Origin of the sequence: Gluconobacter sp. Dm-73, from assembly GCF_018256215.1 — a bacterium.
Lineage (GTDB): Bacteria > Pseudomonadota > Alphaproteobacteria > Acetobacterales > Acetobacteraceae > Gluconobacter > Gluconobacter cadivus.
In genome coordinates this window covers 1-57,671 of record NZ_JAERLW010000008.1, presented here as the reverse complement: position 1 = coordinate 57,671, position 57,671 = coordinate 1, and the positions used below count along the sequence as shown (strand labels likewise).

Below are 57,671 nucleotides of genomic sequence, written 5' to 3'. Positions count from 1 at the left end.
TTTTCCTGAATGGAAAATCGTTTCTGAAATAATATTTCATCCCCGACATAATAGCGAGATAATCTGGAAATCCTCGCCAGATAAACCTCCTCCAGCAGCGTCGCTTCTACCAGCAGAGCGATCTGCACACTCAGTGTTCTGCTGTGGGGAGAGTTAAAAATGACATTATTACCTGCGCCATATCGCGCCCAGCTTCGTCAGGCAGCGCACTCACGGATTCTGAGCGTTGCAGAAACGTTTTCACGTTCCCGGTTCGGACACTTTGCAAGCACAATACCGCTCATACCCAAGCCCCTCATGCGAATCACCGCTTACAGCGCTCCTATCATGGCGTTACTCGCGCTCACCGGTTGCGCCGGGCAGAACGTAACGCATTCCGGCTTCCTGCCAGAAAAAACCTATGGCGCCATGACCTCGCAAAAGGGCCATGTGGACGACCATATCTACGTTAAACCCGGTCTGGATGCCTCAAAATACCAAACCGCTGTCATTGATCCCGTAACCTGGCATCCGGTGGCCAACGCCCCCCATCTCAAACCGGAAGTCGCGGCCCGCATGACAAATGCCTTCACAGCCGAAATCAAAAAGAATATCGGCAAGATCTATACAGTCGTTGATGCATCCGAGTGTGGAACCTGCGCGGACGCCGTTCATATCCGCGCCGCCATCACGAATATCCGTCGCAGCAAATGGTATTACAATGCCATTCCCGTTGTCGCCGGGCTTGCAGCCGGTGCGGCTGGTGGTGGCCTGCCCCCTATTCCACCCCCGTTTCCCGGCGGAGCCAGTGAAGAACTGATAGCTGTCGATGGCGCAACCGGAGAAACCTTGATGGCAATCGCGACCTATAATAACGGAATGCCCTGGAATATGATGGGCCAGTGGATGCCATATCTGCATGCCAAACGGGCGTTCCATCTTGCTTCAGAGCTTTTGCTCGAAGAATTCAAAAAGAGTGGCGCACCACCGCTTCCGGAAAAATAATACTTTCCCCGGAATGACTTTTACCGAAGCGGAGATAATGATGAAATCTCATAGCCTGCGATCCCACCCGTCATGCCTTCTGGAAGATGGTCGGCAAAACAGCCGATAAAATCGGACTCTGCTTCAAACCTTCAATGGTCCGTTCAGGACCGCGGCACTACACCGGCGCGCTTTACGACAAGGCTGAGCGCTGTACCCTTGTGAAAAGCGATATGGCCGGTTTTAAGACTCTCTATTTCATATTGAGGTTGGTCTGACGTTGCATGATGCTCATAGCCATTGACCAAAAAATGCGCCGAATGGACGGCTCTGATCCGTCCACTGACATATCCCGCTTCTGAGTTCCAGGAGACGATATCTCCAATTTCAAACACCTGCGATTGCATAGAAACTCCGCACCCCGTGTGAATTACGAAAGAAGAGCGAGATCCTCCACCCGCCCTTACCAGCTGTAAGTGATCTTTCCGCTCCCACCGCTCGTGGTCATACGCCCGCCATACTGCCCGACATAATCCACCGAGACATCAAGACGATCCGCCAGTTTCGCGGTCAGACCCGTTTGAACCACGGCAGTGTCAATCGAAAGCGGCACCCCGGTCACGTCCATTCCATAGCCCTGAGCCTGCGGAGCAAGACGAAAGCTTTCCTTCGCCGTCATATCCGTCATGCCAAAAGCCCGACGATAGGCCGCGCTCAGATGCGGCGCCACCGTTACACCTGCGACATTCAGACGCGTTGCTACTTTCATACCAAAGGCCGAATAGCCAATGCTCTGATCCATCCCTTTGACCCGCAGCGCCGCCACACCACCATGCTCTCGCACATCTTCAGACTGGTAATTGACATAAGCCATCCGTACGAAAGGCTCGAACTCTACCGGCGTGCCCGCCGCCTGAACGGCAAAACGATATCCCGTCTCTCCATAAAGCTGTCCGGTCCCACCCAGAGAATTGCTGCTGACATGCGCATCATACCCCGGAATGCGGATATCACGACGGGTATTCAGCACATTCCAGGTATAGTCGGCTCCCAGCTTCAGCGTGATCAGCGCATCCTGCGTCAGGCCACCCACACGCCATGCGGTCCCCCCATAGGCGCCCAGTGTGACATTATTGGAATGGCCGCCCGAACTGCGATCGCCCCCATTGGAGAACATGCTTCGACCGTAAGCCAGCAATCCACCCACACGCCATTCCCCGACCCTGGTATCGGCCCCCATGATCCAGCCAACGGAATTGTCATTCAATCCGACAGTTCCCGCGGATGATGCATTATGTCCCATGGCCCCATAAACGGTGCCCCAGGTGCTTAAACCCCGTGCAGGTGCGGTGTCACAGATGTTGGTATGTGCGCCCTTCGTGCCGGAAATCTGCTGCTGCAGATCATCATCCGCACAATCCAGCCGGTTCAGTGCAGCATTGCGAATATAAAAACTGTCATTGACCATCGCGGTCCGCGTGCTGGCATGAATTTCACCCGACAGGGCATCAAGCGCGCGATAACGCTGCTGGTTCTCAAGCCCCGCAACCAGATTGGTCAGAACACTTGCCTGGGCAACATTGGCGATTCCGTCTAGCCCGTATCCGGCCATCGTCTGATTACGGGTCGATGCACCGTAACCGAAACTCAGGGCCGTATTCCGCTGCAAGGCAATCTGCACTGCATTCGAAGCAGAATAGGTCGGCTCGACAAGCTGGATCAGAGAATGGGTCTGGACGAGACCGCTCTGGTCATAATGGGCAAATGTTCCACTCACGCCCCCGGACGCCTGAACAAGCGTATAGGACTGGCCGGTTCTGAGGTCCGCCCCCGGCAGTGCCGTAACCACCAGTGTCGCATCCGGTTTGATCGTCAGCACGCCGGAAAGACTGACCTGACTGGAATTCTGGTCAGCCCCCACATTCGCCGCGAAGGTCGAGCCGCCCTCCATGGTAACGTTTCCATTGACGTGCAACGTCCCGAACGAACTGGAAGCCGTCTGCCCTGGCCGGAATAGCCCGAAAATATCCGCGCTCCCGATTACACCCGTTCCTGTCACGGACGTTCCGCTGGCAACCGTAACGGCAGAATTCTCAAGATTGCCCATCACCGACAGGCTTCCCTGTTCAACATTCGTCGAACCCGTCAGTGCTGAACCGTCACCGGTGTAAACCAGCGCCCCCGCCCCCTGTTTGACGACTGCGCCCGCACCAGACATCGCATTGCCCAACGTGCCGTCAGTCGCCTGATCCACGACCAACGTCGTGCCCTGCGCCGTGCTGATCGCCCCCGTCCCGAAGCTGGACACGCTCCCGACCAGCGTTCCGCCCTGAATACCGGTGCCACCGGCATAGGTGTTCACACCGGACAGGGTGAGAGTATTCCCGCCCATCTTCGTAACCGATCCGGATCCGCTAATATTCTGAGAGACGGTCACATCATCATCCCGATATACGGTCAGATTTGAGGACGCATTAACCAGCTGGATCTGAGAGCTGTTATTGATCGATCCGCTGGTGCCACCATAATAGCCAAGCTCAAGTGTTCCTTCGTTGACAATTGTCGCGCCGGTGTAAGTATTCGTCGCTGTCATGGCGACTGTTTTATCGCCATCTTTGATCAGATCACCTGTACCCGTGATGATATTGCTGACCATCTCGGGCCAGGCCGTCTTCTGGCCCGTATAATTGTCCTGACTGATACGCAGCGTCGCATCATTCTGGATCACCCCAACACCCCGCAGGCTCAGCGGAGAAGCCGCAAGGGTTCCCTGCTCAATGATCGTGTTGACGACCGGCCCTGCGCCATGTGCGTACTGATTGTCTCCCGTCAGCGTCAGGGTTCCGCTACCCGTCTTGACGAGATTGCCCGCCCCTGTGATGGCGCCGGTCAGACGGGTGTTGAAACGCCCCGTATCAATCGTTGACGCGCTATTACTGCCGAGGCTGATGTTGACCGAACTGCTCAGATCAGCATTGACATCCCGCAACGTACCGCCAGACAGCGTGAACGTGTAGTCCTTCGACGTGCCCGTCGCCTGAATTCCGTTTGTACCCCCGACTTCCAGAACACTCCCGCCCCCCAACCAGACGGTGTTCGCTCCGAGGCCGTTAGCAGCATCCGGCTGGCCGATGGTAAGCTTGCCATCAACATGTACAAGAGCGATCCCACCGGACTGCCCCGTTGCATTCAGTGCCGCATTACCACCCCCTGAACCGAGCGTCAGATCATTCGTAACGAGACGGCTTCTATCTGACGCGCCATAGGACGTCAGGTTGATGGTCCCCAAGGTGCCATCTCCCAGACCAGCACTGACAGAAGCAGCAGAAACCTGAGCATCTGAGGAAATATTGAGGGTCGATCCGATATAGGCATCAGGTGCCGCACCGATGACAAGCGACTGGTCCGCACTTAAAGAGGAGCCCGAGCCGGAAACCATTACCAAAGCAGCCCCGGCCGGAGGCGCGCCTGCGGTAATGCTCTGGGCCGAAATCTGCGCTCCATTGCCGATCGTCAAAGCTCCGCTAGCAATAACCGGAGAAGCATAAGACTGACTGGCCGCGGCCCCCTGAAAGCTTCCTCTGATTGTCTGAGTGGCTGCAAAAGCCCCAACAGGAGTAAAACTCAGGGTCGAAACCGTCGCCAAAAGGAGGCAGCTCAGCCCCCGGCTTTTCTGAATGACAACATGTGGAAGACCCTGCAGGGAAAGCATTAATCGCACCTCGTTAAAAATATCTTTCCAGGCAAAAGATATCTGAGTAATAAAAATTATCGTTATTTTGCGGAAAATGTCTCAAACGTAAAGGCGAAAAATTTTATTCCCCTTTACTGCGACCTGATGAAAATACAGATTTTACACTCTTCACACCCAAATCTACTGGGTTCTTGATGCTATAATGAGACTATAACCAAGACGATAAAGTCCTTTGTCCGTTCAGCGCTTTTGTCAGCGTCTCAACGGCATATCAGACATTGAGGCCAGCGAGGCGCAGAGCGATGGCAGGAGCGCGTCTGTTCGTGAAGTTTTTTTTGCGCGGTCAAATTCGGCCGGAATACGATCATCAAGACCGACCATAAAAACTCAAGCAGCTGACCAAACATGCGAGAGAAACTCAAAACCTTGAGAAACAGATCGCGCTGCTCCCCAAGGTTCTGAACTCATGAAAGTCTTAGAACTGGATCGCGTTTTAGAAACCCGTCGAGAGCGTCACCATCGCACTGAAAGGCACCTGAAGATAATAACTCGGAGCAGAACCAGCTATTGTGCCGCCGAAAACACCCTTCGTCGCATTGGCATTCGTTGTAAAACCATAAACGCCACTGCGGAACTTGGCCCCCGTCAGGTTCTGCATATTGAGCTGAATCTGCGGCGATTTCAGGAAACCCGCGTTATGGAAACGGTATCCCATACCGACATTGTTCGTGATGTATTGCGGAATGGCGTTATCATTCGTGAACGTGGCGTACTGCTTGCCCACATACTTGACCTGCCCGGAAAACCAGAAGCTGCCATCGTCATAATCAATGCCAATCCCTGCCATCTCATGCGGCGAGCGAATGGCCGTCTTACCCTTGGTCGGCAGATAGTCCGGGGTCCCGCCGATCGTGGTCGCCGCGATATTGTTGTCGATGGTTGAATGCAGATATTCAAATGTGACGTAGGGACGCAAGTGATGCCAGATCGGACGCGTGCTGAGCTGGACATCGACACCGCGTGTCGTCTGGCCACCGGCATTGACGGTCTGACTGTAAGACGCCCCGCTCATGTAATAGTTGAGGGACTGCTGGCGGTTCGACAGATTATAGTTAAAGAAGGACACCGACCCGACAATGACATCGCCATTATAGCGATACCCCAGTTCCTCCTCGATCGTATATTCAGGATTACTGGGGCCGCCAATCTGCGTTCTCTTTTTTGCGGTTCCATAATAATCGACAAGAGACGTATTGGACGGCATTTTGAAATTGGTGCTGCCAGATACATAAATCTGGTTCTTGCGATCAAAGTTCCAGGACAGCCCGATCTGCGGCAGCGGCTCAGCGCTATGCAGGTTCCGGTTATACTGCGTGCCGGGGGTATAGTTATAAGTCCGACGCGTGACCATAGCCTCTTTGAAACCCAGATCAATCTTCAGGCGATCATTGAAATATTTCATCTCATCGCCGATGAACAGCATGTTCACCTGCGTCAGGGTCAGGAAGTTGCGAACCTTGTAATCCTGTCCTGTCGTCGTCTGAAGAATACTGCTCGTCCCCCAGATATTGGATGGCTCTCCAGTGGACTGATTCACGCGGCCATAAGGCGAGAACTGAAGTTCGTTGGAATATTCGTACCACCACCCAATAGAAAGATCATGATGATGGTCGGGCTTGTAGTGCAGGGAGAGCGTATTACCCGTCCGGAACTGTTCCTGATTGGACGGCGTCAGGGCCAGAGCGCTACTGGCACCATTCAGATCCAGTGCCACAGACTGATTACCAAGGCCCGTCGAGGCATTCACCAACCCTGCGCCGGTGCCGTTTCCGATCCCATGCCAGAAATAGACAGAATCCTCGATTGTGATTTTCGGGGAAACCACAATATGGGTCGGAAGTACCGCAACCACGTTGCGGAAAGGATTGACATGCAAGCGGTAATAATTGGCACCTGAACTCGCGCCAGTATAATACGCCGCGTAATCGTTGCTATAACCGGACTTCAGATAACTGGGCAGGCTCGGGTTCAGATAGGAATCATTGACCTGATCGTTATACGAGACCGTCAGGCCGGTATGGCTTCCGTTATTGAAATCTTTTACGGCCTTGAAGTCATAATGAAACTTCTCCGCCTGCCCTGCTCCGCGATACTGGTTCGCTTTTGTATGGCTGAAAGCGAACATGGCCCGAATACCGCTGTTTCCGATATAGCCGGAATTCAGGCGCAGAAATTCGCGGAACGTATCGAACGATCCGAAGGAAACATCCAGAAGCCCTCCCGCGCGCGTCGTCGGATTTGTCATGACCATACTGGTCAGACCGGCGGACGCATTCACCACGGGGCTGTTAAGATCAACCGAACCCGGCTGGAGCGAAACACTTTCCAGATCTTCGGATTCCAGCACTTCGTTCGCATAGAACTGACCGCCGCCAATATCGTTCAGGGGCGCGCCATCGAGCATCCAGCCCACTTCGCTCTGGTCAAATCCCCGGACATTGACCTGCCCGGAATACAGTCCCGCCGGATCCTGCTGTGCAACATTCACGCTCGGCAGCATGGCAATCAGCTGCTGAACATTCGCAGAAGGCATCTGCTTGGCAATAAAATCGCGCGTGACCGTCTGAACGGCCTTTGCCGCTGTCTCGACCCGCATCAGACCGCCGCCGGGAGAACGCGTCCGCGTGCTGCGTCCGGCAACGCTGATTTCCTCAACCCGCCCGGACGCCGTCATGTCGTGTGCAGGGCTTTTCGCGGCTGGTGCGGGCGAGGTTGCGGCCTTGGCCGTCCCCGATGTCGGCCTGCTACCGGAAGGCGCGGCACGAGACGGCGTATGAGACTTATGGCCTGAAGACGCCGCATGGGCGGCCACGCTGGCCAATGCTGTACCCGCCAGAAGCGTTACATAACAGGTTCGGATAAAAGGAAGCGACATGGAAACGCGTTTTCCTTCAAAGGACATATCCTGCAACGTTCTGCTGCGGATGAACGGAACTGAAACATTACGAAGCTGACTAAACAGTCAAATTAGTAGCAAGCCTGACGGCAGGACACAATGATTCGAGTCCGCAACAGATAATTTTTACACCAAATTGTCACACAACACGGTTCAGACCCAGATACAGCCCGAACCCGATCAAAACCCCTGCAAACCAGGACACATCTCCCAATGCATGCAGGGCCGGGACCACCTGCCCTGCAGATGCGACAGCGCCCCCAACCGCCAGCGTGATAAGTGCCGGCACATGCCAGCCAGCCCGCCCGTCATAAACATCGCCATGTCGGTAAAGCGCACCAACATCCAAAGCCTGCCGCCGGACAATATAATAATCAGCCAACATAATGCCCGTCACGGGCCCCAAAGTCCCACCGATAATATCAAGCATCCGGTAGATATTGTCCGCATGATCGAACCAGAGCCAGGGCATGAAGAAAACGCCCAACCCAAGAACAAGCCGACTGGCCCGATTGAAATCGAGATACCGGGGAAAGAGATTGATCAGATCGTAAGACGCGGGAAGAATATTAGCGACTACATTGACAGACAATGTCGCCAGAATGAGCGTCGCCCCGCCAATTACCGTCACAAGCGGCTGATTGAGCGCAAGAAGAAGCTCCGTCGGATTCCAGATCGGCCGCCCGAACAGCAAAACCGTCGCCGATGTGGTGATGATGGCCATCGGTGTGAAAACAAGCGCCGTCAGAGGCAGCCCGATGGCCTGCCCGACAACCTGATCGCGCTGCGACCGGACAAACCGCGAGAGATCTGGAATATTCACGGCAAACGTCGCCCACATCCCGATCATGCCCGTTACACCCAGCGCAAACGTCGCCAGAAAGGCCACCCCGTGCAGCCGGGATGGAACGGAAAACAGCGGCCCCAGACCATGCCCCACCCGCAGCCCCCAGACCGTCGCCACAAGCCCCACAACAATGACCAGCGGCCCCGCGACCAGTTCGAAATTCTTGATACGATGAACCCCATGGCTCGAAATCCAGGCATGAAGCGCCCAGATAATCGCCATCGCCGCCCAGCGCTTTTCCGGCATTCCCAGAAAAGGCGTGCTGAAAGACGCCCATGTCGCACTCAGTGTGGAAAGAATGGCATCCATCGCCTGTGTCGCGGCATAAGCCTGAACGGAAAACCAGAAAATCGCACAGAATCCCCGCAAAACAACCGGAATCTGCGCGCCCTTCGGCCCGAAGGCGGAACGGATCAGAACACAGAACGGAATCCCGTATTGTGTTCCGGGCCGCGCATTGAACCACATCGTGACAAACAGGATCGCATAGGCAACAGCCACAACCTCCAGACATTCCCATGCCGAGAGACCAAGAGCCATAAGACCCGCCGCCGCTTCATAGGCCACGATGTTGTGGACCATTCCCATCCAGACTGTGGCCATGTTCAGCCACGACCAGGTCCGTTTCTCCGGCGCAACCGGGGCGAGTTCCTCATTATAGAGATCTGCTGCAAAACCCGCCGTCATCAACGCTCCTCTCCCAGTCTGAAAAATCCGCCCCCGCGCCTGTCAGAGACGGCTATCCGTCTCCAGCAAAGCCCGAAGAAGCACATTTGCCCCCGCCGTCACATCGTCAGGCTCAGCGCTTTCCTCTTCGTTATGGCTCAGTCCTCCGGCACACGGTACAAAGATCATCGCAGTCGGGGCAACCTGCGCCATATAAGTCGCATCATGGCCCGCTCCCGAAACAATCCGCTGCGCCGGATAGCCCAGTGTATCAGCCGCACGCGCAACAGACCCAATACATTCGGGGTCGAACTGAACCGCAGGCGTATCCCACACCCGCTCGATCTCCACCGTCAACCCGGCCTTTTCAGCTAGGTCCGACGCCTGTGCGTAAAACGCCTCTTCCATTTTCTGGACGATACGATCATCAGGATCACGGAAATCAACCGTAAAAAACACTTCTCCCGGAATAACGTTACGACTGTTCGGCCTGTTCTCGATCAGTCCGACCGTTCCAACTGAATCCGGCCCATGCGCCAGCGCAATGGTCTGCACCGCATCAATCATGCGCGCGGCCGTCACCAGAGCATCAGCCCGCAATCGCATAGGCGTGCTCCCGGCATGAGCGTCCTGCCCCCTGAGCGTGACCTCATACCAGCGCATGCCCTGCACCCCCGTCACGATCCCGATCGTTTTCTGCTCGACCTCAAGGATCGGCCCCTGCTCGATATGCAGTTCAAAATACGCCGCCACAGGATGCGCGCCACAGACTTCCGCCCCCCGATATCCAATGCCCTCAAGCGCATCCCCGAAGCGCACGCCCTCCCGATCCTTCGTATCGAGCGCCTCCTGCTCCGTAAACACACCTGCAAACACACCGGACGACAGCATGGCGGGCGCAAAGCGCGACCCCTCCTCGTTCGTCCAGTTGATCAGTTCGATCGGATGACGGGTCTCCCGCCCCGTTTCATGCAACGTACGCAGAACTGCCAGCCCACCCAGAACACCAACGATTCCGTCAAATTTCCCACCCGTCGGCTGCGTGTCGAGATGACTTCCCATCGTTATGGGCGGCAGCGTATTCTCTACTCCCGGACGCCGCGCAAACTGGTTCCCCATGGAATCATGAGACACCGTACATCCCAACGCCTCACAGGCCCGGACAAACCAGTCCCGGACCTGACGGTCCTCCTCCGTCAGGGCAAGGCGCCTGATCCCGCCCTTCGGTGTCCCCCCAAACCGGGCCGTCTCCAGAATATCGTCCCAGAGCTTCGTGCCATTCACGGTAACATTGCCAACCGCGCCAGATGCGTCCTGTGTGCTCATTGTCGTTCTCCGTTTTCGGGTTTTTGCGGACCGTGGCGATCAGCCCGCTTTTGCGGGGATCTTGCGCATGGGATTGTTAGGATGTTCGTTCCATGTCTGCACGCCCTCAACCGGCTGCGGCACCATCGTGATGCAATCATCCACCGGGCAGACATGCGCACAAAGGTTACACCCCACACACTCCTCATCAATGACTTCATAATGACGCTCACCATTCAGCAGCGTCTTGGAAATGGCCTGATGGGACGTATCCTCACACGCGATATGGCAAAGGCCACATTTGATGCAGGCCTCCTGATCAATCGCCGCAAGCGTCCTGAACTTCAGATTGAGCTGATTCCAGTTGACGAAATTCGGAACTGCACGTCCCGTCACATCCGCGATCGTCTCAAAGCCCTTCTCGTCCATCCAGTTGGACAGACCATCGATCATGTCTTCCACGATCCGGAATCCGTAGTGCATCGCAGCCGTACACACCTGAAGGGACGTCGCCCCCATCACCAGAAATTCGGCCGCGTCCCGCCAGTTCGAAATCCCCCCGATCCCTGAAATCGGCAGAACGGACGTATCGGGCGTCCGGGCAATCTCCCCCAGCATCCGCAAAGCGATCGGCTTCACCGCAGGCCCGCAATAGCCGCCATGCGTGCCCCGCCCGTCCACAACGGGCATAGGCGCCATCGCATCCAGATCGACCCCAACCACGGACTGAATGGTGTTGATCAGCGAAACCGCATCCGCTCCCCCACGCAGGGCCGCCCGAGCCGGATTGAGAATATTCGTGATATTGGGCGTCAGTTTCACGATCACCGGCATCCGCGTGTACTGCTTGCACCACCGCGTCACCATTTCCACATATTCCGGAACCTGCCCGACCGCAGAGCCCATGTTCCGTTCAGACATGCCGTGCGGACAGCCGAAGTTCAGCTCAATACCATCCGCCCCCGTTTCCTCGACCAGCGGCAGAATGCGCTTCCAGCTTTCCTCCACACACGGAACCATGATGCTGACGATAATGGCCCTGTCCGGATAATCCTTCTTGACGGCTTTGATCTCCGCCAGATTGACCGCCAGCGGACGATCCGTGATGAGCTCAATGTTATTCAGCCCAGCCATACGCTGACCGTTATAACGCGTGGCCCCATAACGACTGCTGACATTCACAACCGGCGGGTCCTCGCCCAGCGTCTTCCACACCACGCCACCCCAGCCAGCTTCCAGCGCCCGGCGGACATTATATTCCTTGTCAGTCGGCGGCGCCGAGGCCAGCCAGAACGGATTAGGAGAACGGATACCAGCGAAATTGATGCTTAGATCGGCCATGTCTCAGTTCCCTGCCTTCATCAGATCCGCCGTGATGGCTTCAGCCGCATTGCGACCATCGCGAACAGCCGCCACAGTCAGATCCTCGCCCGCCGTGCAGTCTCCACCGGCATAAACGCCTTTCATGCTTGTCCGCCCCTCGGCATCCACCTTGATGCGTCCAGCTTCGATCACGATGTCGTCCCCCGCCAGAGGGTCCGGCAGGAATAGTTGTCCCACCGCCTTGAGAACCATGTCCGCCTCAAGCGTATAGTTTCCCTGATCGTAAGCCGCCCGCCCATCCTTCACGAAACCACGGGCGAAAGTGACGGACGCAACGCCGTCCTGGGTTCCATCAATTCGCACAGGGGCCGACCAGTACCGGATCGTAACGTCGTTCGTCTGCGCCCATTCCTGCTCCACCGTCGTCGCAGACATGTTTTCCGCAGCCCGACGATAAACCAGCGTAACCTCCTCTGCGCCCAGACGTTTTGCCTGCACAGCGGCATCAATGGCGGTGTTCCCACCCCCGATCACAACCACACGCCGCCCGACGGCAACATCCGATTTCGTCGGAGACGTCCGCAGTTCTTCAATAAACTCCACGGCATTGTGCACGCCCGGAAAATACTCCCCGACAATCCCCAACGCCCTGACACCGGCATGACCAATCCCGAGGAACACGGCATCATACTCCGCCCTCAGAGTCGCCAGCGTCATATCCCGACCAAGCAGCATCCCGGTTTCGATCGTGATCCCACCGATGGACAGAACAAATGCCACTTCCTGCTGCGCAAATTCATCCGCCAGCTTGTAAGCCGCAACACCATATTCGTTCAGACCACCGGCTCTGGCGCGCGCATCGAACACCACAACATCATGCCCCTGCATCGCCAGCCGATGCGCGCAGGCCAGCCCCGCAGGCCCCGCCCCCACAACAGCAATCCGCCTGCCTGTCAGGGACGCCCGGCTGAACGGCTGCTTGCCCGTCCGCATCTGCCAGTCCGTGGCATAACGCTGAAGCGCCCCGATCTGGATTGGCCGGTCTTCCTGCGTATTACGGACACATTTGCCCTCACACAGGATTTCCGTCGGACATACCCGCGCACAGGCTCCGCCGAAAATATTCGACTCCAGAATGGTCCGTGCTGATCCTGGAATATTCCCTGTTGAAATCTTTTTGATAAACCCCGGAATATCAATCCCGGTCGGACACGCCTCAATACAGGGCGCGTCGTAACAGAAGTAGCACCGATCGGATTCGATGGTAGCCTGTCCCGCCGTCAAAGGCGGATGCGCGTCCGAGAAATTCCGTGCCAGCATGTCCGGAGGCAGGCGGTTTGCAGCGATATTCGGAGTCTGATCCACGAAGAAAACTCTCCATCATGTGCATTTCGTGACACACCATGACTGAATTCAGACCGATTCCGCAACGTAAACTTGACCACACGGTCAGGAAATTACACTCTCCTCAGGCAACATTCATTTCCCGACCGCCAAACAGGGAGACATTTCCTTGCTGAAATCACCCCAGATCCTCAATATCGTTGCAGAACCCCAGAATCAGGCGCAGGATCGTCTGCAAACCCGCCTCGAAATCGGCATCACGCAACACTACATGTCCCGTCAAAGCCGTCATCTGCGCGCTCATGTCCGCATAGGCCTGCGTCATTGACCAGATGGCAAACATCAGATGGGTCGGATCAATGGCTGGCATCTGGCGCTCCGTGTGCCAGACGTCAAATGTCCGTGCCCGTCTCGCCACATGCTCTCGCAGGGTTGTAGACAGATAATGGTGGATATTGCCCGCGCCATGCAAAAGCTCGTAGGCAAAAATCCGCGATGCATCCGGGCGCTCGCGGGAAAACGCCATCTTGGCCCGGATATATCCTTCAAATCCTTCCCGCGCCCGCCGTTCGGGCACCAGCCAGTAATCAGCGTCCTGCAGCCAGAACGTCATGATATTTTCGAGAACGCTGCGATAAAGCTCCTCTTTCGTCCCGAAATAGTAATGGATATTCGGCTTGGGAACGCCAGCTTCGCGGGCAATTTCATTCATGCTCGCCCCGCGAAAACCATGTCGGCCAAACACACGCTCAGCGGCTGCGAGAATGGCCGCTTCAGCCGCCTGCCGCGGCGCGCCCGGTCCGGCCCTGTGAGGAGGAGAAAGAGTCTCTGTCATACCGACATCGTTCTCCCCTTTCCGCCCGCTGACAAGACCAGGCGCGTCCTGATGACAGGAAATTCCGCCCTCCCCTGTTCCGCAAAAGGATAAACCCATGCTCCTCATCCGTGGTGGCACCGTCGTAACGGCCGAAACCTCCCACAGGGCGGATGTCCTGTGTGACGATACACGCAGGATCGTCGTCATAGGCCCTGATCTGGAAGCGCCCTCAGGCTGCGATATTCTGGATGCGGGCGGCCTGCTGGTCATGCCCGGCGGGATCGACCCGCACACCCATATGGAAATGCCTTTCATGGGCTCCATCGCAAGCGAAGATTTCTATACAGGCACCTCCGCAGGCGTCGCCGGTGGCACGACGACCATCATCGATTTCGTCATCCCTGAACCCGGACATTCCCTGCTCGGCGCCTGGAAAGACTGGCGGCGCAAAGCGGAGAAATCCGTCTCCGATTACTCATTCCACGTCGCGGTGACGCATTGGGACGAGAAAGTCCATGAAGACATGGGCACCTTGACCCGGAACTGTGGCGTCAATTCCTTCAAGCACTTCATGGCCTATAAAAACGCCTTGATGGTAGACGATGACGTCCTGCTGCGCTCCATCAGCCGCGCACTCGAACTCGGCGCCTTATGCAACATCCATGCGGAAAACGGTGACGCCGTCGCCTATCTTCAGGCCGATCTCCTCAATCGCGGCATCACCGGCCCGCAGGCACATCCCCTCTCCCGACCGCCCGCCGTGGAAGGAGAAGCCGCCCAGCGCGTCATCGCCATCGCAGGACTGCTCGGCGCCCCGATCTACATCGTGCATGTCTCAACAGAGGAAGCCGCCGCCGCCATTGCCGCGGCCCGCGCCCGCGGTCAGCGTGTCTATGGTGAAGTTCTGGCCCAGCATCTCGTGATCGACGACAGCGTCTACGAAGACCCCGATTGGCTCGGCGCGGCCCAGCACGTCATGAGCCCGCCCTTCCGCCCCAAACACCATCAGAAAGCCTTATGGGCGGGGCTGGCTTCCGGCCAGCTTCAGACCACCGCCACCGATCACTGCTGCTTCTGTGCGGGACAGAAGGAACAGGGTCTGAACGATTTTACGAAAATTCCGAATGGCACCCCCGGCATCGAAGACCGGATGAGCGTCCTGTGGCACCACGGCGTGCGGACCGGAAAACTCACCCCGCAGGAATTCGTGGCCATCACCTCCACCAACACGGCGAAGATCTTCAACATTCATCCCCGCAAGGGCAGCGTCTCCGTAGGCGCGGACGCCGACCTCGTCCTGTGGGACCCGCAGGCCAGCCGGACGGTCTCGGCAAAAACCCACCACCAGAATGTCGATTACAACATCTATGAAGGCATGACCCTGACCGGTCTGGCCCGCTACACCATCAGTGGCGGCAAAATCGTCTGGGCCGACAACGATCTGCGCGTCACACGCGGCGCAGGCCAGTATGTGGAGCGGCCCTGTTTCAGCCCGGACATGCAGGCCGCTCTCCACCGCAAAGAGACGCCCTGACCTCCAACCCGGATCAGGGAAGCCCTGATCCGGAAACGCCAAAGTCTCAGACGCTCAGTCAGGCTTCTTTCCGCCCAGTTCGCCCGTCAGGAACTGGGCGCGACCATAACCGAAAGACCAGTGGGCATCTTCGTTCTCAACAACGGAGATCATCACGTCCGAGGGCGCAATTCCACACTCTGCCTCCAGCCGCTCCACCAGCAGCCGATAAAACAGCGCATTGGCCTCTTCCCCGCGCGGCCGACTGAACACCTGCAACAGCACGACGTTCCCGGTCCGCGAAATATCCAGTCCCGTATCCTCCACAATCATGCGCGACGGCTTGTGCTCCGAAACGATCTGATAGCGGTCTCCCCGCGGCACCTTGAACGCCTCCAGCATGGCCTCATGGGCCGCATCGAGAAGCGTCTTGATTTCACCGTCGGAACGGCCTTCGACAAGATGGAAATGCAGAAGTGGCATGTCATGTCCTCATTGGGTATGGTGTTCAGGAAACGGACAGGAACAGACGGCGAACACCATCAATCATTCCGCGAAGCTGCTCTGGCGTCGAAATAAACGGCGGTCCAAAGGAAATCGTATCGCCCGTACAGCGCAGAAGCAGCCCTTCGCGCAGCCCGCGCTCGAAAATGGCCAAACCCCGCGCACCGGGCGCACCCTCGGCAGGGAACAGATCCACCCCCGCCGTCAGCCCTATATTGCGGATATCCTTGACGGCAGGCAGATCGCGTAACGCGTGCACGGCCTCTTCCAGAACCGGCTCCAGCGCACGGACCCGCGCGAAAAGGGACTCTTCTTCCATGACGTCCAGAACCGCATGGGCCACCGCCGTCGCCATCGGATGGCCGGAATAGGTATAGCCATGCGCAAACTCGATGGCATTTTCCGGGCCGGTCATGAACGTGTTGTAGATTTCATCCGTCACAATCACGCCCCCCATGGGGATAATGCCGTTCGTGACCGCTTTGGCGAACGTGATCATGTCCGGCTTCACGTCGAAACGCTGCGCCGCGAAGTTTTCGCCCATACGGCCAAAACCCGTAATGACCTCATCGAAAATCAGCAGGATGCCGTGTTTCGTGCAGATCTCACGCAGCTTTCGCAGATATCCCACAGGCGGCACGATCACCCCCGTCGATCCCTGCACTGGCTCCACGATCACCGCGGCAATTGTCGACGCATCATGCAGCCCGACCAGACGCTCCAGATCCTCGGCATGATCCGCGCCCCATTCCGGCTGCCCGCGCGAAAACGCCATGTGTTCGGGATTGTAGGTATGCCGCAGATGATCCACCCCCGGCATCATGCCCGAAGCGAACATCTTGCGGTTCGGGACAATCCCGCCAACGGACATGCCGCCAAAACCGACGCCATGATAGCCGCGCTCACGCCCGATCATGCGAAAACGCTGCCCTTCCTGACGCAGCCGATGATACCCCAGCGCAATCTTCAGCGCCGTATCCACCGCCTCGGAACCGGAATTGACGAAAAAGACATGATCCATTCCATCCGGCGCCAAGCCTGCGATCCGCTCCGCCAGATGCACCGTCTGCGGGTTCGTCAGCTGGAACGGCGGCGCATAATCCAACGTCTCGGCCTGCGTCTTCAGCGCCTCCACGATCCGGGGATGCGCATGCCCCAGCGGCGAACACCACAACCCCGAAAGCGTATCAAAAAGCTCCGTGCCATCCGGCATATAATAATAAGGCCCCTTCGCAGACGTCAGAAGCCGCGCCTGCGGATCGGCCCGAACCCGACGATTGGCCGTAAAGGGCATCCAGTACGTGCCCTTGCGGAGGGTCTCGATACAGTCAAATTCATTGGTCAGTTTCGACACGATACGCCTCGCAGACTGATGATGGATGCATCCATGAACGGCCCTGATGCGCCAGCCCCGTCACATCTGAAAAAAGCTATCCTGAATAGGACCGGAACTGAATATATACAGTCAGGGAAATATGAGCCTAATCTGTACTGCCAGAACGACCGGTACAGACAGCCCCATGATCCAGCCCCTGATTCAGACAGACCCCCATTCCCCCACCCCGCTCGTTACCCAGATCGTCCAGCAGGTCAAAGCCCTCGTCCGCAGCCACGACTGGACACCCGGCACTCGTCTGCCCTCCATCCGTCACCTTGCCAGACAGTGCAGTATCAGTCCCCTTACCGTTTCCAATGCCTATAACCGCCTTGTCGCCGATGGTATTCTGGAGGCCCGACGCGCCAGCGGGTTTTTCGTACTCAGCCAGGAGCATCCACCGACTGATGGGCTCGTCGCGCTTGCGGACATCACTCCATCTATCGACTCCTCATGGATGCTCCAGCGGGCTTATGAAAACAACGCCTCCATCGTGCAGGCGGGATGTGGATGGTTGCCTGACAGCTATCTTTTCCGTGAGGGAATTCGCCATGCCCTGACGGCTCTGGGGCGTCGTCCCGATCCGGAGATGTCGGGCTACGGTAATCCTTATGGACATACCGGTCTTCGGGAGTTGATCCGCTTGCTCCTGATGCGGCAGGGTATCAGATGTGACCTGTCGGCGCTCATCCTCACACATGGTGCCAGTCAGGCTCTGGAGTTGAGCATCAGATGTCTGACCCAGCCGGGAGATACCGTTCTGGTGGAAGACCCCGGTTACTGCAACCTCTTCCCAGCTCTTGAAGCCCTTGGCCTCCGGACGATCGGCATTCCGCGGCTTCACGATGGTCCCTGCCTGGCGACACTCGAGCGCATTGCCAGCACGGAGCAGCCGAAAGCCTTTATCCTCAACACCCGGCTGCATAACCCGACCGGTACGAGTTGCAGCCCCTCTGTCACGCATCACGTTCTCAGTCTGGCCGAGCGTCATGATTTCATGATTATTGAAGATGACATTTTCGGCGGCCTTGCGGATGAGAATACCCCCACTCTGGCGCATCTGGACCAGTTGCAACGGGTCATCTTCATCAGCAGTTTCTCAAAAACGATTTCGCCGGGACTGCGAGTGGGATTTCTGGCCTGTCCTCCGACAATCTCAGCCCGAATCCTGCGCCTCAAGATGGCCAGCAGTCTGACAAGCAGCTCCATGAACGAAGCCATCGTCCATACCATTCTTGCAGACGGACGATACCGGCTGCATTTGGAGAAATTGCGGGAAAAGCTGACCAACGCTCGAAAAGCAGCCATATCGTCCCTGGAAACTGCCGGCCTCGAAATTTTCTCATACCCCGACGGTGGCATGTTCCTGTGGGCCCGCTTTCGCTCAGGGCTGGATCCTGTCCCAGTTGCCCGGAAAGCTGCAGAACAGGCCATCATGCTCGCCCCAGGTTTTCTATTCAGTCCAGATCAGAATCACACTCCATGGCTCCGTTTTAATGCCAGCCAGATGCATGCCCCACAGCTTTTCCACTTCCTGAAACGGCACTGCATCATCCGGTGATTGTCTTGGATAAATACTTTTCTGTGTTTTTTAAATTAATGAGAAGTTCATCTTCTATGAAATCTGGCACAATAAAATGAAGCACGACGATCCAAAAAGTCGTCCATGTCTTTACATTTTCCCGCAGCATTAAGGACAGCCTGAACACTAGGCTCGGAGACACTGTCTCATCTGCAGCGTCGCTGATATCGTTAACCGTGATCTCGCACTTCCTCGCCAAATCCTGTTGAGAGTCGGGGAGATAGAGCACAAGGCATACCCACAATTGAGTGGCAGATCAGATCTTTATCATCTCATTGAATTCAAGACACAAAAAGAGAAATTCTTCTTTTCGGCAGTAAAAAAGAGAGCACATCTCACGTCAAGAACGTACCGATAACACTACAGGCGCCACATAGAAAACCAACATTATCGTTAAATAGTTATTAAAGTAACCACGATCACGATAATAAATTGACACCTATCTTCAACGAATTTAAATTATAAAATAATTATGTATTAATCCTTTCCAAGGAAAATCACATTGTCACTATCTTTCTGTGTTGTCGGAGCAGGTTTTAGCGGAGCCGTCATAGCCCGCCATCTTGCAGAACAGGGGTATAAAGTCACTCTTGTTGACGAACGCTCGCATATCGGTGGCAACTGTCATACAGAACGCGATGCAGAAACTGGCATAATGGTGCATCGGTATGGCCCGCACATTTTCCATACTTCCGATCAGCGCGTTTGGGATTATGTGAGACGATTTGGAACATTTCATCCCTATATCAATCGCGTTAAAGCCATTTCACAAGGGAGCGTCTATTCTCTCCCGGTCAATCTACTCACCATCAACCAATTTTTCAGAACTGTTATGGGGCCCAAAGAGGCCAGAGAGTTTATCGCTGGGAAGGCTGATAATTCTATTGTAGACCCTCAATCCTTTGAAGAACAAGCATTAAGCATGATAGGTCCAGAACTCTACCATGCCTTTTTCTATGGATATACACGCAAGCAATGGGGCTTAGACCCCAAGGAATTACCAGCATCCATTCTTAAAAGACTTCCATTGCGTTTCAACTATGACGATAATTATTTTAATCACACGTATCAAGGAATGCCGGAAGAGGGATATACCTCAATAATACAGAATATTCTTAACGTTGACGGTATCGAAATCAGAACCTCCTGTTCTTTCGAAGAGATTGATGAGAAATTTTCCCACGTTTTTTATACGGGGCCGATTGATCGTTATTTTAAGTTTGAATTAGGTCGTCTTGGGTATAGGACGCTCGATTTTGAACGATTTACCGTCGACGGAGACTATCAAGGAACTGCCGTTATCAATTATTGTGACGAACAGGTTCCTTTTACGCGAATCTCTGAGCACAAACATTTTGCACCATGGGAGCAAAATAAATTTTCAAAGACGGTGTGCTTTAGAGAATATAGCAGACTTTCTGAAAAAAAAGACGTTCCTTATTATCCGATCCGGCAAGTCAATGAGAAACGCATGTTAAACAGTTATATAGAGCTTGCCCAACAACAAAAGGGCGTCTCTTTTCTTGGCCGTTTAGGAACTTATCGTTATCTTGATATGGATGTCACTATCAACGAAGCCCTGATGGCTTGCGATCAAATCGATAGCGCTTTAAAAACTTCACCTTCAGACATTCCTTCTTTCTTTATCGATCCTCGATGAGAAATATTCGAAAATTCTGGTTGCCAGAGCCATGGCCAGAGCTCCTTTAATAAAAGTTTTTACTGAAGTCTCGAAAGTAAAAACTTTGGAATCCACTATTCTTTGTCCAAAATCCATCAAAAATAGAGGTAAGTAATGATCAGAGTTTTTGTCCAGATGAGCTATGGATATGGCGCCAAAAACTGGAATACCAGATTCCGTCAGGGAAAAATTCTCGGTACCAATGAGCCTTATGCTTATGGATACCACCGAGCCAATTCAGATAAAATTAAAGTAACCTACTCTGAAGATATCGTAAAAGAAAACCCGATTCAAAAATCTGTTCGCTATGCTGCACGGTTAATACTTGGCTTCGATTTTATACAGGTCTGGAGAAACCGCAAAGAAATCGCAAACGGAACAGATGTGGTTTGGACCTACAATGAATCGCAGACACTTGGAGTTATGCTCTTAAAAAAATTATTCTCTCTGAATAAGATTAAAGTTATCGGACAAAGCGTATGGCTGATTGATAAGTGGCCTAAAAATAAAATTAGGAAAATGCTTTATCGATGGCTCTTGAGGGATGTTGATGTCCTGACTTTTAATAGCAAAGTAAACTCTGACATTGCAAAAAGAATGTTCCCGAATAACAGAATTGAATTTACAAAATTCGGAATACGCTGCGACGAAATGATTCCGTATTCTGAAAAAAATACGGGAAATATTATAGCTGTTGGTAACGATCGTTCACGAGACTGGAATACGCTTGCTGTTTGCGCCTCTCATATGAAAGATGAGACATTTTTCCTCGCTACACAAAGTGCCTCCGCAATCGCCATTGCGGGCAAGCATCCCAACATGATCATTGCCGGCTTAAAGACCAATGATGATATGGCTTCTTTCTATGATAAAGCTATTCTAGTTATCGTTCCATTGGAACGTAATAACTATGTAAGCGGCCTGACGGTTGTAGAGGAATCTGGAGTTATGGGCGTTCCATGTATTGTAACAGATACTGGAGGGCTTAGAGACTACTTTAATGATGATATGGTCTATTTTGTTCCTCCCAACGATCCAGAAGCGCTACATGAGGCTATAAAATTTCTTTTGGACAACCAGGATAAACGTGCGCAGATGGTAAAAAATATACAAAATTATATGAAAAATTCTCTCAACAGTGAAACCTATGCGAAAGAATATGTTGATATCACCATGGACCTGAATAGATCATATCATTGGATATAAGTTTACATTTAAATAACTGAACGATATGGCTCTTTCGTGAACGTCTGACGCAGGGTGGCATTGGAAGGCTCTTCGGGTACTCAATGCCATACTGCTCAACGCCGGTTATTTACCGATATCGGGCGGGTCAATATCGTCTATACTATGCGCCACTTTCTCTCTTTGGAGAGGATTCATGTCATCGCGTAATAATCCAGAACCCAGGCTCTACGCTTTGCAACAGACCCAAGACAAAAGAACCATCGCTTAATGGTTTTTCAGTTTCTACATGTTGTAAAATAGGTTCCTGATCTCCATATTTTTTCCAGACATCATTCATGAGACTATGACCTTCTAGGTAAAGTCTTGCCAGGATTCAAAATCCCTTTGGGATCAAAGGCCGTCTTGATGGCCAGCATCATGTCCAGAGCTGAAACGTTTTTATGCCGCGTCATGGAAGGCAGTTTGCAAAGGCCGATACCGTGCTCCGCCGAAAATGTTCCACCCATTTCAACTGCGAGTACATCAATAGCCGCGCGTAAAGCTGCTTCAACGATAGGATCGTTTTTTGAAGGCCACACCGTATAATGGATGTTTCCGTCTCCAAAATGCGCGACAGCAATATCACTAAATCCGGGATCAATCGCCCTCATTATTCCTGGAATGCGGTCCATATATTCAGCGATGCGTTCCAGCGGGACGGCAATATCGGTGTCAATTACCGGGTGCCTGTGAAAAGCGAGTTCAGCAGCAGCCTCTCGAAGCGCCCACATCTCCTGACGTTGCATATCGCTTTGTGCGATAACGGCATCCGCCAGGATCCCCCGCTCCAGGGCGTCAGCCAGCACTGTTTCCAGAAGTTCTTTCAGTGCTTCATTTCGCACGGTTGCAAGCTCCACCAGTAGCACCGCAGGATAGGCGGTATCGAAAAACCGGCGCGTATTCGGCATGAGTTTCTCATATCCGGCAACATAGTTGCGAGACATGAATTCGTAAGCCGTCACTGCATTTCCCGATGCATCCTGAAAAGCATTCAGCAATGCAGGTGCTACTCTCAGATCCTCAAGCGCAACGAGTGCCGTCGCGTGATAGGCCGGACGAGGATGCAGCTTCATGATGGCCGCGGTGATGATTCCGAGTTGCCCTTCCGCTCCGATGACAAGATCACGCAGATCAAAGCCGGAATTGTCCTTTTTCAGGGCTGTCATAAGATCGAGAATGCGTCCATCCGGCAGCACGACTTCAAGCCCAAGACAAAGATCGCGCACATTTCCATAACGCAGGACATTGCTTCCCCCCGCATTGGTGGAGAGCACCCCTCCTATCATCGCCGAACCCGCAGCACCGAATGCGAGGGGGAAGGTCAGCCCGTCTTGTTCGACAGCCGAATCCAGTGCTGCGACAATAACACCCGCCTCGACAACGGCCACGCGGGCATCGCTCCTGATTTCGCGAATTCTGTTCATTCGTTCAACGGAAACCAGAATGGACTCCGGACCGTAAGCGCCTCCATTTAGGCCCGTATTCCCGGCAATCGGAACGACAGGAATACGGTATTGATTGGCAAGACGAAGGACGGCCGCAACTTCCTCGCACGTTCCGGGACGAACGACGGCAAGAGGTCTGCCTTCGAACTGTCCTGTCCAGTCCTTCGCCCAGCGAGCCGTTTCGTTTCCCGTAAAGATCTGCTCTGACCCGACAATCGCCTGCAATCTCGCATGGAGCGCCTGTATGCGGTCATCCATTTCCATCATCATTCCCGTCCTGAACTCATATTTCGATCCATACGCCCTTCAGTCCTCACCACATCCGTCGAATATTTGTTCCGAGAACCAGAGATCATACGGACGGCCGAACTGCATTCTGCCAAGCTCGTGCCACTACATATTCCAGAGATTCTTTATGCCTGATCGTTTCGATCAAAACTTTTTTCAAACACCTCATACTGGCGGTCAAGGGGTATAAGCTGAATAAATACTGAGAGGTCCAATTCTGATTATGCCAGTGGATTTAGAGCGAGATTCTGCTGTTTGTATCCCTTATCGTTTCAGCATCACACCAAATTCCCTGGCTGGAACGGAACTGCCGATATGCTGACGAAAAACGGTTATAAAATCCTTCTTCTGTCGGGTTGTGCGCTGTACTTTCAGCCGTCGCTCGCGGCATCGAACACAAAAAGCGGGAAACCTGCTTTCATACACAATGCTCCGCGAGCCAAAGCCGCTCTCTCCCAAACCAAGAAAGCTGCGCCTCCTCATAAAGACGAATATATCTCAGTCCATAAACAGGTGGTTGGCGCCAACGGTGTTACGAACACGACACCGGGCGGAGGCCTCATGCCTATCCAGACGGCCGCAAAATCAGTCAGCGGCGTCTCGCGTGACTATATCGCCAAACAGTCCCCAACAGCCAACGCCGTCACCCTGCTTGCGATGAGCCCCGGTGTGGTCGTTTCAGCAAATGATCCTCTTGGCCTCAGTGACCGGATGAACGTCTCCATTCGTGGTCTGAACCAGACCGAACTGGGCACGACTTACGAAGGTATGCCCGCAGGCGACCGCCTTTATTACACGCCCTTTGCCACTGAATGGTCCGATACGGAAAACATCAGCCATCTCGACGTTTCTCAGGGCTCTCCTGATATTGATGCGCCTGTCTACAACTCGGTAGGCGGGCAAATCCGAGCTTCGGCGCGGCAACCTTCCCACAAAGCGGGCGGATATATCGACCTCAGCGGTGGTAACAAATCTCTCAACCGGCAGTTTATCCGCCTCGACAGCGGTGAAATCGGTCATACCGGGATCCGGAACTACACGTCCTTTTCCCATACGGAAGTGAACAACTGGCGCGGGTCAGGCAATACGAAGCGCTACCACGTTGATAGCCACTTCCTGAAGGAATGGGGCCATAACAGCATCGCCCCGTTCTTCGCATGGAACTGGATGCGCACGGACGTCTACACCAACCCGACCCTCAGCCAGTGGAAGCAGTACGGCATTTCCTATAACTATGCCGGTAAATACTCTTACGGAACCTCCAATTACTATAAGCTGCGCTTCAACCAGCGGCAGAACGTCATCGCCGCCATACCGACGGAGTTCGAACTCCTGCCGGACCTGACATTCAAGATCACGCCGTACATCATGTATACGCGTGGCTTCATCAATAGCGGCGCGAACGTTAACGGGAATTCGATGTTCGTCGGAGACCAGTCGGTCGGCACGGTACAACTCCCCTACAGCGTCAACAATGTCGCCACGGTGGAAAACGTCGATGCCTATACTCAAACTGCAGGAGGCCAGAACGCGACCCTGACCTGGAAGCATAAATTCAACACGCTTCAGGTCGGTTACTGGTACGATTACTTCGACCACAACGAAAACACCTCGTACACGCCGGTCGAACCGAACGGCAACGTGATGAACGAGTATGGCGGCAATCCGATCAAATCGTCTTCAGGAACGGTTATCGGGACCTATAACGGTCATCTCATCCAGCAGACAAACGCCATTTTCATCAACGATACGATGAAATTTTTCAACGATCGCCTCGTGCTGAATGCCGGGTTCAAGGAAGTCATGGTCTCCCGCCATGCGACCAGCGCGCTGCCTGGGCCGACTTATGCCGTCAATAAAAACGATGCCGAACCGCTACCGCAGCTTTCGGTCAGCTATCGCATTACGCCGCATGACCAAGTGTATTTCAGCGCCTCGACGGCTTTCAAGGAACCGGCCGCGCTGAGCGCCTATGTCGACATCTACAGCGCCACAACGGGGAAAAAGACCAGCAGCCATTCGAGCAATCTGAAGCCGGAATACTCAATCTCCGAAGAAATTGGATACCGCCATTACGGCGCAGTCAATTTCTCGGCGGCAGCGTTCAATTACAATCTGACCAATCGCCAGATTTCCAGCATTACATACGTCAACAACAGCCCGCAGTCCTTCTCGGTCAATGGTGGCGGCCAGACGATCCGTGGCGTACAGGCGGAACTGAGCCTTCCGGCATGGCATCATTTTTCTCCGTATATTTCGGGGCAGTACCTCCATTCCGAAATGGGTAACAATATTCAGGTCGGAAACGACTACCTGCCAACCAAGGGAAAAGCTTCGGTTCTTGCCCCGAAATTCACTGGCTCCATCGGTCTGAGCTATGACGACACCCGTTTCTTCGGGAACTTCACATTCAACTATGTGGATTCACAATACAGCACCTTCATGAATGACCAGAGCATTCCGGCATTCAAAACGGCCAATCTTTCGGCTGGCTATCGTTTCCAGAAAATCGGCCCGGCCCAGCATCCGCAGATCCAGCTTAACCTGATGAATATCGGTGACGAGCATTATCTGTCCGGCGTGAACGGCATTGCCACAAATGCTCATGCGACAAAGGGTATTTTCGGGACGGCGATTGCGGCAGGTACGCCGACCTATTACGTCGGGGGCGATTTTGCAGTCGCATTCTCCCTGAGTTCCGACTTCTAACGACGATGCACATTTCAGATGCTCCCCTGCCCGTCCGGCATGGCATGGTGCAGGCAGGGCGGCACTGGAATAATCCCTGGCTCGTTCTTGGACTGGTGCTGCTCCCGGCAACATTTCTGATGGCCATCGACAAACAGGCGATGGTCGTCATGGCGCCCCGCATCCAGAGCAGTCTCGGTTGCAGTCTGGGGCAGATCAGCAACATCATTTCCGCTTACTCCTTCACCTATGCCCTGTGTCAGCTTCCGGCCGGGTGGGTATGCGGCAGGCTGGGATCAGCCCGGACTTATGCACTGGCGTGCCTGTTCTGGTCCTTCATTCTGCTCGCCACGTCATTTGCAAGCACGATCTGGGAGTTGGTGCTGTGCCGCGCCCTTCTCGGCATGGGTCAGGCGCCGGACTGGACCGCCGCACTCATGACCGTACAGCAACGTTTTCGCACCACTCATCGCTCTTCTGTCATTGCGCTTCTTCTGGCAGCGCTGTCTTTGGGGGCAGTCGTCGGCGCACCGCTTTCGGTTTTTCTCATGACGTCGTTGTCATGGCAGCTATGTTTTGCGATCTACGGAATAACCGGGGTCCTGCTCTTCGGCATCCTTCTGGCCTATGCCCTGAAAGCAGAAGACCCTTCCATACAACAACAGCTGGCAGCTCCGGTGGAGCCGTTCGCTCTGTCCCGCCTGTATACAATCGGGGGGGCCTATTTCTGCCTGATGGGGGTCGAAGGATTCTTTCTGGCACTGTTTCCCCTCTATCTGCGGAATATGTTCCATCTGAACATGAGCCATGTCGGGTGGTATGTTTCCGCCTCATACCTCGTCATCCTGCTCTCAAAGCTTCTGGGGGGCTTTGCCTCGGACCTGCTGCTCCGCGCGGGCCTTTCGCAATGGAGCGCCCGTGTCCCGCTCGGAATTGCTGGTCTTGGCGGGGGAACCGCCTTTCTTGCTGTAGCCCTGATGACATCACGCAGCGCCGCTATGCTTCCGCTCGCACTTGTGGCCGCAGCCTTTCTGGGGCTGGGTCAGATTTCGATCTGGGCCTGCGTGCAAGAATTTGGAGGATCATCCACGGCGCGGCTGTCGTCGTGGACGCAGTTCTTGGGAAACCTGTCCGTTGCCGTGGTGCCGCTCGCCATGTCCTGGAGTGTTACGATCCTGGGAAACTGGAGGATGGCTGACGGATTTCTGATCTTTCTGGGACTGGCAGGAATTGGGGCTCTGGCCTGTGTCCGAGCGCCCATCAGGGCCTGAGGGTGAGGTCTCCGATCAGGAGAGCAACGGCGGCGCGGGTGGGTTCGATCACGGGACGCTGGCAGATATCTTCCAGATGCGGCTGGAAATGCGCCATGCCTGCACAGCCCATCAGGATCGTGTCCGCGCCCTGATCGACGAGACGTTTTGCCGCATCAACCATCCTGTCGAGCAGCGCATGATCCGTGGCTCCGGCGGCTGTGGTGCCAATACCGAGACTGCCGACATAGCGCTCGCTCACGCCCATCCCGCGCACCAGACGACGCTGACGGAAGACCGATTTTTCGGACAGTGCGATAATGCCGAAGCGGTCTGCGCGGGTCAGGGCATGCAGGATCGCGCTTTCCCCGATTCCACGGACCGGAGCGCCCGGCGTGTTTTCACGCGCACCCGTAACGCCCGGGTCGCTGAAACAGGCAACAGCGTAAGCCTCGGCCGGATTGGCGCGGATGGCACGCTGGACCATGGGTGCCACTTCGTCCGCATCGCTCTGCAATGCAACACCGGGCGGGGCGTCGGGAAGATCGATCACATCGATCCGAAAAGGCGTCCGACTGCGCATCGGGGCAAGCGCCGCATCAATCGCACGCGTCACCTGAGACGAGGAATTGGGATTGATGACGAGAATACGGTCAGGGAGCATGATCGGTACACGCCTTGAGAATGGGTTGTGTGGGAAGGGCCGCACTTTCGGGCAGGTGCCATTTATGGATCAGGGCAAGATAGGTGCCGTCCTGCTGCAGGGCTGAAAACGCTTTTGAGACGCGGCAGGTGAAGTCGGCGTCTCCTTTGGGTAGCCCGATCCCCAACGGGGACAGATGGAACGGCTCGCCTAGCGCCTGAAGCGTGTGGCCGCTGATTTCAACCGTCCAGGGAAGTGTCAGGCTGTCCTGCAGGGCCGCGACCACGCGGCCTTCGCGGAGTTGAAGCCGCGCATCCGCCGAATTTTCGGTCGCGAACAGGAGGACAGGCGGACGTTTTTTGGCCACGCAGTTGCGGTCGCTCCAGGCCAGAAGCTCGGCCGGGACGGAGGTCACGCGGCTGGCGGCCACCCGGCGGCCGCAGAGTTCGGGAAGGCTGGAGGGGGCGTGAGCATCGCCGGAGAGCGTTACGAACTGGAAACCCGATTGCAGGTAATCAACGAAAGACACGCTCTCCCGCCTTAAGGGCGTATCCACCATGCCATTGAAAAACATCCTGATCCGGCCCGTTAGAAGGGACGGAATGAGCTGCGCGAAGCCCGTCTCGACCATCCGGGGTGTCATGCCCATCCGCTGGCTCAGGGCCGTTGCGAGATCGACATCGAAGCCTTCGAGGTCGCCCGTTGTGGTGTCGCGCATATCGAGCGGTGGATAGCTGGGATACAGCCCCAGCGGGAGATCAGGGGCCTCGGCTCTTGCGGAACCGAGACCCAGCAGCGCGGTGACCGCGAAGACGCGCCGCAGAAAGCGCGCCACAGACGGGGACATCGCACAGCGCATCAGCGACGGGTCGGGAAGGTCGGCGGCACGAGCGTGTCCACCGAACGGCCCAGTCGGTCACGCTGGGCGACAGAGCCCACGATCCGCGCCTGCTCCTCGACCAGACGAGAGGTCGCGCCTTCATAATCCATGGTGAGCACCCTCCCCTTCTCCACGACCTTGCGGCCCGCCACATAGACGGAGTGGATGGCGCGGTCGTCAGCGGAGAAAATGAGCGAGCGTACCGGGTCGATCGAGGGGCGCATCATCGGATGCGACAGATCGACCAGCACCAGATCGGCCGGGCCGCCGGTTTTCAGGCGGCCGATATCATCCCGTCCGAGCAGCGAGGCGCCGACGCAGGTCGCGGCATCGAACACGTCGCGCGTGGAGACGGCTTCGGGGCTCTGTTCCTGTATGCGACCCAGATAGGCCGTCAGACGCAGATCGTCGAGCATGGTGTGCGGATAGGTGTCGGTGCCCAGTCCAATGCGGATTCCGGCGCGTTTGTAGCGTCCGAAATCCTTCAGGACGTAACCGCGACGGGCGAAAACCGTGGCGCAATGGGCGACGGCGGCCTCCCGGCTGGCGAGGATGTCGAGGTCGCGTTTCGTGTGCCAGGGCGTGGAGGGATGATCGTCCAGAAAGATCGCATGGCCGACAATGCTGCGGCGGGAGAGCACGCCCAGACTGTCGAGCCACTGGACGGGCGTCATGCCGTGACGGCGGGTGATTTCCTGAAACTCGACGATCGACTGCGCCGCATGGGTCTGCCACGGCAGGTCGCGCTTTTCTGCGACGGCGAACGAGGCTTTCAGGATTTCTGGCGAGCAGGTGTCGATCTGGGCCGGAACGATCATGCCCGACAGACGGCCCGATGCGTGGGCCTCGGCTGCGTCCACGGTTTCCAAAGCCTCGTCCATCGAACGCTGGCCGCCGTCCTCGCTCCAGCTGTAATCGACGGTATAGCCGTTCGTGGTTTTCCATGCCGCCGAACGGAACATCGGCCCCAGACAGACCCGCAGCCCGCTTTCCGTCGCCGCATCGAGCCATCCGGCCCATGGGGTGGAGAGATCCACGACCGTGGTGACGCCCGAGAGCAGCATTTCGCTATAGGCTACGCGTGCGCAGTCCGGCTTGCTGGCGGCATCGGCACGGAAGACCGGCATGTATTCGTACAGGGACGAATAGAACAGGCCGGGCGAGCCGAGTTCGTCGAACATGCCCCGGCTCATGGGTTCCGTCGCCGGGTGGGAATGGACATCTACCAGACCGGGCATGGCCATGAGATCGCGCCCGTCCACATCGACCGGCAATGCAGCATACATGTCCGGCAGTTCCGATGCGGGGCCAGCGAAAACGATCCTACCGCCTTCGATCACAAGGTCGGTGTCGGGCGCATAGACATGCCCCGCACTACGCTCGTCCCACAGGACGGCCTGTCGCAGTCCGGAAATGCGGATCGGACGGGCGGTCATGGTGCGGTCGACCCGGCCGCTTCGCACGCCTCGAAATGGCGGGCGATCTGCTCTCCGGTGGCGATCCAAACGTCACGACATTCGATCGTGTAGAGCAGGAAATTGCGCAGCAAACGTAGGCGCATCGGACGGCCGCTGACCAGCGGGTGCAGGACGGTGCCGACCATGGCACCCCAGGCGCGTGTTTCGTCCAGTTCGTCCTTCCACATGGACAGCACGTGTTCCTTCGGGAAGATCGAGCGCGCACCAAAGCGGGTGCTGAGACCGTGCATCCAGTCATCGAAACAGGAGGACGGCGGGAGTTCGACGACGCCCGGCGAAAGATCCGGCAGGACCTGACGGTAGGGGCGCACATCGTCGCGCCACGAACTGGAATAGAGCATGCCTTCGCGCTTGAGCGCCGTGCGCAGCTCGTCGCAGCTTTCGCCATAGGGCGCCCTGTAGCCCACAGGGCGGACACCATGCTTGGCCAGCGCCTCGAAACCGCGTGCCAGTTCGTCCTCGATATGCGCCGATCCGGGATCGGGCAGCAGGTGATGATAGCCGTGATGGCCGACTTCATGGCCGTCGCGCAGGACGCTTTCCACCATCGACGGATAGGCATCCGCTGCCCAGCCGGTCGTGAAGAACGTGGCCTTGAGGTCCAGTTCGCGCAGCAGTTCGAGGACCTTGGGCAGTCCGACGCGGGCTTCATAACCGCCATAGGACATCGAAACGAGTTTGTCCGCGTGGGACGGGTCCTTGCTGGTGATGGCGCTTTCGGCGTCGATGTCGAAAGACAGCATCATCGCGGCCCGCATCCCGTGCGGCCATGGGAATTCCGGCGCTGGACCCGCGAGATTCGAGGGGCGGATCGGAACATCATCGTAGCTGCGAATCATGGGAGTATCTCCGCTTGGAAAGTATCAGGCTGTTGATTTCTGGCCGAGAACGGCGGCGAGGAATGCGCGTGTGCGGTCTTCGCGTGGGGTTCCGAAGAAGTCGGCGGTCGGGGCGTCTTCCAGAATGACGCCGCCATCCATGAACAGGATGCGATCGGCGACCTCCCGGGCGAAGGAGAGTTCATGGGTGACGACCAACATCGTCACACCGCTGGCAGCGACGCTTTTCATGACGGCCAGAACGTCGCCCACGGATTCCGGATCGAGCGCGCTGGTTGGTTCGTCAAACAGCATGACGGCAGGCTTCAGCGCCAGTGCGCGGGCGATCGCAACACGCTGTTGCTGGCCGCCGGACAACTGCGCGGGGTAATGATCCGCGCGATGCTCCAGCCCGACGCTGCGCAGAAGTTCCAGCGCTTCGGACCGAACTTCCGCAGTCGCGCGCTTCTGCACGCGGACCGGCCCTTCCATGACGTTTTCAAGCGCCGTCATATGCGGGAACAGATTGAAGCGCTGGAAAACCATACCGGCCAGACGCCGCTGACGGGCAATGTCATGCGCGCTTCGGGGGACCAGTCGTCCGTTGCGTTCCCGGAGGCCGAGCAGTTCGCCGTTCATGACGATCAGTCCGTCTTCCGCTGTTTCAAGCTGGGCGATGCAGCGCAGCATCGTCGTCTTGCCCGACCCGGAACCGCCGAGAACGCACACGACCTGTCCCGGCGGAATATCGAGCGACACACCTTTCAGAACAGGGTTCGTGCCAAACGATTTGTGCAGGTTCCTGATCCAGATCGCAGGTTCGGTCATGAGGATTTTCCTCGCGAAAAGCGGCGTTCCAGCAGGTGTTGCAACGGCGAGAGGACGGTCACGGCCGTGAGGTACCAGAAACCTGCGACGATCAGCAGTTCGATCACCCGCGTGTTGGCGTAATAGATCGTCTCCGCATTGTGCAGGACTTCGGGATACTGGATGAGGCTGGCGAGTGAGGTCAGCTTGATCATGTTGATGAATTCGTTGCCAAGCGGCGGGATGACTGTCCGGAAAGCCTGCGGGAAGATGATGCGGCGCATGGCCATCAGGCGCGTCATACCGATGGCGGAGGCGGCTTCATACTGTCCGCGATCCACGCTCTGGAAACCGGCGCGGAAGATTTCGGCAATATAGGCGGCCTGATTGAACCCCAGCCCGAACAGGGCCGAGAGGAACGGCGTCATGAGATCGACCGTCCGGTACGAGCCGATGCCCGGCAGAGTGACATGCGGGAAGATCAGCGCGAGGTTGAACCAGATCAGCAGTTGCAGGATGACCGGCACGCCCCGGAACAGCCAGACATATAGTCCCGAGACGATGCGGGGCAGCCACGCTGTGGACAGCCGCCCCAACGCGAGGACAATCCCCACCACCATCCCCAGCGCCATGGCGCATATCGCCATCAGCAGCGTGGCGCCAACACCGCGCAGGATGGACGGCACGAACAGGAACTGACCGACATAGCGCCATTCGATCTGCCCGACGGCGAACGCATGAATGATCCAGGCGCAGAGGGCGAGCAGCACGACGCCCGAGGCGATCTGCGTCCATGCGATACGCCCTCCGCGCGGCAGGGCAAGAAGCCGGGAAGCCTCTGTCGTTCTGGTCATGGTGTTGATCCGTCTGAGTCTGTAGCGGGGAGAGCGGCATCTTCTAGGGACCAGCGCTGGAGAAGGCGCGCATAGGTTCCGTCTGCTCTGAGATCGGCGAAAGCGTGCGCGACCTGCGCTTTAAGTTCGGCGTGTCCCTTGGGAAAGGCCATCGACAGCAGCATGTTCGACAGAGGATTTCCAAGTCTGCGAAAGGCGTGATGGGTGATGTCGATGAAATATCCGACCGTCTCGCCCCCCTGCACCATAGCCGCGACACGGCCCTGAAGGAGCTGTATCCGGGCGTCGGCACCGCTTTCCGACGGGTAGAACACCATGGCCGGACGCCCTGTCGCCTCACAGTGATCGTGGCTCCACTGCCGGATCATGGACGGAAAGGACGTGGCGCGGCTGGCGGCGACCTTTCGGCCGCACAGCATCTCCGGGCTCCGAACGTCGCCCTGTGACAGGACGAGGACCTGTGCGCCCGATTTGAGATAGTCCAGAAAATCTAGAAAGGCGCGCCGTTCGGGGCGATCGGAAAACCCGCTGAGGATCATGTCAGTCCGACCGCTTTGAACCGAGGGGATCATCTGGGGAAACGCCGTTTCGACCCATTCGGCCTTCACACCCATGCGGGCCGCGAGGGCATTTCCGAAATCGATGTCGAAACCGGTCAGGCGGTCCGTGACCGGATCGCGGAATTCAAGGGGCGGATAAATCGGATTGACCGCAATCCGGAGCACTCCGGAAGACGCCTGTGCGTCCCCCACATGCCTCCAGAGGAGACAGGCCGTCAGAGACAGGAGTGTCCGGAATGCCGACGTCATCAGCCGATTTCGTCCTCCGGGTAGACGACACCCGTCTGGCTTGTGATGCGGGTATACCATTGTGGCCGCCGATGTGCCTCGAAGTTGAACATCTTGGTCTTGCCCTGCTGGCAGAGATCAAGATCACAGTCCGCGACAATCACTTCGTCGGCAAGGGTCGTGGTCTGGGTCACGATCTGGCCGTTCGGATCAACGATGCAGCTTCCACCGATCAGGCAGGACCCGTCTTCGTCGCCTGCCTTGGCCACAGCCACGGCCCAGCAGGCATTCATGTACGCATTTGCCTGCGCAACGAGCTGCGCATGGAAGGTGCGCAGATCAGCGCTTTCAGTATCCCCGCCATTCGGATCATAGGCGGCGGAATTATAGCCGACGCAAAGCAGTTCCATCCCTTGCAGAGCGAGCGTGCGCCAGGCTTCCGGCCAGCGGCGGTCATTACAGATCAGCATGCCGATAAGGGCATCGGACCATTCCGCTCCAGCCCGATAAACCGGAAAACCGAGGTCACCATATTCGAAATATCGTTTTTCAAGCTGCTGGAATTTCGCGCCAGCCCGGGGTTCGACCGAACCCGGCAGATGGACCTTGCGATACTTGCCAAGGATCGTGCCATCACAGGCAACAATAATACTGGTATTGAAACGTTCCCCTTCCGGAGTCAGTTCCGCATAACCAACATAAAAGCCGATACCGAGCTCTTTCGCCCGATCGAACAGAGGCTGGACATCAGGATTAGGCATGGAACGTTCATATTCCTTCAGAAGCTCCGCTCCTTCGAGCAGCCACCGCGGGAAGAATGTCGTAAACGCGAGTTCGGGATAGACAACGAGTGTGGCGCCTTTTGAGGCGGCCTCTTCCAGCAGGGCGATCATGCGCTGGACCGTTTGGTCTCGCGTATCGGCTTTCTGTGTCGGCCCCATTTGGGCTGCGGCAATCCGAATGATCCGTCCCATAGTCATTTTCCCTCGTCCGGGTCTCATTTATGGCACGATGGCGAACTTTTCCGCGCATCTGCCGGTCACAAATTCATTGCCATTTTGTTTCGGTTCGCTCAATAATCCGGCTAATCAGATATCCCTCTCTCATATTCAAAAAACTTATAGATGAACCTGCGCCAGATCGAGATTCTCCGGGCAATCATTCGCCATAATACGACCGTTGCAGCTGCGCGCGTTCTCGGGTTGTCGCAGCCTGCGATCAGCAATGCGATCCGGACGATGGAGGATCAGGTCGGGTTTGCCCTGTTCCAGAAGGTCAACAACCGGATTTACCCCACACCTGAAGCCACGATCATCGTGGATGACGCGGAGGCAATCTTCGATCTGCATGAACGGCTCGAAGGCCGGATTCAGGATCTTCGGGACAGTCGCGCGGGGCAGCTCCGGCTCGTGGCCACGCCGCCGATCGGCTACGGCATGCTCGCAACGGCGATCCAGCGCACGCAGTCCCTTCGGCCAAAAATCCGGACGTATTTCGATGTCCGGCGCTATGAAGGCGTCGTCAACAGTGTGGAAAGCCACAAGGCCGAACTCGGATTTGCGCTTGGCTTCAGCGGCAAGCCAGGACTGGCGTCGGAAGTGCTGTATCGCGGAGAAATGGTCTGTGTCATGCCGCCGGGCCACCCACTCACCGAAAAGCGGCAGATCCGGCCGTGGGATCTACGGGACTATCACTTCATCGCGCTTGAATCCGGCACCAAGCTCGGGGAAGCCACGCGCGCGGCCTTCGATCAGGAAGACGAGGGTTTCACCTTCTCTGCCGAAGTCCGCTACGCCAACACAGCCTGTACGCTTGCGGAAGCCAATGCGGGGGTCGCAATCGTGGACCCGCTGACGGCCTCATCAGGGCGCTTCAAGCTCGTCAGCCGCCCCTTTGCACCGGCCATTCCTGTCGCCGCGTATGCGATATGGTCCGAGAACCGTTCGCTTTCGCGGCTTGGACGCTTTTTTCTGGAGCGCGTCCGCGAGGTTGTGACCGATCTTCCCAAAGAGCCCTGAGCGTCAGGAAAAGGACACGACCGCACCGCGGGGCGATCCGATGATTTCGTCCTCGCGCATGACCGCCTGACCGCGAATGACCGTCATGACAGGCCAGCCGGTGCAGGACATCCCTGCAAACGGTGTCCAGCCACAGGGAGATGTGATCCAGCTCTCCTCAATCGTCCGGCGATGCGCGAGATCGACGATCGTGAAGTCCGCGTCATAGCCCGGAGCAATATGCCCCTTCCCGACCGCCCCATAAACACGCGCGGGGCCGGCCGACATCAGCGACACCATCCGCTCAAGCGGCAGACGGCCGGCATTTACGTGGTCCAGCATGATCGGAACGAGTGTCTGCACGCCCGTGAGACCCGCAGAAGTCAGCGGCCAGGGACGTTCCTTGGCTTCACGGGAATGGGGGGCGTGATCGGAGCCGATGCAGTCCACATCACCTGCATTGACCGCCGCCCAGGATGCATCGTAGTGGCGCTGGTCACGGATGGGCGGGTTCATGATCGCATAACCCCCAAGGCGATCATAAACATCTGGGCCAACCTGCGTGAGGTGATTGACCAGAACCTCGACCGTTCCGATATCCTTGAAATCGCGCATATAGGCGAGTTCTTCCGCAGTGGAGACATGCAGGATATGCGTCTTGCGCCCCGTTTTCCGCGCCAGCGACATCAGGCGGCGGGTGCCAAGAAACGCACATTCGACATCCCGCCATTCCATGTGCATGCGATAGGGCTGGCCGACGGAAAAGAGTTTTTTGCGTTCCTGAAGACGCGTTTCGTCCTCCGAGTGATAGCAGACGCGGCGGGTTCCGTTCCGCATCAGGGCTTCGAGGCTGGCATCGTCTTCCACAAGAAGATCGCCCGTCGACGACCCGGCGAAAACCTTGATCGCGCAGACATTGTACTGAACTTCGAGCGTATCCAGTGTCTCGATATTCTTCTTTGTAGCACCAACATAAAGCCCGATATCGCACCAGCTTTTGCCCGGGATCATGGCGCGCTTGCGATCCAGAACTTCTTTGGAAACGACCGATTCCGACGTATTGGGCATATCGAACACGGTTGTCACGCCCCCGAGAAGGGCACCTTTCGTGCCATCATGGATGGTTTCGACACTGGCGTCTCCCGGCTCGCGCAGATGGACATGGGGGTCAATGACACCCGGCAATACGTGCAGACCGGTACAATCGATGACTTCGGTTGCCTCTGCCCGGCCGAAATCTCCGATGGCGACGATCCTGCCATTTCGACAGCCGATATCGGCACGTTCCTGCGATGAAGTAACGACAGTCCCGTTTTTCAGAATGAGATCAAAATGCTCCATAAGGATCGCCTGCCTGTTCTACGAGTGATATCGGGTCGAAAAATACTCCATGGCATGCGCTGGTGCGTCCAGTGTCTGCTCTATCGGCAGTTGCCGGGCAGTATCACACCGCTGAATAGCAGGTCCGGATATCCGATATGCCAGTGCAGGAAACTTCTTTTATACAGGACCTCAACAGACCGGCTTGCAATGGAGGGATCGTGTCGACTGTCGACAACCGTATCGGGTTCGTACGGGGGGAATTCGTTCCTCTTCGGGATGCCGTCATTCCTGTCATGGATCGCGGGTTTCTTTTCGGTGATGGCGTCTATGAAGTGACGGCTGTCATCGAGGGGCGTCTTGTGGATAACGACCACCATCTCCAGCGTCTGGAGCGTTCTTTGGCAGAGATCGGAATTGCCAATCCGTTCAGCATTGAAGCATGGACCGGGATTGAAACCGAACTGATGCGGCGCAATGAACTGCGCAACGGGCTGATCTATATTCAGGTCAGTCGCGGCGTAGCGGAGCGAGCTTTCCAATATGCCGAGGGCCTTGAACCGACCGTTGTGATGTTTCCACAATTCTCACGGGTTCAGTCCAATCCGGTCATCGAAACCGGTGGGCGGATCATTACCGTGCCCGATCTGCGCTGGGCGCGACGGGACATCAAGTCCACATCGCTTCTGGCGCAGGTCATGGCCAAGCACGCCGTGAAGCAGGCTGGGGTCAACGAAGCATGGATGCTGGATGGCGACGAGATCACCGAAGGCGCTTCCTCGACCGCATTCATCGTCAGTGCGAGCAACGAACTGATTACGCGCAATCTTTCCCAGGATATCCTGCCGGGCATTACGCGCCGGACAATCATTGAAATTGCCAAACGTCATGGTCTGACAATCGCGGAGCGACCGTTTTCAAAGGCGGACGTTCTGGGCGCGACGGAAGTCTTTTACACAAGTGCCTCGACGATCGCCGTTCCCGTTATCGAAATGGATGGCGTGAGCGTTGGCGGTGGGATTCCCGGACCAGTCTTTCGCAGTCTCTATGACGCCTATTTGCAGGACATCATGACGCTACCAGCAATCATTTTCTAAAACCCTTTTCCCCGAATATAAGGATTATCAGCAATGTCGATCACACGTCTGGATCCTCACGAGCGCCTCAGCGGCGCCGTTATCTGCAATGGCATGATCCATTTCGCGGGTCAGGTGACGACGGACGAAACCCTGGACACGGAAGGGCAGACTGCCAACGTCCTCCATCAGATTGATAGTCTTCTGGCACAGGCCGGCAGCCGGAAAAGCGACATCGTCTCCGTACAGATCTTCCTGACGGATATTTCCGAGATTGGCGCTATGAACAGGGCATGGGACGCATGGCTCGATCAGGGTGCCAAGCCTGCCCGTGCCACGGTAGAGGCACGTCTGGCGGACCCGGCCTGGAAAGTTGAAATGACACTGGTCGCACGCCTCGAATCCTGAAAGAGAATTCTGATTTCCTGACACCGTTCCGGAGCTTCCATGCGCATTCTTTCAGCCGATGAAACACGACAGGCTCTCCCCTTTCAACCGCTGATCACAGCGCTCAGGACAGCCATCACAGAATACGGGGACGGGACAATCATCTGCCCGGAACGCCTCGTCGTTCCAACAGCCGATCAACGCGGAACCGTGCTGTCGATGGTAGCCTGTGGCCCTGATCTAATCGCCCACAAGCTGTTGACTATTTTCCCGGAGAATACAGATCTGCCAACCCTTCAGGGGCAGGTAACGTGCTTGGATGCCAAGGACGGACATTTTCTGTTCGCCCTGGATGGCATTAGCGCGACTGAACGACGTACAGCCGCAATTTCAATGCTCGGCCTGTCCTGTTTTCGTCCAAAACGCCTCGAAGACATTTTACTTATCGGAACCGGGGCACAGGCACGGGTTCATCTTGAAGCGCTGAATGAATTTTACCCGGGCCTTTCAGTCTCAATACGGGGAAGAAACGCGCAGCGCATCATGTCGTTGATAGAAGGCCCCTATCCCGCCCTTCGAATTCAGGCCGAACGCGACACTGAAAATCAGTATGATGCTGTCATTTCCGTCACCAGCAGCCAGAAAATCCTGTTCGATCGGCAGGCTTCGCCGGAGACACTGGTTATCGGTGTGGGCGCGTATCGACCGGACATGATCGAGATTGGCCCTAATGTTGTCCTGAACAGTCTCTGCGTCGTCGATGATCCTGTTGGAGCACCCCATGAAGCAGGGGATATTATTCAGGCTGAAAAAAAATGGTCAGACGTTGTTCCTCTTGCCGAGAGTCTGCGGGGAAAGGCGCCGCTAAACCAGCCAATCTTCTTCAAAAGCGTCGGTTGTGCCGCATGGGATCTCGCAGCCTGTCGGCTTGCCTTGCAGTTCCTGCCGAAGTTCGCATAACGGATTTTTTGCCTGTCATACTCTAACGGTTTTCGACGTCCTCCTTTTTGATCCACCAACACGAAGCAGTATCTGATGGATCAAAAAGCTCTTCATCATCGGCCGTGGGCAAATAAAAACAAACGACAGAGGGTTGCCGATAGATTGACCACCCTTCCACCGCCTGATCAAAACGTATTCACTACTCTTCATTAAGAGAAGTTTGGAACCATACGAAAGCTCATCTAAATAGAATTTTTGTCAATAACGCCTAGTGTGCCGCAACAGCGCCATCATCACTGCGCCAAGTATTTTTATTATCCATGAAAATCCATCGACCACTCCCACCACCGGCCGCTTGGTCAACATTAAGGCAATCATTGCACCAAACACGATCACTTACCTCATGTGAGGAATTTTTAATATCGTCTAAGGACTGATTAGTGCCCGTCCGTATTAGCGATACACCTTCAATATACGGAACCTGAAGAACGGTACCAAAATACGTATTAACACCCTTAATATTTCCCCCGCCCGAAACCTGGGTTCCAACGTTCCAATTTCCTGAATCGTCGGGAGCCAGGGTTGCGCCAATGCCATTATTTCCAGAAGAACTGGCCCCCATCAACGGACTATTGTTGGCGAGACGGAATGCCCCTGCGCTCCAGACATCTCCATTACCACGCACACACAAGCCGGGCGCATTGGAGTCTCCACTAGCTGTATTATTACCAATCAGGCAAACGCCTCCAAGATTGGCACTATTGAAGTTAAATGAAAGCATACCCATATTTGTGCCAGTATTTGCACTGCTATCCCATTGCTTCCCATCGATTACCAGACCCAAATTAACTTGGTAATCTGACCATATTGGAGACGTAGCAGCATCATTCTGTGTTACCCAAGAACGGGTTACGAGCACATTTGTGCCGATCGATGTGGGTGTTCTCGTTTCGAAAGAAGTATGGGAATTATTTTTTCCAAGAGACGGCGCTTCAGACCCTGGAATGTAGAAATTATATCCTTTGTACTCGTTGGCCCACCCGGAAACTGTATTTTTGATGCCGTTAGGCAGATTATTTCCGTTAATTTCCAACCCTACGCTATCATAAGTAGGATGATAACACACTCCAGAACTCGGCGCAGCGGAGCCTTCACAGTCAAAAGCTATAACGATACCACGCATCGTCGCTTCATTAGACTTATCGCCGTTGTAGTGAAGATCCAGTTCGTCGCCGTTAAGGTAGTCTATAAGACTATCAGGATTAGCAACAGGATCAAAAGTCATGTAAAGATTTCTGCCGCCAGTCTGTGTCGGGGATCCGATCATAGCAACCGCTTGGCCAAAATTATTCCGTACAGTGTCATAATTCGATGTTGGAATATCATTGGTTTTCCAAGGATGGCCGGTATTATTACCATTCATGATTCCCCAGCCATTGACTGTAATCGATTTTCCATCAGGAGAAACTGACGAAACAGTCGAAACAAAATAATTATGATTATTTATAGAACTACCGACAGAAGGATTTTGTAAACCGCTATCTGTAGTTGTGTTGCTTTGTTGTGAAACATCATTTGAAATGGAATTGGTGGTTATGTACATATTGGGGTGAATTCGGGCAATCTGCTGAGTATCTAGCGGCGATCCCGATGGTAAAAAGATATGCGTCGCGTCATAGGTTACACCCTTTACCACGATTACAGGCTCGTCATTTCCCGTTTGATCATAATGAACGACCGTATCGAAAGATGGATCATTCGCAATGTTTGATGCACTTGTGAGGTTTGTAGATAAACCTGCGCGAGTATCAAATACGCTTTTATTAGTAGTAACCGTACACGTCAGGCAACCAAGGTCCATAAACCCATCAGGACGCCCACGCAGAACAATAGATGAGCCCGTACCAAGATTGTCTGTTGCAACAGACGATGTACTCGCTCCAGCTCGTTGAGATCCCAGCCAAAGTGCGTGAGGAGGAACGTAAGGATCAGAATTTTGTCCCGGCAAAGCGTAAGAAGATTGTCTGCCACCAATTGAAAGAATTGGGGTATTTACTCCCGTGCTTGTAAGGTTTGCGACCGTACTATTCACAATAGGAGAGTATATTGGAGAATTTATATTCCCGGAACTATCAACCCCATCAGATCCACAAGCTATTGGATGAGAATCTTCATCTAGACCACAAATTTGCTGAGTAATTAATACCTCTTTCCATTTTCCATTATTGTCTTTATAATTCTCCACAACAGGCACATTGGATGAATCCAATTTTGCTTCCATGGTTATGGGACGTATTTTCCCATTGGAATCTTTATAATTTTCAATAATATTATCACTTGTAGCAGCATTGGCTTTTGTTACCCCCAAAGGGACACTCGATAAAAATATAATTATGAAAGCGTGCTTAAATATGCGATTGCTCACAATAAATATCCAATTTTGTTTTTTGATTTTATAGCTTGCGCTCGGCTGGTTTGTACTTATACATAAACACCAGCATATCAAACATAGCATATATGGCGAATTTTCTCAATAGCTAAGCGTTTCTTTTCCCACAATTGGAAATGAGTCATGCCGTCGAAATGTCGATATTTCTAGCGTTCGCTATATTGAGTATCTTGCGCCCAAACCAGTATCGAGAATGGTGTAAAATCATTGAGATAACGGTTAAAATGGCGCACCCGTACCCGCAAAAATTTCGTTGATTTATTTACGGAAACCACTTCAGAATCAATAAAGCGGTTGGAGATAGCAGTCACTCTTGGCAACTGATTGGTGGATGGAGTGTCTGCGCGCACTCTTTCCCGAGAATCATGGCCACTCTCAGCTTGATGACGACTAAGTGTTGGACGATACTATTTTTTGAACCGTAATAGTCAGCGCGGGTGTAACTAGACAATACACAACTACAGGAAGCAACGTCGAGAATTCATAAAATACAACAAGAGAGAAATATCAACGACGCAACCGGTCGGAATTATGTTCGGGGGTATAAAGGACTGACGACGGCAGCAACCAGCTACGACAGATGCTCAGCCCTCTATTCCCCAGTCCACTCTCATGCTTTGGTTATGAAGCGCAAGCCTACGACATGCGTCTTAAAGTCGATATAAATGGCGGGGTAATTTCTTTTCTTGTTCCAAATTTAAACCCTGATGAAATAAAAAGTTTCCTGCAAGAAAGCTTTATAAAATAAACCGCCCACCTTACATACGTTCCAATCTGGATTTTCATTAAATTTAGTACAGATTTTTTATAAAATCCATTTTTTATTAAATCAATTGAATGCTTCAAAAGATAAGATTGAGATTTTGCATTTATAGTAAATTGAATTTTTCTATCAATTACTATATTTTTCAATACACAAAATTCCATTATTTTTTTTGGTATTTTCATCAACTGTAGTGCGGGCAGATTTATCTTTGAGAGAGATCCATCTCTAACTGTATAAAAATAAAGCGCATCTGGAATAACCATGAATTTTGCTCCAGCTACAACCATACATGAATAAAACAGAGAGTCTTCGCCAATGCTCAATTCTTTATCGTAAAAAATATTCTCTTTTAAGATAAATTCCTTACGGAAAACGGGCTTCATATAACATAAAGGCATAGTTTTCTGTAAACCTGGCCAATCCATAGACATATAACGAAATATGTTTATGTCTTTATTGTATTTCATCCATTCTGGAGAAAATGCATTCTCTCGCGAATTTTCGGTTAAAACAACAAGCTGATCCGCAAGCATATCAAGATTATTTTTTTCCATATGCTCGATCATTATTGATAGTCTGTCCTCTCTCCAAAAATCATCTGAATCGAGTATTGCTATATATTTTGCTTTAGATTTTCTGATTCCGAAATTTCTTGACTCTGAAACCCCGAGATTTTTATCGTTCTCAAAATATGTGATACGCTCATCAAGCTCACAAAGCTTTAATGATTTTTCTCTAGTTTTATCACGGGATGCATCGTTAACAATAATTATCTCAAAATTACTCATCGTCTGCTTCAGAACAGAATGAACAGCATGCTCGATAAAATCTTCAGCATTATATGCTGGGATAATGACTGAAACAACACAATCGATTTTGCCCACAAAACACCTAAATATGCTAAATCCATGCACTAGGATACTATAATATACAATTTAAATAGAAAATCCACTTTTGATAAAAATGTGAACGGTATCATGACACTCGGCTTCAGATACTCTGGAAGAGAAAGATATAGAATTCTACCTGTCGGGACGGAGATTTTGCGGGAAGCCTGTCAGGTACAATAGGCCGATATACAAACACCACACTCGCATTGAGAGTCATATGAGAAACTCAAGAGACGTCGCGCCTTAGCGCATTGTCCAATGTTGTCTTAATCAGAGGACATCAACTTTTTGTATCGACAGTAATATTTCCCGAACATGTTTTAAGTCACTCTGGACCAGACGATTATGGATACATAATTCTCCAGACAGGGTTATTCTTTACTGGAATTACGCTTTTTGTACAGAAAAACAATTAGGCTGACAAAAACCAAAACGGCCATGATGCTTACACCGCCTATGGCAGCAATCTGGGCATATCGAACAAGGAAAGGCTTGGCTCCCCCCTCCTTAAGAAGCGTGACGTCCGCTGCATTGACGTGGATCGCGTCATTTCCAAAGCGCTGAAGAACATAATTCGCTACGGATGCCACCTGCGCGTCGTTGAGCTGTTTTTCAAACGCAGGCATCGTGACGGTACCGTTATTCGTCGCACGGTTCACGCCCTTGAGGATTGCCATCACCAGATTTTGGGCCGTTGGGCCACCCACTGCGGTATTTGAGGTCAATGACGGGTAGAACTGGTCATGTGTCCCTTGGCCGTTAAGTTGATGACATGAAGCACAGGCTCCAGTGTAAAGCTCCGCGCCATTGATGCTGGAAGCGTTCGCCAGGGCATCGGGACTACGGTTTATAGGAGCATCAAGAACAGCCAGATCGACAGGTTTCCCAGTTGTAACGCTGAAGCCGGGACGGCTCTGGTTCGGGTTTCTGACAGGCTTGACGGTCCGAAGATACTGGACAATCGCATCAAGATCCGCATCGGTAAGATGCCGTAGGCTGTGTTCAACCGCTTCGGCCATTCCCCCGGCCGCTTGGCTTTTACCGTGAGCAGCGCCGTCTCGAAGATAAGACTTGAGTTCGTCGTCGCTCCAGCCGCCAAGGCCACTTATGGCGTCGGATGTGAGGTTGGGCGCATGCCAGCCACCAAGATCGGCCCCAGCGAGAAAACGGCTCTGATCTTCCGACATGCCGATGTTTCGCGGTGTATGGCAGGTTGAACAATGGGCCAGTACCTTAACCAGATACTCTCCCCGCTGTGTGCCGCCTGCTGCTGTTGTAGCGGCTGACATAGGTTTACCGGTTAAGTACAGAAGATTCCACCCGGCCATCAACCAACGTTGATTGAAGGGAAAGGGCAAAGCAGTGTGCCTTTCCGGAGGTAAATCAACAGGCTTGGTGCCCTTCGTGAAATAGAGATACAGGGCATGAATATCAGCATCGCTGATCCCCGAATATGCCGTATAGGGCATGGCCGGATAAAGATGACCTTCAGGCGCGATACCTTCGCGCACAGCCCTGGAGAACTGGGTTTCCGTCCAGTTTCCGATCCCGTACTGCCGGGACGGCGAAATATTGGTCGCGATGATGTCCCCGAGCGGAGAGGAGATGACATAACCACCGCCATAGGATTTGCCGCCAGGATTGGTATGACAGGCCATACAATCCGCAGCGCGGGCGATATACGCCCCCTGCCTGACGAGATCTTCCGTACTGGCCTGCGCCATAGCCAGACGGGGAATCGCTGTAAGGATGACAAGACCGAGACCAGGTGCAAGATAGCGAGGCATGGCTCAGACTTCCTTTGCGATAATGTCTGCTGACCTGATGGCCAGAGCGACACCAGCCAGTGTGGGGTTCACAACGCCGCAGGCCGGAATCACGCCGGTGGTTGCCATAAACAGATTGCTGTGGTCCCAACTCCGGCATTCGCCGTTTACGACAGATGTTTTCGCATCGTCCCCCATCAGCACAGTGCCCATGATATGGTCCCGGTTCTGCCAGCCGGTATTGTCGTTGATAACAGTACCTCCCATGCCCGCAACGAATTTCGCGTAGTCTGCCTTGGCGACAACAGCGCCTTTCTCAATATAGTCGTCTGTGTCGTAGTGAATGGTCATGGTGGGAATACCGAGGGCATCCCTGCGGGTTGTGGATGGCTGAATCCGGTTGGATGGGCTCGGCAGGAGTTCGAAGACCGTTGAAATATCGACCCATCGTGCGGCCCAGTCCTTGATTTTTTCATCCAGTTCGGGCCCTACGATGCCCTGAGACAACAAATGCTGCGTAATGGCCCGATTAGGCACTGTGTTTGTCAGCGCATGTTTGATGGCTGAGTGTTCACGTCGGAAATCACCATCACGCCAGTTGAAAATTCCCCCCTGCTGCACCTGGCCACGTCCTGGCCATAGGGGTTCATCTGCCAGAAACTGTAGCCCCATCCCTGTATGGTCCATAAGGTTGCGGCCCACCTGATCTGAAGCGTTGGCAACGTCGGACATGAGTAGGAGCTTAGGTGTTTCAAGTCCGTTACTGGCAATGATGAAGTAGCGCGCTGTCAGACGGACGTCCTTGTGCTCGGACGTCCTGTAGTGAGCCGCCACGATCTTACCGTCAGACCCCTTCTCAAGCTTGAAGACCGTTGCATTTTCAATAATTTTTCCCCCGAGCGCCTGAACATGTCTGGCATGCACATCTCCAGAGTACATGGCGCCAATGGGGCAGACAGGCATGCAGTTGTTGTTCCCTGAACATCCAGGGCGCCCATCCCATGGCTGGTTGGTCCGGGCGTTGGGTTCATGGATGAAATTGAAACCTTCAGGTGCCAGACGAGCCTTGAGCCGCTGAAAATAATAGGTTTCGGCTTCCGGCGGAACGGGATAGGGCGTTGATCGTGCCGGAAACTGGTGGTTACTGCCCTGACCGGACTGATCCTGAGTATCACTGCCTGCAACGCCAAGGTTGAACTCGGCACGTCCATAGTAGGGTTCGAGGTCTTCATAAGAGATCGGCCAATCGCGCCCCACACCGTAAAGGGTTTTGAGTTTCATATCGTTGGGCAGGAACCGCCATGTTGCTCCGGCCCAATGCCAGGTGGTTCCTCCAACCAAACGCAACATTCCTGGAAGAAATTTAAAGTTTCCAGTGTTCTCGATATAGCCCGGGGAAAAAGAGGTCGGAGCCCAGGGCTGATTGGGATACGGGTCGTTATGATTGCCCTTACGGGGAGAGGAGCGGAAATTTTCGACGATTTTCCAGCGCGGTATTGATTGCCCGGATTCCAGAACAATAACCGATTTGCCATGCTTCAGAAGTTCATAGGCAGCATTGCTTCCAAGCGCCCCTGAACCAACGACAATAACATCTGCATCATACTGAATGGTCATTTTTACATTTACCTGAAACAGAAGTTAGCCAGCATTCTGGGCAGACGGAGGGTTCACCCAATAATTTGTGCGTCCTCTGGCATAGCTTGGAATAACGGTCGTATCTTTTGTAGGCGCATACATCAGCGCACCGACATAGGTAATGAATATTGCATCATCTACGGGATGACCGACGGCCGGAGTTGCGTCCATTGCCGGCGTACCGGTGTAACCAAGATAACAGGCGGAAATAATGCTCAGCGCCACAGAGGCGAGGTCTTTATTCTGTTGGGCATAACTGGCGAAATTCGACATATCCGTGAGGTCGGCGGCTTTCAGGGACTCTCTCAAATCGTTCGCTCTAACAGGGAAGTTACTGTCTTTTTGGGTAAGGGCTTTCAGTATCCGCCTGGAAAATTCAGGATTGAAATTGTCCTTTCCCGTCAGAACCACGCAAAGCTGATGGAAATCAGTAGACGTCAGAAGCCCTGCAGCACGCGCGATACCCGGAAGACTTCCTATGACGGGAAGTGCAAGGGAGGCTGCCAGAAGCTGGCGACGAGAGAGGCCGTTTTGTGTGGAACGCACGATGTTTCCCTCCTCAGGTAACAACCCGCCATATGACAGAAAATGATGGTTCGACAGGATCAAGCATCAGTGAATGTGCTTTGAAGGCCATGTTCCTGCGTGCCTGACAAAATCCTGAATATCGTCACAATGCACTGGCAGCAGCGTGCGCTACAGCAATATCTTTCTCGCCATCAGGGGTACTGATTGCGATAGAACCAACAATCGTCTTGCCGACATAAAGCGGAAGACCGCCAGGATTGGAGGATAAATCGGGAACTGCCAGATTATGCACTTCACCTTTCAGAAGGCTCTGGTAAGCAGTATTTGTGTCTGTTTTGAAAAAAGCCGCTGATTTTGCTTTTGCCAAAGCGGATGCAAGGCAGTTCGGGGTCGCATCGACCTGACGCTGGACATAGAGGGGCATGCCGTCAGGATCGGCAATCACGATGCAACCTTCAATATGCTGTCGTGCGAGAGCGTCTCGCGCAGCTGAAGCCATTTTCAATATGTCTTTATCCTCAAGAGCCGGACGCTGTCCGACCGCAGATGCGGGCACGAAAAAAGAAGACGTCTCCAAAATAGAAATGAATAAAACCGGTATTATTTTTGTCATAACGTCTCTCTTATCTGGTTTTATGGGAGTGATGATCTAACCTGCATTCCACTTACTCCCGAAAGTACCTCCGATGCGGACGTCGTGCGGAACGGAAATGGGCTCTTTCCACACAGCTTTGTCTCAATACAGGCACGTTACCTGATTGCACGATCTAAAACCGGTCAGGACAGGTTCAATTTATTTTGAGGATAACGACACCACTGTCTGCTGGACGGGTTTTCTTCCGTAGCGTCTTGACCTCTGCTGCAGTGACAGAAGCACCACGATTCCCCCACGACGAACGGACAAAGGTCAGCACATCTGCAATGTCCCTGTCGGAAAGCTGCTCGCGATATGACGGCATCCGATAGGAATCCGGCACCCCGGCCGCGACGACACGGCCAGATCCATTGAGCGTAACGTTGATGGAAGAGGAACTGTCCGGCACCAGAGACGAAGCATCTCCTGCCAGCGGCGGAACCCACTGCCCCTGCCCGCGTCCATCCGCCCCATGACAGAAACTGCACTTCGTCATGTAGGTCTGCGCACCGGGAGTGCCCTGTCGTCCGGCGGGTTGAAGTGCCTTGGCCTGTGTCGGCTCATACTGCCACGGCGTTCCGTCACGTTGCGCGTTTCCAGGCAGAGACTTGAGATAGTGTGCCACTGCCCGCAGATCATCATCCGAGAAAAACTGCGTCGAGTTGTTGAAAGCCTCTGTCATGGAGCCGAACACGACGGCATGTTCGTTCCGGCCAGTCTTGAGAAAACGGAAGACATCCTCCTCGCTCCACCGGCCCAGACCCGTATTTGCATCGTTGCGCAGGCTGGGCGCAAACCAGCCATCGATCAGAGCGCCAGAGACAAAGGCCGCACTATGACTGTTTGTCCCCTTTTCGTTGAAGGCCAGACTTCGCGGCGTATGACAGGCCCCGCAGTGCCCCGCCCCTTCAACAAGATAGGCCCCGCGGTTCCATTGGGCATCTTTCGACGTGTCCGGGCGATAAACGTCTGACGGGGCAAAAACCACATTCCAGAAAGCCAGAGGCCAGCGCATGTTCAGCGGCCAAGGGATACTGCTTTTGCGGTTTTCCAGATGAACGGCCGGGACGCTCTTCATGTAATAGGCATAAAGTGCTTTGACATCATCGTCAGAAAGCTTGGCATAGGACGGATAGGGCATGGCCGGATAAAGACGGTGCCCATCCTTTGCCACACCGGAACGAAGCGCCCTGTCGAAATCCGCCAGCGTATAGGCACCGATCCCCGTGTCTCGATCAGGCGTGATGTTCGTGGCGAAGATTGCGCCCATCGGCGTCACCATCTTCAGGCCCCCAGTATAGGCTGCCCCACCCGGCACACTGTGACAGGCCACGCAATCCGTCAGACGGGAGACATACTCCCCTCGCGCCACGAGTTGCACCGACGGCTCCCCCTGAGAACCGGTTTTCTCAAAGGACGACGCAGGGAGACGGGTCACGAACCATGCCGTTCCCGCAGCCAGAACAGCCGACGCAGGGATCACGACTGCGAAAATTTTCTTCAGGCGGTTAGTCATCTTCAGTTCCGCACTCTTTCTGCTGCACGCGGGACGTGCCAGACGACGATCAACGTCTCAGCTTGCAAAGTCATGACGTGACAGCGGCATGCTTCGGATACGCCGCCCGGTCAGGGTCGAAACCGCGTTCGCCACCGCGGGCGGAATGGCAGGCAGCGGTGGCTCCCCGACGCCGCCCATCTTCTCGCCACTCTCGACAATCTTCACATGCACACGAGGCATCTGATTCAAAGCGAGAATTGGGTAGCCATCATAGTTCCGCGCGCGTGGCATACCGTTCTCGTAAACAGTCTCTTCCAGAAGCACCTGAGACAGTCCGAGAGCTATCGCGCCGTTGACCTGCGCTTCCACAATCGCGGGGTTTACAACTTTCCCGGGGTCGATTGCTTCCCAGACCTCGTGAACCCTCACACGCCCGTTTTCGATCGACACTTCCGCAATCGCCGCCGCTTCAGACCCGAAAGGGGACGCCATGCCAATCCCGCGCGCGCGGCGTGAACCATCCGCCGCCGTAAACGGGCCACGCTTCCAGCCACCGGACAGGTCTGCAACCGCCTTAAGCAAAGTCGTCAGGCGCCTGTTGTCCCGGAGCAGGTGTAATCGAAGCTCGTAAGGGTCCTGATGTCCCTTGTCCGCAAGCTCGTCCAGAAATGTTTCATAGAGAAAATCATTCATGGAGTTCCCGACGGAACGCCAGTAACCGAGCATCACGGGGTTTTTGACAAAATGCTGGGCAATCCGTCGGTCAGGGATGTCGTACGACTTTCCGGTCAGACCTTCGAGAGCGCTGTCATCCAGCTTGTCGCCACGCTTGTTGTTGAGGCCTTCTGTTGGACCTTCAGTCGCACTGACGGCCTCAAGAGCTACGGGAATGCCGTTCCTATCCAGTCCGCCGCGAAACCGTACTGCTGCCATCGGTCGCAGCGTATCGCGCAGGAATTCTTCCTCACGGCTCCAGATCAGCTTAACAGGACGGCCGGTTTCCTTTGCCAGCGTAATCGCCTGTGGATAGGGACTGGCTGTCTCGTAAAGGAAATGACGACCGAAAAATCCGCCCAGCATCTGGGAATGAATGATAATTTTTTCGACGGGCAGGCCCGTGCGTTTGGCAATGTCCGCACGGAACATGTCCGGCGCCTGATTGGGCACCCAGACCTCCAGCGCGCCATCAGGATTGAAACGGGCTAACGCGGACGGCGGTTCGAGCTGTGCATGATTCACATACTGGCTTGCATAGGTCGCTTCCACGACCGTATGGGCGTTTTTCAGCCCACGGGTCACATCGCCTCTGACTTCCGCATCCTCACCGGGGCCGCGTGCATCAGCCAGCTCCTTCCGGAAAGCTTCCGTCGAAAAGTCGGCGGGCATGACCCGCATCGTCGTGTCCGGTCCAGGCTCCTGCCAGTCGATCAGCGCCGCTTCTGCCGCCCGCTTTGCGTCCCACCAGCGTTCGGCCACCACTGCAAATGCGCCCGGAAGACAATGTATGGAATGCACGCCCTTCACCGCCCGGATCTGGTCTTCATTGCGGACTGTCTGGATGGTCATGCCAAGCCGGGGCGCGTGCTGAACGGCCGCATGAAGCATATCATCCACGCTGACATCGACCGTATAGACCACCTTGCCCGTCGATTTGTCGTGGACATCCACGCGCGGGACCGGCGCACCGATCCAGCGAAATTCTCCCGGCTCCCTGAGCCTGACAGTGGCGGGATCCGGCACCGGCAAGCTCATTGCTGCGTGAGCCAGCTCCCCATAGGCAATCGAGCGTTCGGACGGCTTATGAATCACCCGGCCAGGCTGCGTCGTCAGTTCCTCTACAGGTACGTTAAACTGCCGCGCGGCTGCCTGTAGCAGCATCTCGCGAGCCAATGCCCCGAGCCGGCGCATCGCGGAATAACCGTTCCGAATGGACATGCTGCCACCGGTGATGCGCATGCCGTTGTCCATGACAACATACGCGTCACCCGAAGGAGCGTTCTCGACGACAAAGGTGGCGGGATCGGCATCCAGTTCCTCACCAACAATCTGGGCCATGGCCGTGAATGTACCCTGCCCCCCTTCAACAAAGGGGCTCTGAAGCCGCACCGTACTGTCAGGCCGTATTTCCAGAAATGCCGGAACCTTGGTACCACGCAGTTTCGTTGCCTCGGCACGCGCACTCCGCTGGGGCACGCCCAGCCCGAGAACAAAGGCTCCTGCTGCGATACCCGCCGAAGACAGCATAAAGCGACGCCGGGAGAGATTGACCGGAACGTCACTCATTGCCATCGCATCGAATGGAGCGTTCTTCACTTCTTCGCTCCTTCCTGCGCTGTCTCTCCTGCCAGGTCATGGATCGCGGCACTGATCGCATTATAGGTTCCACAGCGACAGAGATTGACCATGACGGCCCTGATATCGTCGTCCGTAGGATGCGGGGTCTGTTTGAGCAGCGATGTCGCCGCCATGACCTGTCCGGATTGGCAATAACCGCATTGAGGCACCTGATGCCTGATCCATGCGGCAACAACCCGCTGGCCGATCTCGTCCTGCTCGATCGCTTCAATGGTCGTGATTGCGGCAGAACCCAACTCACCGACCGGAGTGACGCAGGATCGGGCGGCATTCCCGTTGATGAGAACCGTGCAGGCACCGCATTGCGCGAGGCCGCATCCGTATTTGGTACCCGTCATTTTCAGGTCGTCACGCAGTACCCAAAGCAAAGGGGTATCCGGCTCGACATCGATGTGGTGCTGCACACCATTGATCGTCAGTTCCATCAGCCCCTCATTATCAGGCACAGTTAATCAGATTTCTGTTTTCAGGACGCAATGAAGCCGACACTCGCTTTTCTTCCCCTGGCAGGCATCAGCCGGAATTCTTGAGTCAATAAAAAAAAAACCCTATGGACGGTTCTCAGGATAGATCCTTCCCACTCAGAGAATAATCCCGAAAAAACATCTTATGGTCATGAAAATCATTCATGGATCGGCGTCATACACCGTCCAAACATCCCGGCCTTCAAACCTGCACGTCAGAATACGTCAGGAGTCCGACAAGGCCCCGTTGTTATATTCGTTGTCAGAAACATGTTCGAGCCAGTCGACGGGAGAACCGTTCTGCTTTTCCTGAATGGCAATATGGCTCATCGCCGTAGTCGCTGCCGCGCCATGCCAGTGCTTCTCGCCCGGCGCAAACCAGATCGTATCGCCAGGATGGACTTCCTCGACAGGACCGCCTTCGCGCTGCACCCAACCACATCCAGCCGTAACGATCAGGGTCTGCCCGAGCGGGTGGGTGTGCCATGCGGTTCGAGCACCAGGCTCGAACGTTACAAGTGCTGTCGTCACCTGCGCGGGCTCGGGTGGATTGAACAGGGGATCGATGCGAACCGTCCCGGTAAACCAGTCGGCGGAGCCCTTCACAGAGGGTTGCGATCCAATGCGTTTGATATCCATGATCATTGTTCCTGTATGTCGTTCTAAAATGTTGGGCTTGGTCAGTTTCCCGGCCTGAATGCCCGCAAAATTATGGTTGGCGGCCCAGCCTCATCGTCAACAAAGCCAGCAGGGCTGCGAGCACAAGCACACACGCACTGACTGCAAAGGTCGCCTGATATCCAATCCCGTCGAACAGGACCCCTCCACAGGTTGCTCCCAGCGTTATGGCCAGCTGGACGACAGCGACCATCAAGCCGCCTCCTGCTTCCGCATCCTGCGGGAGCGTCCGGGCGAGCCAGGTCCACCATCCCACAGGGGCGGATGTCGCAAACAGGCCCCATATCGCCAGTATTACGGCAGAGACAACAATCCATTGTCCCAAAACAAGAAGCCCGAGCGCCAGAAGCGCCATGAGAAGAGGAGTAACAATCAGAACGGGGTAGACACTCTTCTTCAGCACGCTTCCGATCAGCACGGTGCCAATAAAGCCGGAAATTCCCATCAGCAAAAGGATTAGGGACAGCGTGGACACATCGACATGAGCCACATCTTCAAGGAAACGCCGGACATAGGTGAAGAGCGTAAACTGTCCCATGAAGAAGAGGCTGACGGCAATCATCCCCATTCTTACAACCGGGCGCGTCAATAGAGCGAATACACTTGCAGATTGGTGATGGCGTTCACTGGGCATCGACGGAAGGCTGAGAAGCTGCCAGACGAAAACCACGACAGCCACAGGCACGACGCAGAAAAAAGCGCCACGCCAGCCAATCAGACCACCGAGAAAGCTGCCCGCAGGTGCCGCAATAACTGTAGCAAGAGCGTTTCCGCCATTCAGGATGGCAAGCGCGCGAGGAACATGATGATCTGAGACAAGGCGCATCGCCGTTGCGGCGGACATTGACCAGAAGCCTCCTATCACCACGCCGATCATCGCCCGTCCGAGCATGAAGATGACGTAATTCGGCGCCAGAGAAACAACCATTCCTGAAACAATCATCATCCCAATCAGGGTCAACAACAGTGTTTTGCGATTGATCCCCTTTGCCAATGCGGAAATGAAAAGGCTGGTCAGGACCGCAAACGCGCCGGAGACCGAAATGGCCTGACCCGCCTGCCCTTCGCTGATATGTAGATCAGCTGCAATCGGTGTCAGAAGACTGACAGGCATAAACTCCGATGCAACAAGCGCGAAAGCGCCAAGAGACATGGCGAGCACCGCCCCCCAGGATCCTGAGGGGACGTCAGAATCCTGGCTCGTTTCAGAAAATGTTTGAGAGAGAGTATCCATTAGACCTCAAGACCAAGACGATCCACCAGCACGGTTATTTTGAAAAATAACGCGCAAAATCCGCAAACCGCCGCCGCCTGAAACATGATTCTCGTGCGTCCACGAACGTTGTTCATGGTGACCGGCAGAGTTGATAAGGGAATTTAGGCAATAGAGAACATTCAGACTAGACACTATAAAACGAGCATAGTCATGAATAATATTCATGAATGACCGTTGCGTACCGGCCGATCAAAAGCGCATAGAGGTCGGCCCCGTCCCGATAAAGGACTGTTTTATTGGTTTTTCTTGAATGCATGTAAAAGGCCGTGCCCTTTTCAGACACGGCCCATCTGAATTGTGATCCGCGCTGTCAGCGCTATGTTATATCTGCTGCTTTGTGGGACGGAAAAGAATTTCGTTGATATCCACATCTTCCGGCTGGCTGATCGCAAAAGCGACACACCGGGCAAATGAGTCTGCACTGATCGCAATACCAGGAACAAAATTCCTGAGTTGCTCCGCAGTCACCTCATCATGAACGCCATTGAGCAACTCAGACTGAACCGCTCCCGGCGAAATGACCGTCGTACGCAGGTTGTAGGGTTTCACTTCAGCCCGCAGTCCTTCAGAAAGCGCACGAACCGCGAATTTCGTGGCCGAGTAAACTGCACTGTTTTCCAGAACGCGATGACCTGCAACTGAAGATACATTAATGATATGGCCGCTTTTCTGCGCTTTCATGTGTGGAAGCGCGCCTGCAATACCATAGAGAACGCCTTTGATGTTGACATCAATCATCAGATCCCACTCGTCAACGCGCAGTTTTTCGAGCGGGGATAAAGGCATAACACCTGCATTATTGAGCAGAACGTCGATTCGAGCGTAAGTCTTGACAGCCGTATCAATCAGGTTCTGAACCGAAGCTCGGTCCGTCACATCCGTTTCGATCGCCAAAGCTTTGCCGCCTTTGGCCACAATATCGTCAGCAAGGACTTTGATCCGGCTTTCACGCCGTGCTCCCAGAACGACAGTCGCTCCCAATGCCGCAAGATGCCGGGCGGCTTCTGCTCCGAGACCACTGCTGGCCCCCGTAATGACAACGATCTTGTTTGCAACATTATTGTTCATGGATAGTCTCCGGATTTTTAACGGTCGATTTTCTGAAATTTCAGGACGAAGTTATCCCCCTCCCCGATGGCGGCATATTTGGCGTGATCCTTGTCCCCTAACGCGAAGGTCGGCGGTAATGTCCATACGCCCTTCGGCCAGTTGGCGGTATCACGCGGATTGGCGTTGATCTCCGACGATCCCACCAGCCTGAAACCTGCTTTTTCAATTAACGCGATCGCATAAGACTGACGGACATATCCATCTTCCGCACGCGGATCCTGCGACGCATTTGTATGGCCGCGATGGTCTTCGACACCAAATATACCACCCGGCTTCAAAGCCCGATAAATAGCTGCAAGCATTTGCGGCGCATTACCGGCTTCCATCCAGTTGTGCAGATTGCGAAAAGTCAGGACAAAATCGACACTGTCTGGCGCGGCAAAATCGAGATGGCCGCTGTCAAACTGCGTTGCCCTGAATGTTTCCTTGAGTTCAGGGTGAGCGGCCACCATCTTGCTGAAGGCGGAACTTTTTCCATCTTCCGGACCAAGAGCCAGCGTATAGACGCCTTGACCATGCAGATATGGCCCCAGGATCTGCGTCCAGTACCCTCCGCCCGGCCATATTTCGACAACGCTGGCATTCGGACGCAAACCGAAAAACTGTAATTCCTCCAGAGGATGCCGAATGGGATCACGCGCCACAAACCGGGCATCGCGTGTGGGAGAATGGATTGCCTGTTCAAGCGTCGGTGCTGCCACTGCCTGACCTGCCGCGGTCATGGCAACAGCACATACGAGAGGATAAATCGCTTTCATGATATTTTCCCGTTCATATTTGACACACATGTGGCCGCACATTCCTAATGTAAGGGCTCTTTACCGGCACGATTAGCCCTTCATATCTGCATACGATCTTCGATTTTACTCATGAAACCGAAGGGGTGCCTGCCTCATAACGCATTTCCTCGACAAAGAGCGAAAATGGCATGGAATTTTGATGATGGTGGGGAAAGCAGAGATGATATCCGGTCCAGTATGGACACCAATCCTGAAGCACTTTTACCAGACGCCCATCGGCAATATATTTCTCCGCAACCATTTCCGGCATATGCGCCAGACCCAGCCCGTCCAGACAGGCATCCCGCACAGGAAAGATGCTGTTAAATATCAGAGGACCATCAACGCGGACCCTGACGTCCCGACCGTCCTTTTCAAACTCCCATGCATAGATCCCGCCATGTGTTGGCAGACGCATCGTGATGCATCGATGTTTCAGAAGATCATGTGGAACCTTCGGTTTGGGATTTTTCCTGAAATAGGATTTCGTTCCGACAACAACAAAACGAATATCCGGCGTGAGAGGCACCGAAGTCATCTCCTTGGTCACCTGCTCGCCCAGTCTAATTCCGGCGTCGAAGCGCTCGGCGACAATATCCACAAGCTTCAGATCTGCATGGATCTCGATTTTTATGTCAGGATATTTTTTAAGAAACTGCTCCATTTTTGGTCTGAGGAGATAGGCAATGACATCGTCAGTCGCGGTGACACGGATCATACCGCTTGGCGCGTCACGCAATTCGGCCAAAGAGGCAATCTGGCTTTCAATCTGATCGAAATGTGGGCCAATGTTGCGGATAAGATAATCACCCGCGTTCGTAGGCGTCACACTTCGCGTGGTCCGTGTCAGCAGTCGCAAACCAAGGCGCTCTTCCAATAGCCGGATCGTGTGGCTCAACGCGGACTGCGAAACACCCAGCCTAGCAGCAGCGCGCGTAAAGCTTTTCTCGCGCGCTACGGCCAGAAACGCGATCAGATCATTAAAGTTCTCGCGAGACATATATGAGCCTTTTTCATAAGCATGATCATATTGTTTAGGGATAACTCCAGTTTCCGTCGAGGTGTAGAAACTGCATCCCCATATCGGGCTTCTCCCCGAGAGTTTCTCGCCCACGCCGCTCCCTCGACTGAATTGATAGATTCAATCTGGCCTCATAGAGGCCTCGTAAGCCAGTTGCCGGCAGCGTCGTCATGTGTGCTCCAAAGAGCGTTTCGGCCCGCACCAATAATACCGATACGCAACGGATAAAACTCTTGATGCAAAACCGTCTCTGACGATTAGTGAATAGAATTCATAATCATATTCTAGGCTCAGGACCTATTAATTTATTGAACTGAGCGAGAGGTTGTGATTCACAGGCTTACCGATGGAGTGTAGGCCT

At 54.6% G+C, this 57,671-nt stretch carries 45 protein-coding genes; 11 read left to right on the top strand and 34 right to left on the bottom strand.

Features of this window, described 5'->3' with window-relative positions; translation table 11 throughout:
* Window positions 1-327: 327 nt before the first annotated feature.
* Window positions 328-984 (top strand): DUF3313 family protein, encoded by a 657-nt coding sequence (locus JK176_RS09910; RefSeq protein WP_211587673.1) that lies wholly within the window; start codon window positions 328-330, stop codon window positions 982-984.
* 143 nt (window positions 985-1,127) lie between these two features.
* Here JK176_RS09910 and JK176_RS09905 read toward each other — a convergent pair whose 3' ends face one another.
* The 8 genes from JK176_RS09905 to JK176_RS09870 form a co-directional block, all read right to left on the bottom strand.
* Window positions 1,128-1,370 carry a DUF2945 domain-containing protein gene (locus JK176_RS09905; RefSeq protein WP_211576024.1) on the bottom strand — a complete coding sequence of 81 codons (243 nt, stop codon included), beginning with the start codon at window positions 1,368-1,370 and terminating at the stop codon, window positions 1,128-1,130.
* 56 nt (window positions 1,371-1,426) lie between these two features.
* Complete coding sequence (locus tag JK176_RS09900; protein ID WP_211587672.1) at window positions 1,427-4,675, bottom strand: autotransporter domain-containing protein; 3,249 nt, start codon at window positions 4,673-4,675, stop codon at window positions 1,427-1,429.
* A 475-nt stretch (window positions 4,676-5,150) separates the two neighbouring features.
* On the bottom strand, window positions 5,151-7,592 hold the full coding sequence (locus JK176_RS09895) for a TonB-dependent receptor (protein WP_211587671.1): 2,442 nt from the start codon (window positions 7,590-7,592) through the stop codon (window positions 5,151-5,153).
* Between the two features lie 160 nt (window positions 7,593-7,752).
* Window positions 7,753-9,147 (bottom strand): NCS1 family nucleobase:cation symporter-1, encoded by a 1,395-nt coding sequence (locus tag JK176_RS09890; RefSeq protein ID WP_211587670.1) that lies wholly within the window; start codon window positions 9,145-9,147, stop codon window positions 7,753-7,755.
* Window positions 9,148-9,189: 42 nt separating this feature from the next.
* Window positions 9,190-10,452, bottom strand: coding sequence for a Zn-dependent hydrolase (locus tag JK176_RS09885; RefSeq protein ID WP_211587669.1), 1,263 nt, complete (start codon window positions 10,450-10,452; stop codon window positions 9,190-9,192).
* A 39-nt stretch (window positions 10,453-10,491) separates the two neighbouring features.
* Entirely contained in the window at window positions 10,492-11,772 is a 1,281-nt protein-coding gene (gene preA / locus JK176_RS09880) for an NAD-dependent dihydropyrimidine dehydrogenase subunit PreA (RefSeq protein ID WP_211587668.1), read from the bottom strand.
* 3 nt (window positions 11,773-11,775) lie between these two features.
* Window positions 11,776-13,074, bottom strand: a complete 1,299-nt coding sequence (locus JK176_RS09875) for an NAD(P)-dependent oxidoreductase (protein WP_211587747.1) — start codon at window positions 13,072-13,074, stop codon at window positions 11,776-11,778.
* Between the two features lie 202 nt (window positions 13,075-13,276).
* Window positions 13,277-13,933, bottom strand: coding sequence for a TetR/AcrR family transcriptional regulator (locus JK176_RS09870; RefSeq protein ID WP_211587667.1), 657 nt, complete (start codon window positions 13,931-13,933; stop codon window positions 13,277-13,279).
* A gap of 97 nt (window positions 13,934-14,030) precedes the next feature.
* Between JK176_RS09870 and hydA the strand changes: the two genes are divergently transcribed.
* Entirely contained in the window at window positions 14,031-15,449 is a 1,419-nt protein-coding gene (gene hydA / locus JK176_RS09865) for a dihydropyrimidinase (RefSeq protein WP_211587666.1), read from the top strand.
* Between the two features lie 54 nt (window positions 15,450-15,503).
* On the opposite strand, the gene JK176_RS09860 is transcribed toward hydA, so the two are convergent.
* Together JK176_RS09860 and JK176_RS09855 are read right to left on the bottom strand one after the other, a co-directional pair.
* Entirely contained in the window at window positions 15,504-15,911 is a 408-nt protein-coding gene (locus JK176_RS09860) for a tautomerase family protein (RefSeq protein ID WP_211587665.1), read from the bottom strand.
* 25 nt (window positions 15,912-15,936) lie between these two features.
* Entirely contained in the window at window positions 15,937-17,226 is a 1,290-nt protein-coding gene (locus JK176_RS09855; RefSeq protein ID WP_249194429.1) for an aspartate aminotransferase family protein, read from the bottom strand.
* A gap of 226 nt (window positions 17,227-17,452) precedes the next feature.
* Here JK176_RS09855 and JK176_RS09850 point away from each other — a divergent pair, with 226 nt between their 5' ends.
* From JK176_RS09850 to JK176_RS09840, 3 genes are all read left to right on the top strand, one after another.
* Complete coding sequence (locus JK176_RS09850; protein ID WP_211587663.1) at window positions 17,453-18,868, top strand: PLP-dependent aminotransferase family protein; 1,416 nt, start codon at window positions 17,453-17,455, stop codon at window positions 18,866-18,868.
* 523 nt (window positions 18,869-19,391) lie between these two features.
* Complete coding sequence (gene glf, locus JK176_RS09845) at window positions 19,392-20,549, top strand: UDP-galactopyranose mutase (protein ID WP_211587662.1); 1,158 nt, start codon at window positions 19,392-19,394, stop codon at window positions 20,547-20,549.
* Window positions 20,550-20,705: 156 nt separating this feature from the next.
* The gene (locus JK176_RS09840) at window positions 20,706-21,776 is read left to right on the top strand and encodes a glycosyltransferase (RefSeq protein ID WP_211587661.1); all 1,071 of its coding nucleotides are present in this window, start codon (window positions 20,706-20,708) and stop codon (window positions 21,774-21,776) included.
* Between the two features lie 323 nt (window positions 21,777-22,099).
* On the opposite strand, the gene JK176_RS09835 is transcribed toward JK176_RS09840, so the two are convergent.
* Entirely contained in the window at window positions 22,100-23,500 is a 1,401-nt protein-coding gene (locus tag JK176_RS09835) for an FAD-binding oxidoreductase (RefSeq protein ID WP_211587660.1), read from the bottom strand.
* Between the two features lie 591 nt (window positions 23,501-24,091).
* Here JK176_RS09835 and JK176_RS09830 point away from each other — a divergent pair.
* Together JK176_RS09830 and JK176_RS09825 are read left to right on the top strand one after the other, a co-directional pair.
* Window positions 24,092-26,239, top strand: coding sequence for a TonB-dependent receptor (locus tag JK176_RS09830; protein ID WP_211587659.1), 2,148 nt, complete (start codon window positions 24,092-24,094; stop codon window positions 26,237-26,239).
* Between the two features lie 5 nt (window positions 26,240-26,244).
* Window positions 26,245-27,489, top strand: coding sequence for an MFS transporter (locus JK176_RS09825; protein ID WP_211587658.1), 1,245 nt, complete (start codon window positions 26,245-26,247; stop codon window positions 27,487-27,489).
* On the opposite strand, the gene JK176_RS09820 is transcribed toward JK176_RS09825, so the two are convergent.
* From JK176_RS09820 to JK176_RS09785, 8 genes are read right to left on the bottom strand one after another with little or no spacing between them, the layout of a single operon-like run.
* Entirely contained in the window at window positions 27,479-28,132 is a 654-nt protein-coding gene (locus JK176_RS09820) for an aspartate/glutamate racemase family protein (protein ID WP_211587657.1), read from the bottom strand. The genes JK176_RS09825 and JK176_RS09820 overlap by 11 nt on opposite strands.
* Window positions 28,122-28,958: an ABC transporter substrate-binding protein gene (locus JK176_RS09815; protein WP_211587656.1), complete on the bottom strand. Its 837-nt coding sequence runs from the start codon at window positions 28,956-28,958 to the stop codon at window positions 28,122-28,124. Before JK176_RS09815 ends, JK176_RS09820 begins: the two co-directional genes overlap by 11 nt.
* 11 nt (window positions 28,959-28,969) lie before the next feature.
* Window positions 28,970-30,427, bottom strand: a complete 1,458-nt coding sequence (locus JK176_RS09810; RefSeq protein ID WP_249194411.1) for an amidohydrolase family protein — start codon at window positions 30,425-30,427, stop codon at window positions 28,970-28,972.
* Window positions 30,424-31,308, bottom strand: coding sequence for a polysaccharide deacetylase family protein (locus JK176_RS09805; RefSeq protein WP_211587655.1), 885 nt, complete (start codon window positions 31,306-31,308; stop codon window positions 30,424-30,426). The genes JK176_RS09810 and JK176_RS09805 overlap by 4 nt, the downstream gene beginning before the upstream one ends.
* A gap of 24 nt (window positions 31,309-31,332) precedes the next feature.
* Window positions 31,333-32,115, bottom strand: coding sequence for an amino acid ABC transporter ATP-binding protein (locus JK176_RS09800; protein ID WP_211587654.1), 783 nt, complete (start codon window positions 32,113-32,115; stop codon window positions 31,333-31,335).
* Complete coding sequence (locus tag JK176_RS09795) at window positions 32,112-32,948, bottom strand: amino acid ABC transporter permease (protein ID WP_211587653.1); 837 nt, start codon at window positions 32,946-32,948, stop codon at window positions 32,112-32,114. The genes JK176_RS09800 and JK176_RS09795 overlap by 4 nt, the downstream gene beginning before the upstream one ends.
* Window positions 32,945-33,757, bottom strand: coding sequence for an ABC transporter substrate-binding protein (locus JK176_RS09790; RefSeq protein ID WP_211587652.1), 813 nt, complete (start codon window positions 33,755-33,757; stop codon window positions 32,945-32,947). Before JK176_RS09790 ends, JK176_RS09795 begins: the two co-directional genes overlap by 4 nt.
* Entirely contained in the window at window positions 33,757-34,710 is a 954-nt protein-coding gene (locus JK176_RS09785; RefSeq protein ID WP_211587651.1) for an N-carbamoyl-D-amino-acid hydrolase, read from the bottom strand. Before JK176_RS09785 ends, JK176_RS09790 begins: the two co-directional genes overlap by 1 nt.
* A gap of 150 nt (window positions 34,711-34,860) precedes the next feature.
* Between JK176_RS09785 and JK176_RS09780 the strand changes: the two genes are divergently transcribed.
* The gene (locus JK176_RS09780) at window positions 34,861-35,754 is read left to right on the top strand and encodes a LysR family transcriptional regulator (protein ID WP_211587650.1); all 894 of its coding nucleotides are present in this window, start codon (window positions 34,861-34,863) and stop codon (window positions 35,752-35,754) included.
* A gap of 3 nt (window positions 35,755-35,757) precedes the next feature.
* On the opposite strand, the gene JK176_RS09775 is transcribed toward JK176_RS09780, so the two are convergent.
* Window positions 35,758-37,074, bottom strand: a complete 1,317-nt coding sequence (locus JK176_RS09775; RefSeq protein WP_211587649.1) for a dihydroorotase — start codon at window positions 37,072-37,074, stop codon at window positions 35,758-35,760.
* Window positions 37,075-37,274: 200 nt separating this feature from the next.
* Between JK176_RS09775 and JK176_RS09770 the strand changes: the two genes are divergently transcribed.
* From JK176_RS09770 to JK176_RS09760, 3 genes are read left to right on the top strand one after another with little or no spacing between them, the layout of a single operon-like run.
* A complete protein-coding gene (locus JK176_RS09770; protein ID WP_211587648.1) occupies window positions 37,275-38,150 on the top strand; it encodes a D-amino-acid transaminase in 876 nt (291 codons plus the stop codon).
* A gap of 33 nt (window positions 38,151-38,183) precedes the next feature.
* On the top strand, window positions 38,184-38,537 hold the full coding sequence (locus JK176_RS09765) for a RidA family protein (protein WP_211587647.1): 354 nt from the start codon (window positions 38,184-38,186) through the stop codon (window positions 38,535-38,537).
* A gap of 39 nt (window positions 38,538-38,576) precedes the next feature.
* Window positions 38,577-39,476: a delta(1)-pyrroline-2-carboxylate reductase family protein gene (locus tag JK176_RS09760; protein ID WP_211587646.1), complete on the top strand. Its 900-nt coding sequence runs from the start codon at window positions 38,577-38,579 to the stop codon at window positions 39,474-39,476.
* 250 nt (window positions 39,477-39,726) lie between these two features.
* On the opposite strand, the gene JK176_RS09755 is transcribed toward JK176_RS09760, so the two are convergent.
* The 14 genes from JK176_RS09755 to JK176_RS09690 all read right to left on the bottom strand — a co-directional run bounded on the left by JK176_RS09755 (window position 39,727) and on the right by JK176_RS09690 (window position 57,289).
* Complete coding sequence (locus tag JK176_RS09755; protein ID WP_211587645.1) at window positions 39,727-41,883, bottom strand: hypothetical protein; 2,157 nt, start codon at window positions 41,881-41,883, stop codon at window positions 39,727-39,729.
* A 660-nt stretch (window positions 41,884-42,543) separates the two neighbouring features.
* Complete coding sequence (locus JK176_RS09750) at window positions 42,544-43,557, bottom strand: glycosyltransferase family 2 protein (protein WP_211587644.1); 1,014 nt, start codon at window positions 43,555-43,557, stop codon at window positions 42,544-42,546.
* A gap of 377 nt (window positions 43,558-43,934) precedes the next feature.
* Window positions 43,935-45,287 carry a c-type cytochrome gene (locus JK176_RS09745; protein WP_211587643.1) on the bottom strand — a complete coding sequence of 451 codons (1,353 nt, stop codon included), beginning with the start codon at window positions 45,285-45,287 and terminating at the stop codon, window positions 43,935-43,937.
* Window positions 45,288-45,353: 66 nt separating this feature from the next.
* Window positions 45,354-46,946 (bottom strand): GMC family oxidoreductase, encoded by a 1,593-nt coding sequence (locus JK176_RS09740; RefSeq protein ID WP_211587642.1) that lies wholly within the window; start codon window positions 46,944-46,946, stop codon window positions 45,354-45,356.
* A gap of 24 nt (window positions 46,947-46,970) precedes the next feature.
* On the bottom strand, window positions 46,971-47,513 hold the full coding sequence (locus tag JK176_RS09735) for a sugar dehydrogenase complex small subunit (RefSeq protein ID WP_211587641.1): 543 nt from the start codon (window positions 47,511-47,513) through the stop codon (window positions 46,971-46,973).
* 124 nt (window positions 47,514-47,637) lie between these two features.
* Entirely contained in the window at window positions 47,638-48,108 is a 471-nt protein-coding gene (locus JK176_RS09730; protein ID WP_194262599.1) for a heme-binding protein, read from the bottom strand.
* Between the two features lie 175 nt (window positions 48,109-48,283).
* Entirely contained in the window at window positions 48,284-49,645 is a 1,362-nt protein-coding gene (locus JK176_RS09725; RefSeq protein WP_211587640.1) for a cytochrome c, read from the bottom strand.
* Window positions 49,646-49,702: 57 nt separating this feature from the next.
* Window positions 49,703-51,940, bottom strand: a complete 2,238-nt coding sequence (locus tag JK176_RS09720) for a xanthine dehydrogenase family protein molybdopterin-binding subunit (protein ID WP_211587639.1) — start codon at window positions 51,938-51,940, stop codon at window positions 49,703-49,705.
* The gene (locus JK176_RS09715) at window positions 51,937-52,410 is read right to left on the bottom strand and encodes a (2Fe-2S)-binding protein (protein WP_211576138.1); all 474 of its coding nucleotides are present in this window, start codon (window positions 52,408-52,410) and stop codon (window positions 51,937-51,939) included. The genes JK176_RS09720 and JK176_RS09715 overlap by 4 nt, the downstream gene beginning before the upstream one ends.
* Window positions 52,411-52,671: 261 nt before the next feature.
* A complete protein-coding gene (locus JK176_RS09710; RefSeq protein WP_211587638.1) occupies window positions 52,672-53,085 on the bottom strand; it encodes a cupin domain-containing protein in 414 nt (137 codons plus the stop codon).
* 70 nt (window positions 53,086-53,155) lie between these two features.
* Complete coding sequence (locus tag JK176_RS09705; RefSeq protein ID WP_211587743.1) at window positions 53,156-54,277, bottom strand: MFS transporter; 1,122 nt, start codon at window positions 54,275-54,277, stop codon at window positions 53,156-53,158.
* Between the two features lie 444 nt (window positions 54,278-54,721).
* Window positions 54,722-55,468, bottom strand: a complete 747-nt coding sequence (locus JK176_RS09700; protein ID WP_211587637.1) for an SDR family oxidoreductase — start codon at window positions 55,466-55,468, stop codon at window positions 54,722-54,724.
* Window positions 55,469-55,485: 17 nt separating this feature from the next.
* The gene (locus JK176_RS09695) at window positions 55,486-56,268 is read right to left on the bottom strand and encodes a class I SAM-dependent methyltransferase (RefSeq protein WP_211587636.1); all 783 of its coding nucleotides are present in this window, start codon (window positions 56,266-56,268) and stop codon (window positions 55,486-55,488) included.
* Window positions 56,269-56,377: 109 nt separating this feature from the next.
* On the bottom strand, window positions 56,378-57,289 hold the full coding sequence (locus JK176_RS09690; RefSeq protein WP_211587635.1) for a LysR family transcriptional regulator: 912 nt from the start codon (window positions 57,287-57,289) through the stop codon (window positions 56,378-56,380).
* Window positions 57,290-57,671 lie beyond the last annotated feature (382 nt).

Bases quoted from the DNA above. Each gene is read 5' to 3' on its own strand.
- JK176_RS09910 (WP_211587673.1), top strand. From the start codon at position 328: ATGGCGTTACTCGCGCTCACCGGTTGCGCCGGGCAGAACGTAACGCAT.
- JK176_RS09905 (WP_211576024.1), bottom strand. From the start codon at position 1,370: ATGCAATCGCAGGTGTTTGAAATTGGAGATATCGTCTCCTGGAACTCA.
- JK176_RS09900 (WP_211587672.1), bottom strand. From the start codon at position 4,675: ATGCTTTCCCTGCAGGGTCTTCCACATGTTGTCATTCAGAAAAGCCGG.
- JK176_RS09895 (WP_211587671.1), bottom strand. From the start codon at position 7,592: ATGTCGCTTCCTTTTATCCGAACCTGTTATGTAACGCTTCTGGCGGGT.
- JK176_RS09890 (WP_211587670.1), bottom strand. From the start codon at position 9,147: ATGACGGCGGGTTTTGCAGCAGATCTCTATAATGAGGAACTCGCCCCG.
- JK176_RS09885 (WP_211587669.1), bottom strand. From the start codon at position 10,452: ATGAGCACACAGGACGCATCTGGCGCGGTTGGCAATGTTACCGTGAAT.
- preA (WP_211587668.1), bottom strand. From the start codon at position 11,772: ATGGCCGATCTAAGCATCAATTTCGCTGGTATCCGTTCTCCTAATCCG.
- JK176_RS09875 (WP_211587747.1), bottom strand. From the start codon at position 13,074: ATGCTGGCACGGAATTTCTCGGACGCGCATCCGCCTTTGACGGCGGGA.
- JK176_RS09870 (WP_211587667.1), bottom strand. From the start codon at position 13,933: ATGACAGAGACTCTTTCTCCTCCTCACAGGGCCGGACCGGGCGCGCCG.
- hydA (WP_211587666.1), top strand. From the start codon at position 14,031: ATGCTCCTCATCCGTGGTGGCACCGTCGTAACGGCCGAAACCTCCCAC.
- JK176_RS09860 (WP_211587665.1), bottom strand. From the start codon at position 15,911: ATGCCACTTCTGCATTTCCATCTTGTCGAAGGCCGTTCCGACGGTGAA.
- JK176_RS09855 (WP_249194429.1), bottom strand. From the start codon at position 17,226: ATGCCCTTTACGGCCAATCGTCGGGTTCGGGCCGATCCGCAGGCGCGG.
- JK176_RS09850 (WP_211587663.1), top strand. From the start codon at position 17,453: ATGATCCAGCCCCTGATTCAGACAGACCCCCATTCCCCCACCCCGCTC.
- JK176_RS09840 (WP_211587661.1), top strand. From the start codon at position 20,706: ATGAGCTATGGATATGGCGCCAAAAACTGGAATACCAGATTCCGTCAG.
- JK176_RS09835 (WP_211587660.1), bottom strand. From the start codon at position 23,500: ATGGATGACCGCATACAGGCGCTCCATGCGAGATTGCAGGCGATTGTC.
- JK176_RS09830 (WP_211587659.1), top strand. From the start codon at position 24,092: ATGCCTATCCAGACGGCCGCAAAATCAGTCAGCGGCGTCTCGCGTGAC.
- JK176_RS09825 (WP_211587658.1), top strand. From the start codon at position 26,245: ATGCACATTTCAGATGCTCCCCTGCCCGTCCGGCATGGCATGGTGCAG.
- JK176_RS09820 (WP_211587657.1), bottom strand. From the start codon at position 28,132: ATGCTCCCTGACCGTATTCTCGTCATCAATCCCAATTCCTCGTCTCAG.
- JK176_RS09815 (WP_211587656.1), bottom strand. From the start codon at position 28,958: ATGTCCCCGTCTGTGGCGCGCTTTCTGCGGCGCGTCTTCGCGGTCACC.
- JK176_RS09810 (WP_249194411.1), bottom strand. From the start codon at position 30,427: ATGACCGCCCGTCCGATCCGCATTTCCGGACTGCGACAGGCCGTCCTG.
- JK176_RS09805 (WP_211587655.1), bottom strand. From the start codon at position 31,308: ATGATTCGCAGCTACGATGATGTTCCGATCCGCCCCTCGAATCTCGCG.
- JK176_RS09800 (WP_211587654.1), bottom strand. From the start codon at position 32,115: ATGACCGAACCTGCGATCTGGATCAGGAACCTGCACAAATCGTTTGGC.
- JK176_RS09795 (WP_211587653.1), bottom strand. From the start codon at position 32,948: ATGACCAGAACGACAGAGGCTTCCCGGCTTCTTGCCCTGCCGCGCGGA.
- JK176_RS09790 (WP_211587652.1), bottom strand. From the start codon at position 33,757: ATGACGTCGGCATTCCGGACACTCCTGTCTCTGACGGCCTGTCTCCTC.
- JK176_RS09785 (WP_211587651.1), bottom strand. From the start codon at position 34,710: ATGGGACGGATCATTCGGATTGCCGCAGCCCAAATGGGGCCGACACAG.
- JK176_RS09780 (WP_211587650.1), top strand. From the start codon at position 34,861: ATGAACCTGCGCCAGATCGAGATTCTCCGGGCAATCATTCGCCATAAT.
- JK176_RS09775 (WP_211587649.1), bottom strand. From the start codon at position 37,074: ATGGAGCATTTTGATCTCATTCTGAAAAACGGGACTGTCGTTACTTCA.
- JK176_RS09765 (WP_211587647.1), top strand. From the start codon at position 38,184: ATGTCGATCACACGTCTGGATCCTCACGAGCGCCTCAGCGGCGCCGTT.
- JK176_RS09760 (WP_211587646.1), top strand. From the start codon at position 38,577: ATGCGCATTCTTTCAGCCGATGAAACACGACAGGCTCTCCCCTTTCAA.
- JK176_RS09745 (WP_211587643.1), bottom strand. From the start codon at position 45,287: ATGGCGCAGGCCAGTACGGAAGATCTCGTCAGGCAGGGGGCGTATATC.
- JK176_RS09740 (WP_211587642.1), bottom strand. From the start codon at position 46,946: ATGACCATTCAGTATGATGCAGATGTTATTGTCGTTGGTTCAGGGGCG.
- JK176_RS09730 (WP_194262599.1), bottom strand. From the start codon at position 48,108: ATGACAAAAATAATACCGGTTTTATTCATTTCTATTTTGGAGACGTCT.
- JK176_RS09725 (WP_211587640.1), bottom strand. From the start codon at position 49,645: ATGACTAACCGCCTGAAGAAAATTTTCGCAGTCGTGATCCCTGCGTCG.
- JK176_RS09710 (WP_211587638.1), bottom strand. From the start codon at position 53,085: ATGGATATCAAACGCATTGGATCGCAACCCTCTGTGAAGGGCTCCGCC.
- JK176_RS09705 (WP_211587743.1), bottom strand. From the start codon at position 54,277: ATGTCTCTTGGCGCTTTCGCGCTTGTTGCATCGGAGTTTATGCCTGTC.
- JK176_RS09700 (WP_211587637.1), bottom strand. From the start codon at position 55,468: ATGAACAATAATGTTGCAAACAAGATCGTTGTCATTACGGGGGCCAGC.
- JK176_RS09695 (WP_211587636.1), bottom strand. From the start codon at position 56,268: ATGAAAGCGATTTATCCTCTCGTATGTGCTGTTGCCATGACCGCGGCA.
- JK176_RS09690 (WP_211587635.1), bottom strand. From the start codon at position 57,289: ATGTCTCGCGAGAACTTTAATGATCTGATCGCGTTTCTGGCCGTAGCG.